The organism is Vibrio sp. MEBiC08052 (genome assembly GCF_001506075.1).
Lineage (GTDB): Bacteria > Pseudomonadota > Gammaproteobacteria > Enterobacterales > Vibrionaceae > Vibrio.
Genome location: NZ_KQ947475.1, coordinates 288,358 through 344,694 on the forward strand (window position 1 = coordinate 288,358; position 56,337 = coordinate 344,694).

Sequence of the window (56,337 nt, forward strand, 5' to 3'; positions counted from 1 at the left end):
TCACTCAATCCTTCCCATCTGGTGATTTCTCCGGGGCCATGTACGCCGAATGAAGCGGGGATCTCTCTCGATGTCGTCAAACATTTCGCCGGCCAGCTTCCTTTGCTTGGGGTTTGTCTCGGCCATCAGGCCATTGCACAGGCTTTTGGAGCAAAGGTTGTCCGCGCAAAGCAAGTGATGCATGGTAAAGTTTCGTCAATTTGTCACAGTGGTCAGGGGTTATTTCATGGTTTAAATCATCCGTTAACGGTCACTCGTTACCATTCTCTAGTTGTGGAACGACAGAGCTTGCCGGATTGTTTCGATATTACGGCCTGGACTGAAACTGTCGATGGTGATGTTGATGAGATCATGGGATATCAGCACCGAACCCTACCCATTGATGCCGTTCAGTTTCATCCGGAATCGATAAAAACCGCACAAGGCCATGCGTTGTTGGCGAATTTTTTACGTCGTTGAATTGGTATTGCAATTCATCACTACTGCGATGTGATTAAATAAAAAGTCATTTTTATTGCATAATTATACAATTGGGGTAACTTGTGACAGAATCATCTGACAAGCGTTAGTGTGGATGATATTGTCTATAGGCATTGAGTGAATTGTATCTCAACTACCGAAACACGGTCAGAATGAACAGATCATCTATACTGGTGAATATTTGGATGAGGCGGTTGTAAGCTCACGAGCGAAGAGGGAGTGTGAATGGCTACACAGAATAATGTTGATCGGGCACAGTTTGATGAAGTTATGGTGCCTTGTTACAGTCCGATGGAAGTGATTCCGGTGAAAGGAAAAGGGTCTCGGTTGTGGGATCAAGCAGAGAAAGAATACGTCGATTTTGCCGGTGGTATTGCGGTCAGCTGTCTGGGGCATTGCCACCCTGCAATGGTTGATGCATTGACTGAGCAAGCGCAGAAGCTTTGGCATCTGAGTAATGTAATGACCAACGAACCGGCATTGCGCCTGGCAAAAAAACTGACGGAACTGAGTTTTGCCGAGAAAGTTTTTTTTGCCAATTCAGGCGCTGAAGCGAATGAAGCAGCATTGAAGTTGGCTCGGCGGTGGGCTGTAGATAATTATGGTCCGGAAAAATCGGAGATTATTGCTTTTCAGCAGGGATTTCATGGCCGGACATTTTTTACGGTGACTGTTGGTGGGCAATCGACTTATTCCGATGGCTTTGGCCCGAAACCTTCGGATGTCGTTCATCTGCCTTATAATGACTTAGCCGCATTCAAAGCTCAGATTTCCGATCGGACGTGTGCAGTGATGATGGAGCCATTGCAGGGCGAAGGTGGGATTATTAGCCCGACAGCAGAATTTATTCAGGCGGTCAGAGCGCTGTGTGACGAGCACAATGCATTATTAATTTTTGATGAAGTACAGACAGGGAACGGCAGAACCGGTGATTTCTATGCGTATCAGGGAATTGGGGTCACACCGGATATTCTCAGTACAGCAAAATCGCTGGGTGGGGGATTTCCGATCGGTGCGATGTTAACGACGACAGCGATTGCATCTCACTTCAAGGTTGGTGTACATGGCTCGACGTATGGCGGCAATCCACTTGCCTGTGCGGTCGCTGAAGCGGTAGTCAATATAATCTCTCAACCTCAGGTGCTTGACGGCGTCAAAGAAAAAGAGCAGTTGTTCCGTGATGGATTAGAACGGATTAATGCCAAATACCCGATATTCAGTGAGATCCGTGGCAAAGGTTTATTGCTCGGTGCCGTGCTGACCGAAGCTTGGCAAGGCAGAGCACGTGACATACTACAGGCTGCGGGTAAAGCGGGTGTGCTTGTTTTGGTCGCCGGACCAAATGTGGTTCGCTTCACACCGTCACTGGTGATTGAGGATGCCGATATTCAGGAAGGCTTGTTACGACTGGAAAAAGCTATTGCATCATTAACTTAGTTTAAATTTTAGCTCAGGTTCGCAACGATCCTGAGCTATGCTTATAGTCAGACTGATTTCATTTCGGACTCAGGTTTTCAGGGGGAGACACCCATGCTTGTTGTTCGTCCCATTACAATGACTGACTATAATGCGCTCTATCATTGTGCGATAGAATCTGGTTATGGTTTTACATCACTGCCTGTCAATGATGCACTATTGTCTCATCGTATTGAGCATTCAGAAGCAAGTTTTGCCAAGACGGATATTCAGTCACCGACTGATGAGAGTTACCTGATGGTTGGGGTGGATAGCGAAAGTGGCCGGGTTGTCGGTACGACGGCAATTGAAGCCTACGTCGGTTGGGATACGCCGTCTTATTCTTATCATATTAGTACCATGCTTCATTCTTCCCGTCGCTTAGGCGTCAATAAAATCGTGAAATTACTGACACTTGGTAATAACTATACCGGGTGTTCTGAACTGTGCACTCTGTTTCTCTTACCCGAGTTTCGTGCTGGCCTGAATGGACGTCTGATGTCTAAATGTCGCTTTCTAATGCTGGCGGAGCACCGAGAGCGCTTTTCTCAGACCATTATTGCTGAAATGAGAGGCGTCTCTGATGAACAGGGAAACTCCCCGTTCTGGCAATGGTTGCAGGAGCATTTTTTCTCCATTGATTTTTCTCTGGCGGATTATTTGACGGGGTCGGGTCATAAAGGATTCATTGCTGAACTGATGCCAAAATTACCGATCTATATCAATCTGCTCAGCCCTGAAGCCCAAGCCGTGATCGGGAAAGTCCATGATAAGACCAGACCCGCTTTAAAATTATTGGAAGAAGAAGGTTTCGCTTGCCGTAATTATGTCGATATTTTTGATGCGGGTCCGACGGTTGAATGTGATTTACGCCATATTGAGTCGGTGAGACATTCTCTGTCTGCTACGGTTAAAGTGGCGCAACATCACAGCCAACAAAAAGTCATACTCAGTAATACTTCATTTGAATTTTTTCGGGCCACGATTGCTGAGGTCGATTTTTACCCGGAATCTGAGACTGTGATCATCACGCCTGAAGTCGCTCAGGCTTTGTTGATTCAGTCTGGTGATCGGGTTCGTTTTCTGATGATTCGTTAATTTCCTGAATCTGAAAACAGGAACGCGATGATAGTCCAAGATGATTAATAAAGAAGGAGGCGCTATGACGCCGGATTCATTATTTACCGCATTATGGCAAGATTATACAGCCAGACTTTGCCCATCAGCGCAGCGGATTCACAAACTCCTTCAGGAAGATGAACCGCTCAACAATGATCATATTGCGTTGCGGACGTTTAATTTGTCACCAGTAAACCTTGACGTGATGGCTGCACCCTTTGTTCGGTTGGGATATGTGTCGAAAGGGCACTATCAGTTTGAACAAAAAAAGTTAGCTGCGCAGCACTTTGAACACCCGAACCCCAAGTTACCTAAAGTCTTCATCAGTGAGTTGGAAGTTGAACGCTGTTCCGGATCTGTGCAAAAGATCGTGAGAAGTCTGGTCTCTCATGTCAGGTCCGACATGGTTGCTGATACTGACTTTCTTTATGGTGGGCGCTTATGGCCGGTTTCACTCGAGCAGTATTATCTGTTAGCTGAAGAAAGTGAGTATGCCGCCTGGGTCGCTGCTCATGGTTATGGCGCAAACCACTTTACAGTGAGTGTCAACCAGTTGGCCCGATTTAATCAGGTTGCGGAGATCAATGCTTATCTGGACGAGCATGGCTTTGTGATCAATTCATCTGGTGGTGAAGTGAAGGGATCACCTGAGTTATTTTTGGAGCAATCATCGACAATGGCTGATCGGGTCGTGGTTGAATTTGATGAAGCGGAGTTGTTGGTTCCCGGAGGTTTCTATGAATTTGCCAAACGTTATCCGATGGCAAATGGCATATTATATCCGGGATTTGTCGAAGCCTCGGCTGACAAAATTTTTGAAAGTACCAATGATCAGTGATGCATCATTCTCAATCGTCGTAAATAAAAGAGCCATCGAGAAGATGGCTCTTTTGTTGGTTCAAGCAGAAAAAATTATCTTGTACCGTAAACAACAATTGTTTTTCCGTGGGCTGAAATAAGGTTCTGCTCTTCGAGCATTTTCAAAATGCGGCCAACGGTTTCACGAGAACAGCCGACGATCTGGCCGATCTCCTGACGGGTAATCTTGATTTGCATTCCGTCTGGGTGCGTCATTGCATCGGGTTGTTTTGCCAGATTTAACAGCGTCTGTGCAATACGACCAGTCACATCCAGAAAAGCCAGATCACCGACTTTCTGGCTGGTAACTTGAAGGCGGCTTGCCATCTGTCCTGCCAAACGCATCAAAATATCTGGGTTGACCTGAATTAACTGACGGAATTTTTTGAAGGAAATTTCTGCAACTTCGCAGGGAGATTTCGCTCTGACCCAAGCTGTTCGTTCTTGACCTTCTTCGAATAAACCAAGTTCACCGATGAAGTCACCCTGATTGAGATAGGAAAGGATCATCTCTTTCCCTTCTTCATCCTTGATCAGAACAGCAACAGATCCCTTCACGATGTAATAAAGCGTTTCCGCTTTTTCGCCTGCATGAATCAGCGTACTCTTTGAAGGGTATTTATGTATGTGACAATGTGAAAGAAACCACTCTAATGTTGGATCGGTTTGAGGTTTACCTAGAACCATAATATCTCTCTTCCTCTGCAGGGTATGCTTGCTGCTTTCCATGTTTTCGCGAAGCTTTTGAACTGAACATGTTTAAACTGAACATATTCCTGAACTAAATACTTAGCATAAGAGCACTTGAGAAAGCCTGCAAGTTGTCTTCTGTTTCGGTATCAAATAGTATCCTTTTTCTTACACAATTTCTTGACTTTAATCGTGTCATGACCGTGATTTAGTACGCAAAAACGTGCGCCTGGTCACGGTATAGGAACTAAAAGAGCCCAATTTGTGTCAGTGAATCGTGATTAGCCAATTTTTCCGGTTTCTATCAACTGCTGAAGAATAGGACGGACAATCAACTCCATGGCAAAACTCATTTTTCCACCGGGCACGACAATGGTGTTATGACATGACATAAATGAGCCATCAATCATTGCCAACAGGTAAGGGAAATCGACTTTTTTGATGCCTAGCAAGCGGATGACCACAAAACTTTCATCCAAACTCGGAATCCCTTTTGCACTCAGTGGATTGGATGTATCCACTGTCGGAACCCGCTGAAAGTTAATATGTGTCCGAGAAAATTGGGGCGTAATGTAATTTAAGTAATCATCCATGGAGCGAACGATCGAATCCATCACGGCTTCTCGGGAATGTCCTCTGTCCCGGGTGTCCCGGACATACTTTTGAATCCACTCCAGATTGACGATCGGCACCATGCCAATGAGAAAATCAACATGTTGGGAGACATTGGTTTCGCCATCGACCACCCCCCCATGAAGCCCTTCATAAAAAAGCACATTGGTATCATTGGGGAGATCTTGCCATGGCGTAAATGTTCCCGGCATCTGGTTATAGGGAACTGCTTCATCAAATGTATGCAGATAACGGCGAATTTTCCCTGTGCCGGTACGGCCATATTCCCGGAAAAATTCTTCCAAAGCGGAAAAATCATTCGCTTGTGGGCCAAAATAACTGATATGACGGCCCTGTTCTCTGGCCTTACGGATTTCGACATCCATCTCCGGTCTGGTGAAACGGTGGAAACTGTCCCCTTCAACCCAAGCCGGCTTAATTCGCATCATATTAAACATTTTGCGAAACGCTTCGGAAGTCGTTGTTGTTCCGGCACCTGAAGAGCCGGTTACTGCGATAATCGGATGTTTTGCTGACATGACATACCTTGTCTTATCATTCCTTGTCGTGCACTCAATCAACCGATTCCCCGGAGAAAACCGAGAAATCGATTTCACTATATCATGGAAATTGGTGCTGTCATCGGACAATTCATGAATTAACGATATCTGTTTTGTTGAATATCTACAGATTCGTGAAGCTCGGAATACACGATAACTGCTTCTCCGGATTGAATCTGTTGTTTGACCTGAGCGACCTTCTCTTCAAGAGAAATTTCTTGCTCACCGTAGTCGGTTCCTTCCCGGAGGATAAATTCTCGGATCAGGTTATCGAGTGTATCCGGTTCGAGCGTTTGCCAAGGAATAATCATAATGATGACCTTCTATACGATCACTCTGGGATGAATGAATTGCGTGTATATTAGCGGATTTTGCACGATGTTGCTCAATAATCATGACTTGTCACGCAAACATAGAGCATGCTTGAGGTGTGATTATAGTGACGAGATGAACACTCATCCGCTCGATGAGTGTTCTCAATCGTTGTTGGGTCAGGTTTAATTGTTGGGTGACGAGTTGGGTGACTGTGCCCGATAATAGTGGGGTAGAGCCTCTTCTAGCCAGAAACGTGGTTTGGAGATGGTGCCACTCAAAAAGCCGACATGCCCGCCGTGTTGCAGTAATTGATAATCTATCGTTTTTGGTAATGGCTGGGTCGGAATGACAGCATCGGTCATGAATGGATCGTCTTGTGCGTGTAAAATCAGCGTTGGCAGACGGATTTGCCCGAGTTTATATATTGCTGAACAGCGTTGATAGTAGTCTTGGGCGTTGTTAAATCCGTGCAGGGGAGCCGTAATCAGATCATCGAATTGCTGCAATGTTTTCAACTGCCTGATCGAAGGTTGTGAAAGAGGAATCGCTTGTTGCAGCGTTTCGAATTTACGATAAGCATTTTGCTTGAGCGAACGGAGCAGATAAGCCTGATAGATACGTGAGAAGCCGCGATTAATTCGGCGTGAACTGTCACTCAAATCGAAGGGAGCAGAGATAATAGTGGCACTATCGATAAGTGGCTGATCTGCAAATTCTGCCAAATAGTTTGCCAACATATTGCCACCGAGTGAGATACCGGTAGCCATCTTGTAATTGGACGGGAAACGTTGCTGAATGTGCGTCAGAAAATAGCGTGGATCGCTGGTTTCTCCCGAATGGTAGGCGCGGGCTTGTCGGTTTGGCTGGCCGTTACACCCACGAAAGTGCATCATGACAGATAACCAGCCTTGTTGCGCGAAAGCGTGCATCAAACCGTTGGCATAAGGGCTATGAAAGCTTCCCTCGAGACCATGAAAGAGAATAAACAAAGGTTTTGTCTGCACATCAGGTTGATTTGGGTCTTCACTCCAAGCCAGGCTCAAAATATCATCATCCGGTGTCGTCAGCGTTTCCCAATGCGGTGAAAATAAAGGAGTGCGTCGAACCCATCTGGGCAGCAGTGTCTGAATGTGTGGCGCTGTACCACCTAAAGCCGGCTTGAATGTCAGCAACCTATTTTGGCTCACGTTTTGTATCGAACTGCTCACCGCGATTCTTTCCTCTATTTTTTGTGCTTGGCATGTGTTGATGAAAATGATGCGGGTTTTGCAAAGATCTGAGCCAGATGATCGGCTGCCAGTTCTTTGCAATAGCGTTGGGTCATCAATTGTGTGTCGCCGGGCTGCAACTTGAGCTGATTAATACCATCCACCAGATCGGATTGTTGCTGTTTTTCCAGTTGTAGCTCAAATTGAAGAGCTTCACGATAGAGCGTATCCGGCAGATGTGTTTTGAGTTTTCTGCGTAACTCTCGATAGCTATTGAGCAGTCCTTCAGTGGCACTGATACAAGTCATCACACGATGCCAGTCTTGTTGCCCGATGCTGAGCTGCTGTTCATCGAGCCATTTCAGAAGTAAGAGTAAATTGACGTTACCGTGGTAGTTGTTTTGGAGGCTGAGACAGGCTTCTTTGACTTCCCGGACACTGTAATATTGCAAACTAAATTGCCAAAGTCGCTCCAGTGTCAGGGAAATCGGTGTCTGAATCATAAAGTGTTGAACTCCTGTTCCATCTGTTCTAGGCGCTCTTGATGCTCCATCCATTGAGACTCAAGTTCCTCAAGGTCAGATTTACTTTGAGCCTGAAGCGCAAGCACCTGAGTAAGTTTAGCTTTATTCTCCGCATCATACAGGGATGAATCGCTTAATTGCTGCTCTGCATCGCTGAGCGTTGATTGTAATTTATCGATTTGCTGCTCTAATTGTGTCAGTTTCTTGCGAATTGGTGCGGTTTGCTGACGGAGTTCTGCTTCTTTACGTTTTTGTTCTTTTTTCGCCGCGGCACTGAATTGACTGTCTTTCGTTGTGGTTTGTTCTTTCTTGTCTTGCTTTTGTTGTTTTTGCTGCTCGGTGAGCCAGCGGTAATAATCATTCAGATCGCCATCGAATGCGACCACTTTGGCATCATGAACCAGATAAAAATCATCAGTGGTTGCCCGAAGCAGATAGCGATCGTGGCTGACAATGACCATTGCTCCTTCGTAAGTCTGCAAGGCGAGTGTCAGTGCCTGACGCATATCGAGATCAAGGTGGTTGGTCGGTTCGTCCAGTAACAGCAGGTTCGGTTTCTGCCAGACGATCAATGCCAATACGAGTCGCGCTTTTTCGCCACCGGAGAAAGGCGCGACTTTTTCGAGTGCTTTATCACCTTGAAAACCGAAGCTACCGAGATAATCTCTTAGTTGTTGTTCGGTATGATGCGGTGCGATTTGCATTAAATGTTGTAACGGGTTTTCTTCCGGATGAAGCGTTTCCAACTGATGCTGGGCAAAATAACCGATTTTGACGCCTTGAGAATAGGTGAGCGCACCGCTTTGAGGTTGTAACTCCCCAGAGAGTAGTTTGATGAGCGTTGATTTCCCTGCCCCATTACGACCCAGCAAACCGATCCGACTACCGGGTACCAGATTCAATTTGATCTGGTTGAGGATCGCGACGTGATCATATCCGGCAGCAACTTCATCCATCATCAGAATCGGGTTCGGCAGAGCCGCCGGCTCTCTGAATTCAAAACTAAACGGATTATCCAGTTGCGCGGGCAGCACCTTTTCCATCCGTTCCAGTGCTTTAATCCGACTCTGTGCCTGACGAGCTTTGGATGCCTTGTAACGAAAACGGTCGATATAGCTTTGCATATGAGAAATTTGCTTTTGCTGTTTCTGATACATCGCCTGCTGAAGAACCAGTTTTTCGGCTCTCTGATTTTCGAATGATGAATAATTACCGGTGTACTCGTTGAGTTGCTGATTCTCGATATGGATAATCCGGCCGACAATCGGATCAAGAAAATCCCGGTCATGTGAAATTAGGATCAGTGTGCCGGGATAATTCTGTAGCCAGCGTTCCAGCCACATAACTGCATCTAGATCCAAGTGGTTGGTTGGTTCATCGAGTAACAGGAGGTCTGAGCGACAGAGCAATGCCTGAGCCAGATTCAGGCGCATCCGCCAGCCACCGGAAAATTGTGTCAAATGCCATTGCATCTGTTCTTGACTGAACCCCAGACCGTCCAGTAATTCAGACGCACGGGCCCGGATACTGTAACCACCGATCGTCTCAATATGACCGTGCAGTTCTGCTACCCGTGTCCCTTCTTCACGTTGTTCTGCTTGCTGCAACTGTTTTTCCAGTAAGCGGTATTCCCGATCACCATCAATCACATATTCTATTGCACTACGTTCGAGTGCCGGTGTCTCTTGCGCGACCCAAGCTAACTCCCATTGGGCCGGCATATTGAATGAACCGGCATCGACACTGAGTTCATCTTTGAGTAATGCAAATAATGTTGACTTACCACAGCCGTTTTTACCGACCAGACCCACTTTATCGCCCGGATGGATCGTCGCTGAGGTTTGTTCTAAAAGCGGTTTTCCGCCACGCAATAACTGAATATCAGAAAAGGTAATCATAAAAATGTATCTGGTTGAAAACAAACTGCCCGAAATAGTAGGTGGATTGATGACAAATGTCGATGATTAGCGGAGCGCGATGGTTGGATCTTGCGGTGGTTCGGCTTCATTGATGATTCGTGTTGGTGTTAGCGACGTCTCGCTCGTCTATGATTTGAGATGATCGGTTCCGGAAGCGAAAATAATTATTACAGAAATCTCAGGGAAGATTGGTACGGACTGATTACAATACGTTATGATTCAGTTAAATAGACAGAGGAGTGAAGTTAGTCATGGCTGATACGGTTTCGTGTACCACCGAATGCCCCAAGGTGTTGGTGATCTTTGCTCATCCGGAGCCACAGAGCTCCGTTGTGAATCAGATATTAATTGAAGCGATCAAGCCGCTTGAAAATGTCACCATCCATGATCTTTATGCAACCTATCCTGACTTTTTTATTGATGTCGATGCTGAACAAAGTCTGTTGATGGCGCATGATGTGATCGTTTTTCAACATCCTCTTTATATGTATTCTTGTCCCGCATTGCTAAAAGAGTGGTTGGATCGGGTCTTATGCAAAGACTTTGCATTTGGCTCTCAATGTGCACTGGCAGGTAAAATCTGGCGCAGTGTGATTACCACCGGGGGCAAGAAAACGGCTTTTGGTCATAAGGGGTATAACAAATATCCGTTGGACGAGATTCTACAACCGTTTGAACTGGTTGCCTCTCTTTGCCGCATGGCATGGTGTGATCCATTGATCCTATACTGGTCTCGTAATGTTACTGAAACTGAAAGATATCAACATGCCGAGTCTTACCGTCAGTGGCTGAGTGCACCCGAGATGATAGATACTCACGGTTCAGAGGAGCAATAAATGGCAGCATTGACGAATGATTTCTTACAAAGTAGTGCTGTATTTCTGACAGCGGCAGCCATTGCTGTGCCTGTGGCCCAGCGTGCCGGGCTTGGTTCGGTGTTGGGATATCTGTTAGCCGGGGGAGCGATTGGTCCTTGGGGACTGGGATTAATTAGTGATGTAGACGCGATTCTGCATTTTGCAGAATTCGGTGTGGTTTTATTGCTGTTTGTGATCGGGCTTGAACTGAATCCGCGTAAGCTTTGGCAAATGAAATCACCGATTCTCGGGCTTGGCGGTGCTCAGGTTGTGGTGACCAGTGCCGTGTTAGCCAGCCTCATCCATTTTTTTGTCAACAGTTGGCAGGTTAGTTTGGTGATGGGGATGGGATTAGCGCTTTCTTCTACAGCAATTGCTTTGCGGGTGATTGAAGAGCAAGAACTGGAGCGCAGTGAAACCGGGCAGTCAGGCTTTGCGGTATTGTTATTTCAGGATATTGCCGTGATCCCCATGTTGGCGTTGTTACCTGTATTAGCCGGGAATTCTGCCGGGGATTGGATTGATGCACTGTGGATGCTCTGTGGCATTGTCGGATTGCTGGTCGGCGGTCATTTTCTATTAAGCCCGTTGTTTCGCTATATCGTGATGAGCGGTGTCCGGGAGTTGTTCACTGTTGCGGCATTATTGTTGGTCATTAGTATTGCGTTGCTGATGCAATTTTTAGGGCTGTCCATGGCGTTGGGGACGTTCCTTGCCGGTGTGTTGTTGGCAGAAAGTGAATTTCGCCATGAGCTGGAAGTGTCTATTGAGCCGTTTAAAGGGCTATTGCTCGGGCTCTTCTTTATTGCGATCGGTATGGCCGTTGATTTAGGACTATTGTTCAACAATCCATTACAGATTCTCGCGGCGGTAACTGTACTGGTGGTAATTAAAGGTGGGATTCTCTACTTACTGGCCCGATTGTTCGGAACTCGCGCGAAAGCGCGTAGCAGTATGGCCGCCATTCTGAGTCAGGGAGGCGAGTTTGCTTTTGTCATCTTTACCGCTGCGCAGTCCGAAGGTTTACTGCAAGCAGAGCAAACGTCATTTTTGCTGGTGGTCGTCAGTTTATCGATGGTCACTACACCACTGTTGCTCAGTATTCAGAAACGTTGGTTTGCCCGAGAGTTCAACTCGGCAGATGATTTAGCGGTTGATGTCGAAAATAATGACCCGAGAGTGATTATTGCCGGGTTTGGGCGGTTTGGGCAGATCGTGGGTCGTTTGATGTTTGCCAATAAAATCAAAGTGACTGTTCTTGAAAGTGATGCGAGTCAGATCAAACTACTGCGTAAGTATGGTTATCAGGTTTTTTATGGGGATGCGACCAATCTGGAGTTACTGCGCTCAGCGGGCGCAGAAGATGCGGAAGCGATTGTGGTATGTACCGATGATCCGGATGAAGTGATGGCGATTGTTGCGTTATGTCAGCATCATTTCCCGAAATTGAAAATTTTAGCGCGGGCGCGCAGTCGGGTTGAAGCTTATCAACTGCTTAATCATGGTGTACCGCACTTCTCGCGAGAAACATTCTTGGGAGCGCTGGATTTAGGGAGACAAACATTGGTTGAATTAGGGATGCATCCCTATCAGGCAAAACGAGCTGAATCACATTTTTGTCGTTTAGATAATGCGATGCTGGAAGAGCTGTTGCCGATGCATAATGAAGGCAAGCAACTCTCGTTGCGTGCCAAAGAGACTCGGCAAGAACTGGAAGAAATATTTGGGCGCGAGATGGAGAAAGACCATCAGGCTCGAGACTTTTGGGAAAGAGATCAGGATTAATTTGTGCAAATTAAGAAACGTTTTATAGCCGGAGCATGTTGTCCGCAGTGTCACACTGCCGATTCACTTTGCTGGTGGGAAGTGAATCATGTTGAGCATGTCGAATGCGTGGAATGTGATTATACCGAACAGCGAACACCACGTTCCGTTGAGCAAAGTACACATGCGGAAGAAGCGATGATTGGTATTTTTAAACCGGACTAATTGAGGTTTACGAGAGACTTCTTCATAATATCGCTCAGTTCTCCAAGGATTTCGAATCACTTGGACATGCAATACGGTCACAATCGGTGACAAAATACACTCGATGCCTTGGAGCGTTTATGAAAATTGAAAAGAATGTTGTGGTGAGTTTAGCGTACCAACTCAAACTGGAAGACGGAGTTGTCGCTGATCAGTCAACTGCTGATGCCCCGCTTGATTACCTGCATGGTCATCACAACCTGATCGTCGGCTTAGAGCGTGAACTTGAAGGTAAAGTTGCTGGCGATAAATTTACTGCAACCATTACACCTGAAGACGCATACGGTGAATACAATGATGACTTGGTTCAGCGTGTTCCGGCCGATGTTTTTCATGGTGTCGATCAACTTGAAGCGGGTATGCGTTTTCTGGCAGAAACTGATCAGGGTCAGATTCCGGTCGAAATCACAGAAGTTGACGGTGATGAAGTCGTCGTCGACGGTAACCACATGCTGGCCGGTCAGACACTGACGTTTGACGTTGAGGTTGTCGCGGTTCGTGCAGCAACAGATGAAGAGGTTGCTCATGGGCATATTCATCAAGGTGGCGGTAGCTGTGGACATGATCACGACCATGGTGAAGAAGGCTGCTGTGGTGGAAATGGCGGGTGTGGTTGCCATTAATTGTCCTGATTCGTTTCACTGAATCTACTAAATGGAAACACCTGCCGATTTGTGCAGGTGTTTTTTTATGGTCTTACGAGGATATATATGAAGAAACGTTTTGCGATTGCAATTCATGGCGGTGCCGGCACAATTCTGCGTTCTCAAATGACGGATGAAATTCAGCGGGATGTGGAACAGGTTTTGGATCTAGCTGTCTCTCAAGGCCATCAGTTACTCGCGCAAGGCGGCAGCGCTGTCGATGCGGTTGTCTGCGCTGTCAGAATTCTTGAAGACTCTCCACACTTTAATGCAGGGAAAGGCTCTGTCCTGACGGCGAAAGAGATGGTCGAAATGGATGCGGCGGTAATGTGTGGTGAACATCGCCAGGCAGGGGCGGTTGCCGGGGTTCGTCATATCAAAAACCCAGTGCAACTGGCTAAAGATGTGATGCAGCAGAGTGCTCATGTGATGCTCATTGGTGAAGGGGCGGAAGAGTTTGCAGCAAAGCTTGGTTATGACTATACCGAACAGGATTATTTTTTTACCGACAGACGTTACGAACAACTGTTAGCTATGAAAGCTGCAGGGAGCTTTGCGTTGTCTGAGTCAAGTTATCCCGATGAGCATAAATTCGGCACTGTCGGTGCCGTTGCATTGGATCAGAATGGTAACCTTGCTGCTGCAACCAGTACCGGAGGAATCACCAATAAACAGTTTGGGCGAGTCGGTGATTCTCCGATTATCGGTGCCGGAACTTATGCAGAAAATCATAATGTTGCTATATCTGCAACCGGCATGGGTGAAGTCTTTATGCGTTGTTGTGTTGCCGGTGATATTGCCGCGCGAATGCGTTACTTACGGGAAGATGTACATACAGCTTGCACCGAGGTCATTCAAGGTGAGGTGAAAGACTTGGGTGGAGAAGGCGGGGTGATTGCAATTGACCAATTCGGGGAGATTCATTTTGGTATGAACTGTACCGGTATGTATCGGAGTTGCATCGATATTCATGGCAAAAAACAGATCAAAATCTACGCAGACGAGATGTAAACCGGCATTTTACGCAAACGATTTCTTCTTGATTCTAAAATCGAACAAAAAGCGTTTTTTTATGAATTTTTTATGCTTAAAAAATGACTGCATCATCCAACATTCGGTGGTAGAATCCATTTTTAACCAGCAATCAGATTTGGAAAGATGGGAAATAACGTTGTCGTACTAGGCACCCAATGGGGTGATGAAGGTAAAGGGAAAATTGTTGATCTGCTTACTGAAGATGCAAAATATGTGGTCCGTTATCAAGGCGGTCACAATGCAGGTCATACTCTGGTCATTGACGGTGAAAAAACCGTTCTTCACTTGATTCCATCCGGTATTCTCCGCGAACACGTCAAATGCATTATCGGAAATGGTGTTGTGCTTTCACCGGATGCACTTTTAAAAGAAATGGAAGAGCTTGAAGCTCGAGGTATTCCTGTTCGCCAACGTCTTTCTATTTCTGAAGCTTGTCCGCTCATTTTACCCTATCATATTGCTCTGGATCAGGCTCGCGAAGCCGCTCGTGGTACAAAAGCTATCGGCACAACCGGGCGGGGAATCGGTCCAGCTTACGAAGACAAAGTTGCGCGTCGTGGTTTGCGTGTCGGAGACCTGTTTGATCGCACAACTTTCGCTGCCAAACTACAGGAAGTCATGGAATATCATAACTTCCAGTTGGTCAACTTCTATAAAGCTGAACCCGTGAATTACGATGAAGTTCTGGAACAAGTCATGGGCTATGCTGACGTATTAACGTCAATGGTCATTGATGTGACTGATGAACTTGATAAAGCTCGTAAGCGTGGTGACAAAATCATGTTTGAAGGTGCGCAGGGGACACTGCTGGATATCGACCACGGCACTTATCCATATGTCACTTCATCAAATACGACCGCAGGCGGTGTTGCTGCCGGTTCTGGTTTTGGTCCTCGTCATCTCGGGTATATTCTTGGTATTGCCAAAGCGTACTGTACACGCGTTGGCGCCGGTCCTTTCCCGACCGAGTTGAATGACGAAATTGGTGAGTATCTGGGAACCAAAGGTCAGGAATTTGGTGCGACAACCGGACGTAAGCGTCGTTGTGGCTGGTTTGATGCAGTTGCGATGCGTCGTGCGATTCAAATCAACTCGATTACCGGCTTCTGTATGACGAAGCTAGATGTCTTAGATGGTTTGAAAGAGATCAAAATCTGTACCGGTTACCAAATGAAGGATGGATCAATCGCGGAAGTTTCGCCAATGGCGGCTGATGCTTACGAGCATGTCACACCGATTTATGAAACGATGCCGGGGTGGTCTGAGAGCACATTCGGTGTTAAAAAGCTTGAAGATTTGCCTCAGGCTGCATTGAACTATGTCCAGCGCATTGAAGCGTTAACGGGTGTACCGGTTGATATCATTTCAACAGGCCCGGATCGGAATGAAACGATTATTAAAGTTCATCCGTTCAGTGTTGCGTAACCCCCAATACGACTTGATTGTCAGAGCCGGTCTTTAACGACCGGCTTTTTGCTTTTTTAGGGATTGTTATGTACAGTTGTGTTGTGCAAAAAATCGACAACAACTTTCTCCTAAAGTCATTTGTTCGTCTGCCGATACGGTATTTAAGCCCCGGTCAAAGTGGGTGATATTGTAAAGCGATCGTTCAAAAAAGAGTATGTATATGAGGCTACTAAGCGTAGCAGCTTCGTTGTTAATGATGACGTTGAGCGTTTCAGTCAATGCCACTGTCGCTGATGTCGGGCCGCCAGTCCAAATTTATTCCGAAGCTGAGTTAATTCAACTGATCGAACAGAATAAGCATCTGGAGCGAGTGAAAGCTGATAAATGTCAGCTGGTTGAAGATATCGTTGCCCGGGCTACGCGGATCAATTTACCATCATATGAATTCTTGTATGGCGATATGTTGGCATGGGGCGTGTGTGTCGATCAGGATGCTGAACTGGGCTTATATTATATGGAAGCCGCAGCCAGTCAGGGATTGCCGGCAGCGCTTGAGCAGCTAGGTCGCTATTACGCTGAAGGTGTGCTTGTTCAGCAAGACCGTGAACGCGCTATTGTGTATCTGAGAGAAGCCTCCGCAATGGGCAATCTGAAAGCGCGTGTGAAATTGGCTGAATTATTACTCCGAGATTATGGCAGTCCACTTGATTATGAAGACGCTTATCGATGGCTATATCATTCTGTTACGGCTGATACGCGTATGCACAAACGTATTGCGATGTTGCGTCAGGGGCTTGAACAGCGGATGCCTGAGAATATTATCGCTCGTGCGAAAATGAGAGAAACGCTTTGGTAGCACACTGTATCGTGATGCGTCCGTTTCTGTTACAATTTATTGAAAACTTCCTTAGTTTAACCACCTGATTTTTGAAGAAATCACAACTTCCCGCTAATATATCTTCAATAAGCTATATTCATGCTCTCTGGATCATTATTTAAAAATGGTTGATTCAGAAGGTATTTTAAGAGATTACCTTCTTCCTTAGGACGACTTATGTCTGACACTACTCAAAACGATCCGTTTGCTGATCGTGAAGCAAATAACTATGACAACCCGATTCCCAGCCGCGAGTTTATTTTAGAATTTCTCGCTCAGGCGAATGTTCCGATGAATCGCAATGACCTGTTCGAAGTGCTACACCTTTCAGGTGAAGAGCAATACGAAGGATTACGAAGACGTCTGAGAGCCATGGAAAGAGATGGGCAACTGGTCTTCACGCGCCGTCAATGTTATGCACTGCCGGAAAAACTGGAAATGATTAAAGGATATGTCATCGGTCATAAAGATGGATACGGTTGGGTCAGACCTGAGGGAACCCGAGGCAAAGATGATGATATCGTACTGCCACATCATCAGATGAGAACACTGATTCATGGGGATTATGTGCTGATTCAACCGAATGGCACGGATAAGAGAGGTCGGAAAGAAGGTCGTCTGGTCAGGATTTTAGAGGAAAGAAACAGCCAAATTGTGGGCCGGTTTTTCTTTGAACATGGATATTCTTACGTCGTACCTGATGACTCCCGGATTAGTCATGACATTTTGATTCCGGATGAAGCTCGTGCCGGAGCCCGCATGGGAAATGTCGTTGTCATCGAGATTACCGACCGAGGCAGCCGTTCTCGTGGGATGATGGGCAAGGTGAGTGATGTGCTTGGTGAAAATATGGCACCTGGTATGGAGACCCAAATTGCGATTCGGACCCATCAGATTCCGCATGAATGGCCGGAAGCTGTCGAACAACAAGTGAAACAGTTTAGTGAACACGTTCCGGAAGAAGCGAAACAGGGACGGGTAGATTTGAGAACTCTGCCACTGGTTACGATTGATGGTGAAGATGCCCGAGACTTTGATGATGCGGTCTATTGTGAAGCGAAAAAAGGCGGAGGCTGGCGTCTTTGGGTTGCGATTGCCGATGTAAGCTATTATGTCAGAACTGATTCTGCGCTTGATAAAGAAGCGATTAATCGAGGTAATTCTGTCTACTTCCCGTCTCAGGTTGTGCCGATGTTACCGGAGGTATTGTCAAACGGCCTCTGCTCTCTAAACCCACAAGTTGATCGACTATGTATGGTCTGTGAGATGACCATTTCAGCGACAGGGAAACTTTCAAGCTATAAACATTATGAAGCGGTTATGAATTCCCATGCGCGGCTGACCTATAACAAAGTGGCCGCGATTTTAGCGGGTGATGAGGAACTTAGTCAGCGTTATGAACCGTTAGTCCCCCATTTGGAAGAGTTACACCAGATGTATCAGGTTCTGAAAGGAGAGAGAGAAAACCGAGGTGCGATCGAATTTGAAACGGTCGAAACGAAATTTATTTTTAATGCTCAGCGGAAAATCGAGCGGATTGAGCCGTTAGTCCGTAATGATGCTCATAAAATCATCGAAGAGTGCATGATTCTGGCGAATATTGCATCGGCTTCTTTAGTTGAAAAAATGAAAGAACCCGCCTTATTCCGAATTCATGAAACACCGGGAGAAGAACGCTTAATGGGATTCCGGGATTTTCTCGGAGAATTGGGACTAAATTTGACCGGTGGATTAGAACCGACTCCGACAGATTATGCCACTCTAATGAAACAAGTGGTGAATCGTCCTGATCATGAGTTGATCCAAACGATGTTACTCCGCTCGATGAAGCAAGCGGTATACAACGCTGATAACTGCGGACACTTCGGGTTGGCTTTAAAACGATATGCACACTTTACTTCTCCGATTCGACGCTATCCGGATCTTCTGTTACACCGGGCAATCAAATATTTGATCGCCAAACAGCAAGGAACAAATCAAGATCGTTGGACACCGACAGGGGGCTATCATTACTCATTCGATGATATGAATTATTATGGTGAACAGTGTTCAATGACTGAGCGCCGTGCAGATGATGCAACACGGGAAGTATCTGACTGGCTGAAATGTGAATATATGCAGGATCATGTCGGTGAAGTGTTGGATGGTGTGATTGCCAATGTTACTGGATTTGGATTTTTTGTGCGTTTGACTGAGTTGCATATAGATGGCTTGGTGCATATTTCCAGCTTGGCCAATGATTACTATCAGTATGATCCGATCGGTCAACGTTTGATTGGTGAAAGCTTCGGACTGATTTACCGTTTAGGCGATGCGGTCAAAGTTAAAGTCCAGGCCGTGAACTTGGACGAACGTCATATTGACTTTGAATTAGTCGAGACAAGTCGTAAGCTACGCGGTGAAGGAAAAACAGCGAAGAAACGCGAAGCGGAAGCAAAACAGGGAAAAAGAGGGATGCCCCGTCGTCGAGGAAAAGCAATACCGAATATTGAACCGGCGAAAAATCCTAATGGTGGCGATGATCGGAATAATACGGTTAAAAAGAAAAGCAAGGCTGAGAAAGTCCGTAAGAAAAAATCGCGCCTTCGTAAATCAAAATCAGCCAAGACTGACAAATAATAGGTAACAAATGAGTAATGAATTTATATATGGTATTCATGCTGTGAGTGCTGTGTTGGAGAAAAACCCAGATCGATTGATCGAAGTCTTTGTTTTGAAAGAGCGGCAAGATGGTCGTCTGCTTCCTATGCTAGATGAGTTGCATCGGCTTGGTATTTCAATTCAACAGATGAGTCGCCAAGCACTAGATAAAAAATCCCAAGGGGCAAGCCACCAAGGGATGATGGCAAAAGTGAAACCGGCCAAAACCTTGAATGAACATGATCTGGATACGCTTTTAAACGCGGCTGAACAACCCCTATTACTTGTTTTGGATGGCGTAACCGATCCACATAATCTTGGGGCGTGCCTTAGAAATGCAGACGCTGCAGGTGTTACGGCTGTGATTGTTCCCAAAGATAAATCTGCGCCATTGAATGCAACTGTGAGTAAAGTTGCCTGTGGTGCTGCTGAAACGGTACCTTTAGTCCGAGTAACCAATCTGGCCAGAACGATGAAGGCCTTACAGGAGCAAGGGATCTGGTTTGTCGGGACTGCAGGAGAAGCAACGCAGGATATCTTCCAGTCTAAACTGACTGGTCCGTTGGCGATTGTCATGGGAGCGGAAGGTGATGGGATGCGTCGCCTGACCAGAGAAACCTGTGATGCACTGGTTAAAATTCCGATGTCGGGGAGCGTTTCTAGTTTGAACGTCTCAGTCGCAACTGGCATTTGCCTTTTTGAAGCAGTAAGACAACGTTTATCACGCTAAGCCTCCATCGAATGAAAACTGGCTCTGAATAAGATAACGGAGCCAGAATTTTCCTTTTGATGTTATTTCGATTATTTTTCCATCTAACCTTGCATGTGGTCATTCTATCTGTATAATACCCGTCCACTGGTTAAGCCAGTTGTGAACCAATGAGCAGCAAGGAGCTGATATATCTTTTTGATTTATCAGGTAATGTATACTTAGCTTATGTTCGCAGTTAATATAAATTAGCTTAAATAAAGTTGATCTAAATTAGCTGACAATGTTCCCAATTGCGGAACTACGGTTTCACATGAATCAATCGACATTCTCTCACAGTTTTGTGGGTATGAGTGGCGATATTGTTTATGTAATTTTTTGAATTTGGAGCTCTGTCTCATGCAGAACCAACGTATCCGAATCCGCCTAAAAGCTTTCGATTACAAATTAATCGATGCTTCTACTGCGGAAATCGTTGAAACAGCAAAGCGTACCGGCGCACAGGTTCGTGGCCCTATCCCACTGCCTACTCGTAAAGAGCGTTTCACTGTTCTTATCTCTCCACACGTCAACAAAGATGCTCGTGACCAGTACGAAATCCGTACTCACAAACGTCTAATCGACATCGTTGAGCCAACAGACAAAACTGTTGACGCTCTGATGCGTCTCGATCTAGCTGCTGGCGTTGATGTACAAATCAGCCTAGGTTAAGGGGAGATTAGAAGAATGATTGGTCTAGTCGGACGTAAAGTGGGTATGACCCGCGTGTTTACCGAAGAAGGCGTTTCGATTCCAGTGACAGTTGTTGAGGTTGAAGCGAACCGTGTTGCTCAAGTTAAAACACTTGAGACCGATGGTTACACTGCAATCCAAGTAACTTCTGGTGCGAAAAAAGCCAACCGTGTATCTAAGCCAGAAGCTGGTCACTTCGCGAAAGCGGGTGTTGACGCTGGCCGCGGTCTTTGGGAATTCCGTTTAGAAAACGGAGAAGAGTTTTCAGTCGGTTCAGAATTGACTGTTGAACTTTTCAATGAAGTAAAAAAAGTAGACGTTACTGGTACATCTAAGGGTAAAGGTTTCCAAGGTGCTGTGAAGCGCTGGAACTTCCGTACTCAAGATATGACTCACGGTAACTCATTGTCGCATCGTGCTCCTGGTTCTATCGGTCAATGTCAGACTCCAGGTCGTGTATTCAAGGGCAAGAAAATGGCAGGTCACATGGGTGCTGAGCGTGTAACGACTCAAAACCTAGAGATCGTACGTGTCGATGCTGAGCGCAACCTGCTTCTGATTAAAGGTGCAGTCCCTGGTGCTATCGGTGGTGATGTGATCGTTAAACCAGCTGTTAAAGCATAACGTCTAGGAGTAAGTAATGGAATTGATGGTTAAAGGTGCTGACGCACTAACTGTTTCCGAAACTACTTTCGGACGTGAGTTCAACGAAGCTCTTGTACATCAGGTGGTTGTTGCGTATGCAGCAGGTGCTCGTCAAGGTACTCGTGCTCAAAAAACACGTTCAGAAGTTTCTGGCGGCGGCGCTAAACCATGGCGTCAAAAAGGTACTGGCCGTGCTCGTGCTGGTACAATCCGTAGCCCAATCTGGCGTACAGGTGGTGTTACTTTTGCTGCGAAACCACAAGATCACAGCCAAAAAGTAAACAAAAAAATGTACCGTGGCGCTATGAAGAGCATTCTTTCTGAGCTGGTTCGTCAAGAGCGTCTGATCGTTGTTGATGATTTCTCAGTTGAAGCTCCAAAAACTAAAGAACTGGTAGCTAAGCTTAAAGAACTTGAGCTTAACGATGTACTTATCGTTACTGGTGAAGTAGACGAGAATCTGTTCTTAGCTGCTCGTAACCTTTATAAAGTTGACGTACGTGACGCTGCGGGAATCGATCCTGTTAGCTTGATCGCGTTTGACAAGGTTCTTATGACTGCTTCTGCAGTTAAGCAAGTTGAGGAGATGCTGGCATGATTAGCGAAGAGCGTCTACTAAAAGTTCTGCGTGCTCCGCACATCTCTGAAAAAGCAACAATGGTTGCAGAGAAAACAAACAGTGTTGTTTTCAAAGTAGCGAAAGATGCAACGAAAAAAGAGATTAAAGCAGCCGTAGAAAAGCTATTTGAAGTTGAAGTTGAATCTGTAAATACCCTGATTACTAAGGGTAAGACTAAGCGTCAAGGTATGCGCCAAGGTCGTCGTAGCGACGTGAAAAAAGCGTATGTAACTTTGAAAGAAGGTCAGGATCTTGACTTTGTTGGCGGCGCGGAATAACAGGAGTAGTTGAAAAATGGCTATTGTTAAATGTAAGCCGACTTCGGCTGGTCGCCGTCACGTCGTTAAAGTTGTGAACAATGACCTGCATAAAGGTAAACCTTATGCGCCGCTTTTAGAAAAAAATTCTAAAAACGGTGGTCGTAACAACAACGGTCGTATCACAGTACGTCATATCGGTGGTGGACATAAGCAACACTATCGTTTGATTGATTTTAAACGTACTAAAGATGGCATTCCGGCAAAAGTTGAGCGTCTGGAATATGATCCAAACCGTAGTGCAAATATCGCTTTGGTTCTTTATACAGATGGTGAACGTCGTTACATCATTGCACCGAAAGGTCTGCAAGCTGGTGATGTAATTCAGTCTGGCGTTGATGCACCGATTAAAGCAGGTAACACTCTGCCGATGCGCAACATTCCAGTAGGTTCAACAGTTCACTGTGTTGAATTGAAACCAGGCAAGGGTGCACAACTTGCACGTTCTGCTGGTGCTTATGCACAACTCGTTGCTCGTGACGGTGCATACGCAACAATTCGTCTACGTTCTGGTGAGATGCGTCGAGTTCCTTCTGAAGGTCGTGCAACGATTGGCGAAGTCGGTAACTCTGAGCACATGCTTCGTGAACTTGGTAAAGCAGGTGCTACACGCTGGCGTGGTGTTCGTCCTACCGTTCGTGGTGTTGTGATGAACCCGGTTGATCACCCACATGGTGGTGGTGAAGGTCGCACATCTGGTGGTCGTCACCCTGTATCTCCTTGGGGTATGCCTACTAAGGGCTTCAAAACCCGTAAAAATAAACGCACCGACAAGTACATTGTACGTCGTCGTAATAAGTAATCTATTAAAGAGGATAAGCCATGCCACGTTCTCTCAAGAAAGGTCCATTTATTGACCTACACTTGCTGAAGAAGGTAGAGAAAGCGGTGGAAAGCGGAGACAAAAAGCCTATCAAGACTTGGTCCCGTCGTTCAATGATCATTCCATCAATGATTGGTTTGACCATCGCTGTCCATAATGGTCGTCAGCACGTCCCGGTTTTCGTAACTGATGAAATGATCGGTCACAAATTGGGTGAATTTGCACCAACACGTACTTATCGCGGTCATGCTGCAGATAAGAAAGCGAAGAAGAAGTAAGGAGTAGATGATGGAAGCTGTTGCTAAACATAACTTTGCTCGTATTTCTCCACAGAAAGCTCGCTTAGTTGCAGATTTGATCCGTGGTAAGTCTGTCGATCAGGCTCTGGAAATTCTGACTTTCAGCAACAAAAAAGCTGCTGACTTAGTTAAGAAAGTTCTTGAGTCAGCTATCGCAAACGCGGAGCATAACGAAGGTGCAGATATCGACGATCTAAGCGTCGCAAAAATCTTCGTAGATGAGGGCCCTGTCATGAAGCGTATTATGCCTCGTGCCAAAGGCCGTGCGGACCGTATCTTGAAGCGTTCAAGCCACATTACTGTGGTTGTCGCAGATCGCTAAGAGACTAGGAGAGTAAGCAATGGGTCAGAAAGTACATCCAAATGGTATTCGTCTAGGCATCGTTAAGCCTTGGAATGCTACATGGTTTGCTAACACCAAAGAGTTCGCTGACAACCTAGACGGCGACTTCAAGGTACGTCAATTCCTGACGAAGGAATTGGCAAAAGCGTCTCTATCACGCATTGTTATCGAGCGTCCTGCGAAAAGCATCCGTGTGACTATCCACACGGCTCGCCCAGGTGTCGTTATCGGTAAGAAAGGTGAAGACGTCGAAAAACTTCGTGCTGCGGTAGCGAAAATTGCAGGTGTACCAGCGCAAATCAATATCGCTGAAGTACGTAAACCTGAGCTAGACGGCCAATTAGTGGCTGATAGCATCGCGTCTCAGCTAGAGCGCCGTGTTATGTTCCGTCGCGCGATGAAGCGTGCAGTACAAAACGCAATGCGTCTAGGTGCTAAGGGTATCAAAGTAGAAGTAAGCGGTCGTTTAGGCGGCGCTGAAATCGCACGTTCTGAATGGTATCGTGAAGGTCGTGTACCTCTACATACTCTTCGTGCAGACATTGAGTACGCAACTTCTTCGGCTCACACTCAGTATGGTGTGATTGGCGTTAAAGTATGGATCTTCAAAGGAGAAATCCTGGGTGGGATGCCAGCTGCAAATGCAAATACCGCTGAGCCTAAAGGTGATAAGCCTAAGAAACAGCGTAAAGGCCGTAAGTAAGGAGTCGACAGATGCTACAACCTAAACGTACAAAGTTCCGTAAGGTTCATACTGGTCGCAACCGTGGTCTAGCTAAAGGTACTGATGTTTCTTTCGGTACATTTGGTTTGAAAGCTGTCGGCCGTGGTCGTTTGACTGCTCGTCAGATCGAAGCGGCTCGTCGTGCGATGACACGTCACGTTAAGCGTCAAGGTAAAATCTGGATTCGTGTTTTCCCAGATAAGCCTATCACAGAAAAACCACTTGAAGTTCGTCAGGGTAAGGGTAAAGGTAACGTTGAGTACTGGGTAGCCCAAATCCAACCTGGTAAGGTTATGTACGAAATGGACGGTGTACCTGAAGAATTGGCACGTGAAGCTTTTGCGCTTGCAGCTGCAAAACTTCCGTTCAAGACTACTTTCGTAACTAAGCAGGTGATGTGATGAAAGCACAAGATCTACGCGAAAAGAGCGTTGAAGAGCTGAATGCTGAGCTATTGAATTTGCTACGTGAACAGTTCAACTTGCGTATGCAAGCAGCGACTGGTCAACTACAGCAGACTCATACTCTGAAAGCTGTACGCCGTGAAATCGCACGTGTGAAAACTGTTTTGACTGAGAAGGCAGGCGCATAATGAGCGACAAAATTCGTACTCAACTCGGTCGTGTTGTTAGCGACAAGATGGATAAGTCTATCGTTGTTGCTATCGAACGCTTCGTAAAACATCCAATTTACGGTAAGTTTGTTAAACGCACGACTAAAATTCACGCACATGACGAAAACAACGAGTGTGGCCAAGGCGATACCGTTGAAATTTGTGAGTGTCGTCCATTATCTAAGACGAAGTCTTGGACTTTGGTGAAAGTGGTAGAAAAAGCAAAAATTTAACTTTTGTTTTTCAATCAAAAAACGGCTCCAATTATTTTTGGAGCCGTTTGTTTTTTGACTACCCAATCTGAAAAAAGGGTGTTACAATTCGCCTCCCTTTTTAAAGGCAGCCCGACCCGAGAGGGTCTAGTTTTAATATTTAGCGGAGCACTAACATGATCCAAATGCAAAGTATGCTGGACGCAGCTGATAACTCAGGCGCTCGCAGCGTAATGTGTATTAAGGTTCTGGGTGGCTCTCACCGTCGTTACGCACATATCGGCGACATCATCAAAGTTACTGTCAAAGAAGCAATTCCGCGCGGTAAAGTAAAAAAAGGTGATGTCCTGAAGGCGGTGGTAGTTCGCACCCGTAAAGGCGTACGTCGTCCAGACGGTTCTGTCATTCGCTTCGACCGTAACGCTTGTGTATTGTTAAATAACAATACTGAGCAACCAGTCGGTACACGTATCTTTGGTCCAGTGACTCGTGAGCTTCGTAATGCGAAGTTTATGAAGATTGTTTCACTGGCTCCAGAAGTATTGTAAGGGAGCGCAGAGATGGCAGCTAAAATCCGTCGTAACGACGAAATCGTTGTTCTTGCCGGTAAAGATAAAGGCAAGAAAGGTAAAGTAACTAAGGTTCTTGGAACTGGTAAAGTTATTGTTGAAGGCATCAACCTTGTGAAAAAACACCAGAAGCCTGTACCGGCTATGGGTGTTCAAGGTGGAATCGTTGAGCAAGAAGCAGCAATTGATGCTTCTAACGTTGCAATCTTCAATGCAGCTACTGGTAAAGCGGACCGTGTCGGTTTCCGTTTTGAAGACGGCAAAAAAGTCCGTTTCTTCAAATCTAACGGTGAAACCATTTCTAACTAATAGACGTAATTTGGAGTTCTACTATGGCGAAACTGCATGATTACTACAAGTCGTCTGTAGTCGCTGAACTGACCAAACAGTTCGGTTACACAAGCGTCATGCAAGTCCCTAGGATTGAGAAAATCACCCTAAATATGGGCGTTGGTGAAGCTATCAACGATAAGAAACTGCTTGAGAATGCAGCAGCTGACATGGCGGCCATTTCTGGTCAAAAGCCTCTTGTCACAAAAGCTCGCAAATCTGTTGCAGGTTTCAAAATCCGTGAAGGCTACCCAATTGGTTGTAAAGTAACCTTGCGTGGCGAACGTATGTGGGATTTTTTTGAGCGTTTAATTTCTATCGCTCTACCACGTGTACGTGACTTCCGTGGTGTTAGCGCGAAATCTTTTGATGGTCGCGGTAACTACAGCATGGGCGTTCGCGAGCAAATCATCTTCCCGGAAATCGACTACGATAAAGTCGATCGTGTACGTGGTCTTGATGTAACAATCACGACTAGTGCGTCCACTGATGAGGAAGGCCGTGCTCTGCTGGCTGCCTTTAACTTCCCATTCCGCAAGTAAGGTGAAGGGTTACTGTTATGGCTAAACAATCAATGAAAGCACGTGAAGTTAAACGTGCAAAGCTTGTCGCTCAGTATGCTGAAAAGCGTGCCGCGCTAAAAGCTACAATCAGCGACGTAAACGTATCTGAAGAAGAACGTTGGGATGCTGTTCTGAAACTTCAAACACTTCCTCGTGATTCAAGTGCATCACGTCAGCGTAACCGTTGTAACCAAACTGGTCGTCCACACGGTTACCTACGTAAGTTCGGTTTAAGCCGTATCAAAGTTCGTGAAGCTTGCATGAAAGGCGAGATTCCTGGACTTCGTAAGGCTAGCTGGTAATTGCCACTTAATCATTTGGAGTAAAGTTTATGAGCATGCAAGATCCGATTTCGGATATGCTGACCCGTATTCGTAACGGTCAGGCAGCAAACAAAGTTGCTGTAAAAATGCCTTCTTCAAAGCTGAAAGTTGCAATTGCTGCACTTCTAAAAGCTGAAGGTTATATCGAAGATTTCGCTGTTGAAGGCGATGTAAAACCTGAACTGGAAGTTACGCTGAAATATTTTCAAGCGAAACCAGTTATCGAGCAAATCAAACGTGTTTCACGTCCTGGCCTGCGCGTCTATAAAAGAAAAGACGAGCTGCCATCTGTGATGGGCGGTTTGGGTGTTGCTGTTGTGTCCACTTCCAAGGGTCTGATGTCAGACCGTGCTGCCCGTAAAGCAGGTCTTGGTGGTGAAATCATTTGCTACGTAGCTTAATTATAGGAGTAGGATATGTCTCGTGTTGCTAAAGCACCTGTCGCTATTCCAGCTGGCGTAGAGGTGAAATTAAACGGCCAAGAGATCACTGTGAAAGGTGCAAAGGGTGAACTGACTAGCGTGCTGAATAACGCAGTTGTGATTGCTCAAGAAGAAAGTAACCTGACTTTCGGACCTCGTGAAGGTGTTGCGAATGCTTGGGCACAGGCAGGTACTGCTCGTGCACTAGTGAACAACATGGTTGTCGGTGTGACGGAAGGCTTTACGAAGAAGCTTGCACTAAAAGGTGTTGGTTACCGTGCCTCAATGAAAGGCAATGCTGTAGCTCTGACACTGGGCTTCTCTCACCCTGTTGAACATGAATTGCCAACAGGAATTAAAGCAGAATGTCCAAGCCAAACTGAAATTGTCATTACCGGTTGTGATAAACAACTTGTAGGTCAAGTTGCGGCTGATATTCGTGCTTATCGTGAGCCTGAACCTTACAAAGGTAAAGGTGTTCGTTACGCAGATGAAAATGTGCGTACTAAAGAAGCTAAGAAGAAGTAAGGTAACACTATGGATAAGAAAGCATCTCGCATCCGTCGTGCCACACGTGCACGTCGTAAGATTGCAGAACTGGGTGCCACTCGCCTAGTTGTACACCGTACTCCTCGTCACGTGTACGCTCAGGTTATCGCATCTAATGGCTCTGTGGTTATCGCTGCAGCTTCTACTGTAGAGAAAGCGATCCGTGAGCAATTGAAATTCACTGGAAACATCGAAGCAGCACAAGCGGTAGGTAAAGCTATTGCTGAACGCGCTCTGGAAAAAGGCGTGTCAGAAGTTGCTTTTGATCGTTCCGGTTTCCAATACCACGGTCGAGTAGCGGCGCTGGCAGAATCTGCTCGCGAAGCTGGTCTGAAATTCTAAGGTAGGGTTGGAAGATGGCTAAAGAATTACAACAAGCGAGTGATTTGCAAGAAAAATTAATCGCTGTTAACCGTGTTTCTAAAACGGTTAAAGGTGGTCGAATCATGAGCTTTACTGCACTAACAGTTGTTGGTGATGGTAACGGTCGCGTAGGTTTCGGTTACGGCAAAGCTCGTGAAGTACCTGCTGCGATTCAAAAAGCAATGGAAAAAGCGCGTCGTAACATGATTACAATCGCGCTGAACGAAGGCACACTTTTCCACCCGGTAAAAGGTCGCCACTCGGGCTCTAAAGTTTATATGCAGCAAGCTGCTGAAGGTACGGGTGTTATTGCCGGTGGTGCGATGCGTGCTGTACTTGAAGTTGCAGGTGTACATAACGTTTTGTCAAAAGCGTATGGCTCAACAAACCCGATCAACATCGTTCGTGCAACGATCGATGCTCTGGGTAGCATGAAGTCACCAGAAATGGTTGCAGCTAAACGTGGTCTAACTGTTGAATCAATTTCGGAGTAAGAACCATGGCAACTATTAAAGTAACTCAAACTAAAAGCTCAATTGGTCGCCTACCAAAGCATAAAGCTACTTTGCGTGGTCTAGGCCTTCGTCGCATCAACCACACTGTTGAACTTGAAGATACACCATGTGTACGTGGTATGATCAATAAAGTTCAATACATGGTTAAAGTTGAGGAGTAATCAGAATGCGTTTGAATACTCTATCTCCGGCTGCGGGTTCTAAGCCTTCTAAGAAGCGTTTAGGTCGTGGTATCGGTTCTGGCCTGGGTAAAACAGGTGGTCGTGGCCACAAAGGTCAAAAATCACGCTCTGGCGGTAAAGTTCGTGCAGGTTTTGAAGGCGGACAAATGCCTTTGAAACAACGCTTGCCAAAATTCGGTTTCACTTCTCGTAAGAGTTTGGTGTCTGCTGAAGTTCGTCTAAGTGAATTAGCGAAAGTAACAAGCGAAGTTGTTGACCTGAACAGCCTGAAGGCAGCGAATGTTGTGACTAAAAACATTGAGAATGTAAAGATCGTTCTTTCTGGTGAAATCAACAAAGCTGTTACAGTAAAGGGTTTACGCGTAACTAAAGGCGCTAAAGCTGCAATCGAAGCTGCAGGCGGAAAAATCGAGGAATAATCTCGAAACGAGGTACAGATGGCTAAGAAACCAGGACAAGATTTTCGTAGTGCTCAGAGCGGCTTAAGTGAATTGAAGTCGCGCTTGTTATTCGTATTAGGTGCGCTTCTCGTATTCCGAGCTGGCTCTTTTGTGCCGATTCCTGGTATTGACGCAGCTGTACTAGCCGATTTGTTCGAACAGCAAAAAGGGACCATCGTAGAAATGTTTAACATGTTCTCCGGTGGTGCTCTTTCGCGTGCATCTATACTAGCGCTGGGAATCATGCCGTATATTTCGGCATCGATTGTTGTCCAGTTGCTAACTGTAGTTCATCCCGCGTTAGCTGAACTCAAGAAAGAGGGTGAAGCAGGGCGTCGTAAGATTAGCCAATATACGCGTTACGGCACGCTTGTACTTGCAACATTCCAAGCTCTTGGGATTGCGACAGGACTACCAAACATGGTCTCTAATCTGGTTGTTATCGACCAAACCATGTTTACGTTTATCGCAACAGTGAGTCTAGTAACCGGTACCATGTTCTTAATGTGGTTAGGTGAACAGATTACTGAGCGGGGTATTGGTAATGGTATTTCATTACTAATATTTGCAGGTATTGTTGCTGGTCTGCCAAAGGCAATCGGACAAACGATTGAGCAAGCGCGTCAAGGTGAATTGCATGTGCTTCTTCTCCTTTTGATTGCGGTCATCTCTTTTGCTGTGATTTATTTTGTTGTCTTTATGGAGCGTGGTCAGCGTCGTATCGTTGTTAACTACGCAAAACGCCAACAAGGTCGCAAAGTCTTCGCAGCACAGAGCACTCATTTGCCATTGAAAATTAATATGGCAGGAGTAATACCAGCAATTTTTGCATCGAGTATTATTTTGTTCCCAGGGACATTGGCACAATGGTTTGGTAGTAGCGGCGAAGGTTCAGCGTTTAGCTGGCTGACAAAAGTGTCTTTGGCACTGAGCCCTGGTCAACCTTTGTATGTAATACTTTATGCAGTTGCAATTATCTTTTTCTGTTTCTTTTATACTGCGTTGGTATTTAATCCACGTGAAACAGCAGATAATTTGAAGAAGTCTGGTGCATTCGTACCCGGTATCCGCCCAGGTGAGCAGACTGCCAGATATATCGATAAAGTAATGACGCGTCTAACCTTAGCTGGTGCGTTATATATTACCTTTATCTGTCTGATCCCTCAGTTCATGATGGTCGCTTGGAATGTACGTTTCTATTTTGGCGGCACTTCACTACTGATTGTAGTGGTGGTTATTATGGACTTTATGGCACAGGTACAGACTCATATGATGTCAAGTCAATATGATTCTGTGTTGAAAAAAGCAAATCTGAAAGGCTACGGCCGTTAATTCAGATTTCTCTCACGGAGTTTAGCAATGAAAGTTCGTGCTTCCGTTAAAAAAATCTGCCGTAACTGCAAAATTATCAAGCGTAACGGTGTCGTTCGCGTGATTTGTAGTGAGCCAAAGCATAAGCAACGCCAAGGCTAATTAGCAGAATTTTTTACTTGAAAAAACAAGGTTGGTCGAGTATATTCCTCGGCCTACCTTTTGTGTGCAAAAGAAGTAGTATCCCGCAACGTATCCTCTACGGGCTTTGTTGCGGATAATTCTTTGATGAAAGTACTAGGAGTGAATAGTGGCCCGTATAGCAGGCATTAACATTCCTGATCAGAAACATGCTGTAATTGCGTTAACTTCAATCTACGGCATCGGTAAGACTCGTTCACAAGCTATCTTGGCTGAACTGGGTATTGCTGAAAGTGTTAAGATCAGTGAACTAACTGAAGAGCAGATCGATCAACTGCGTGATGGTGTAGCTAAGTACACTGTAGAAGGTGATCTACGTCGTGAAGTATCAATGAACATCAAGCGTCTTATGGACCTTGGTTGTTATCGTGGTCTTCGTCATCGTCGCAGTCTACCTCTACGTGGACAGCGTACTAAAACCAACGCTCGCACCCGTAAGGGTCCGCGTAAGCCGATCAAGAAATAATCGGGAAGGTAGAGTACAATGGCTAAACAACCAACTCGCGCACGTAAGCGCGTACGCAAGCAAGTCGCAGATGGCGTGGCGCATATCCATGCATCTTTTAACAACACAATCGTAACCATTACTGATCGTCAAGGTAATGCTCTAGCTTGGGCAACTGCTGGCGGTTCTGGTTTCCGTGGTTCTCGTAAGTCTACTCCGTTCGCTGCACAAGTTGCTGCTGAGCGTTGTGCTGAAATGGCTAAAGAATATGGCCTTAAGAATCTGGAAGTTATGGTGAAGGGGCCGGGTCCAGGTCGTGAATCAACAGTTCGCGCACTGAACGCTGCTGGTTTTCGTATCACAAACATTGTTGATGCGACACCAATCCCTCATAACGGTTGTCGTCCACCTAAGAAACGTCGCGTCTAACGTTTCGAGGAAGATTGGAGAAAGATCATGGCAAGATATTTGGGTCCTAAGCTGAAGCTTAGCCGCCGCGAAGGTACCGACTTATTCCTTAAGTCAGGCATTCGTGCGATAGATACCAAGTGTAAAATAGATAACGCACCAGGTGTACACGGCGCTCGTCGCGGTCGTCTATCTGATTATGGTGTTCAGCTTCGTGAGAAGCAAAAAGTTCGTCGTATGTATGGCGTTCTTGAAAAACAATTCCGTAACTACTATAAAGAAGCTGCCCGTTTAAAAGGCAACACTGGTGAAAACCTACTTCAGCTTCTTGAAGGTCGTTTGGATAATGTTGTTTACCGTATGGGCTTCGGTGCAACTCGCTCAGAAGCACGTCAGCTAGTTAGCCACAAAGCTATTTTGGTTAACGGTAAAGTAGTAAACATTCCTTCTTTCAATGTTACGGCAAACGACGTTGTTGCAGTGCGTGAGAAAGCGAAAAAGCAATCTCGTATCACGGCAGCTCTAGAAGTTGCAGAACAACGCGAAAAACCAACTTGGATTGAAGTGGATGGCAGCAAAATGGAAGGTACGTTCAAGCGTTTGCCAGAACGTTCAGATCTATCAGCTGACATCAACGAACAATTGATCGTCGAGCTTTACTCTAAGTAAGGTTTAAATTAAAGAGAGGACACAATGCAGGGTTCTGTAACAGAATTTCTTAAGCCACGTCTTGTTGATATCGAACAAATCAGCACGACACACGCAAAAGTAACTCTTGAGCCGTTAGAGCGTGGTTTCGGCCATACTCTGGGTAATGCACTTCGCCGAATTCTTCTTTCGTCTATGCCAGGTTGTGCTGTGACTGAAGTTGAAATTGAAGGCGTACTACACGAGTACAGCACCAAAGAAGGTGTTCAAGAGGATATCCTAGAGATCCTTCTGAACCTGAAGGGTTTAGCTGTTCGCGTTGCCGAAGGCAAAGATGAAGTGTTCATTACACTAAACAAATCAGGCTCGGGCCCTGTTGTTGCAGGTGACATCACTCATGATGGTGATGTTGAGATCGTAAACCCTGAGCACGTTATTTGTCATCTTAATGATGACAATGCTGAGGTCGCAATGCGCATCAAGGTTCAACGTGGTCGTGGTTATGTTCCGGCTTCTGCTCGTATCCATACAGATGAAGATGATCGTCCAATTGGTCGACTACTTGTTGATGCTACCTACAGTCCGGTGGATAAAATCGCCTATACTGTAGAAGCAGCACGTGTAGAACAACGTACTGATTTAGACAAGCTTGTCATCGATATGGAAACAAATGGCACAATCGAACCTGAGGAAGCTATCCGTCGTGCAGCAACAATTCTTGCTGAACAGTTGGATGCATTCGTAGATCTGCGTGATGTACGAGTTCCTGAGGAGAAAGAAGAGAAGCCTGAATTCGATCCGATCCTATTGCGTCCTGTAGACGATCTTGAACTAACAGTTCGCTCTGCTAATTGTTTGAAAGCAGAAGCGATTCACTACATCGGTGATCTAGTACAGCGTACTGAGGTAGAATTACTTAAAACACCTAACCTTGGTAAGAAATCTCTAACAGAGATTAAAGACGTGCTTGCATCACGTGGTCTTTCTCTGGGTATGCGCCTAGAAAACTGGCCACCAGCATCTATCGCTGAAGATTAATCGATACAAGTTAGAAGGATTTGGTCATGCGCCATCGTAAGAGTGGTCGTCAACTCAACCGCAACAGCAGTCATCGCAAAGCGATGTTTAGCAACATGGCTAGCTCTTTGGTACGTCATGAAGTTATCAAGACTACTTTGCCAAAAGCGAAAGAGCTACGTCGCGTAGTTGAGCCTTTGATTACACTAGCTAAGACTGACAGTGTTGCTAATCGTCGTCTAGCATTTGCTCGTACTCGTGATAACGAAGTCGTTGCAAAATTATTTAACGAACTAGGTCCACGTTTCGCTGCTCGTCAAGGTGGCTACACTCGTATTCTAAAGTGTGGTTTCCGTGCAGGTGACAAAGCTCCAATGGCATACATTGAGCTGGTTGATCGCCCAGAAGCTGTTGAAGCTGCTGAGTAATCAGTTCGTCATTTAGAAAAGCCGAGCATTTGCTCGGCTTTTTTATTATCGCCATTTAACGACTAACTTAGGCGGTGGTGATAGTTTTTCCCAATGTTGTATATTTGTCTCTGTATTAATTCTGCCATAAACGAGTGAGTGAGCTCATTAATCCTTCACTTGCGCCCTGAGTGTTGAGATATTTTAAGATCAGCGGGACGAATTGTGACACCATATCCGGGCTCAACCCCAACTGTTTGAAAGTGCTGATGACCGCATTCATATCATGAATATCTGATAATCCATTGCTTGTTCCAGTCTGATTCAGACTTGAGAGACTTTCCATTCCGGGAATAAGTTGATTCAGTTCGGCATTATTCTGATCGGATAATCGATTTTGAGCCAGCGACAATAATGCACCAACCCCACCTGTTGCCTGTTGACCGGAGATAGGAAGTTGTTCTGCTACCTGTGAAATTAGTGTTGAATTGCTTTCTGTGAGTCCAAGTGTTTTGCCGATTGTACTGGTAAGATTTTCCGTTTGATTGTCGAGTTTGAAAAAAGCGTAACTTGGGGATGTCAGTGTGGTACTTAACATCAGCGTCCATATCAGAGTGCGAGTTGTCGTCATGAATGGTATTTCCATCATTGTGAGCTGATGATTAAGTTTAGATAAAAAAAGCGGTGCTTGAGCACCGCTTGATGTTAATTCTTTGCTAATTTATTGATAGCTGATTCGCTTACAGAATATCGAGCAGTTCAACTTCAAAGACCAGCGCTGCGTATGGTGGAATCGCCGCACCTGCACCACGCTCACCATAAGCAAGATCTTGAGGAATATAGAGTTTCCATTTTGAACCGACAGGCATAATCTGTAGTGCTTCAACCCAACCTTTAATCACTCCCGTTACTGGGAATTCGACTGGCTGACCACGAGTTACAGAGCTATCGAATACCGTACCATCTGTCAGTTGACCATGGTAATGAACACGAACAGTCTTATCAGAAGTCGGCACTTCACCTGTACCTTCTGTCACGACTTCATACTGAAGACCTGATTCTAAAACAGTCACTTCAGGACGGAGTGCGTTATCTTTCAGGAACGCTTCACCATCAGCAGCGGCTGCTTTCGCAGTCGATTCACGTGCTTCTTGAGCTTTTGCATGAACGGCTTGCAATGCCTGATTAATCTCATCGATTTCGATTGCTGGCATGTCACCAGTTAATGCTGTCGCAATACCAGCAGCGATCGCATCAACACTGAGTCCTTCTAAACCGCTACCAGCAAGCTGTTGGCCCATTTGCAAACCAATACCGTAGCTTGCCTTCTGTTCGTTTGTTTCAAGTTGTACGTCAGACATAACTGTCACTCTTTTGCGTTAAAACGCTAGAGAATAGCAGTTATTGATAGATGATGAAATGAAGAACGGGGAGAATATTTCATTGCATAGCTTGATGTGACATGTCTCTAAACTTAAATGAAATTTTTTCAAGATTGTGTCAACATTTTAGTTATGGCTGTGATTCCCCTATACTCACTAAGCGCGAGTTTTTATACTAGCCGCAATAAGCATGGGAGATGTGAATTCGTGAATCGCCGACAGGAAAAAAAGGTGCAAGGTGGCTATCTTGCTGTTGTTCAGCGCAAATGGTCAGCTATGAATTTCCAGCAGTTATTTCAGTCCGTTGTCAGACAAGGTCGTAGTCTATGGTGTGAATTACCGAAATTGCATCAACGTTTACTGATGGTTTTGGGGCCTGTGGTCATGCTGCTCGTTTTAATTCCTTGGCCGAAAGCCGAGCAAGTTGCGTCTGAGCAGCTGGTTGGCGAGTCCTCAGTCGGAGAGCAGCGCGTTGCGCTGGCGCTTGATCCCGATAGCCTACAGGAACCCACTGAACCTGTCGCATCCCCAAAAGTGGTTAAACCGGCTTCAGAACCTCGTACAACAGCGTGGGTTAACTATACGATCCAAAATGGTGACACGCTTTCTAAGGTGTTCCGTACCAACGATTTATCATTGGCTGACCTGAATGCACTGGTTCAGGTCGAGGGATCAGATAAGCCTCTCAGTAACATCAAACCGGGGCAATTGATTCGTTATAAGCTGACGACTAAAGGTGATCTGGACATTCTGCAAGTTGAACAAAAGGATCAATCGATCATGTTCTTCCGCTTATCCAATGGCGGATTTGGCCGGAGTAAATAACGTCGCCAGAGAACGGCTCGAACGGGATTACATCGAGGAATAGCAATGAGTGCTATTCCTCAGGGTGTCAATTAAGTGAGGACCGTCCGAATGCTTCTTTGCAGGGGCATTGATCTAAATTCTCTTCATATCGATATGCGAAATGCCATCTTCAAGATAAGGCTCGGATGTCTGAACAAATCCATATTGGCGATAAAACGTCTTTAATTGTGTCTGTGCACCAATTTCAATCGGCGTATCCGGCCACAACTGACAACATTGCTCAATGGCATGAGTCAGTAACTGATGTCCAGCGCCTTCCCCTCGAATACATGTATGGGTTGCTATTCGGCCTATGCTGCTTCCCGGATAGCTAATTCCGGGTGGCATTAACCGGGCACAGGCAATAAGTTTTCCATCCTGATATCCCAGCAGGTGATGGACACCGGACATATGGTCTTTGTCGTCTAATTCAGGATAAGGGCAGGTTTGTTCAACGACAAATACGTCCACCCGTAATTTGAGCAATTGATATAGCTGTGTTGTTGTCAGCTCGGAAAAGGGAAGTAAATGCCAAGTTATCATCAGAAGTACCAACCGAGTGCATGAAAGTTATGATCGACAATCTACTTTTACATGATGTGATTATCATTAACAAATGTTAACTGCGAGTATCAAAAGCATTGCTCATTAACAATGATCAAGATTTGAGTTTTCTGACAGCGTGTCCACGCGCTTTTTAATTCGACTCAGACTGATCGGCGTGATACCCAGATAAGCGGCAACATGATAGTCAGCCAATCGCTCAAGCAGTTGCGGATAATGCTGGCGAAATAACTGATAACGCTCTTCCGGGGTATAAAGCAGCATCAATCTCTCTTTGTTTTCTTTGTGGATCAGTTTGGTTTCGAGCAATTTTATATAGGCCGGATGTTGGGATGCATGCCACTGAAACAGCACACTAATCGGCAGACACATTAATTTGACCGGCGAAAGGGTTTCCAGAAGATAAGGTAATGGCTCCCGTTTGATCAGGCTTTCAAAACCGATGATCCAGTCAGATTCCCAGTAAAACTCTTTGCTGAACGATTTCCCTTTATCGGTGAGATAGCTGGCATGACAGATTCCTTCAAGGACAAAGTAGATGTACGAGGCAACCTCACCCTGATGAGAAAGAATATGGCGAGTCGGAAGATCAAGCGGGGTGGCAATCGCGAGCAATGCCTCAATGTCTTCATCATGAAAGCTGCTATGCGCTAAATAATTCCGAAATGTGTTTTCCATGAAACCCTCAAAGTATGACAGTACAGTCGTAACTTCCGCTACGGCTGTACTGTAATCAATTCAGGCTTATTTTTGTAGCTCAATCTGATAGACCGCGAAGCCGGTTTCGTCCGTCGCGAGCTGCTTCATCGGATAGCGCCCATATTGCTGAATGAATTGTGAGGCTTTTTCTCCCGGCGCTGTCTCGAAACGGATATCAAGGGTTTTTGATGTCTTAATCGGGGCCAAACGCCAGTTATTATCCGCTTTGGGATGAATTTCTCCCTGTTTTTTACTCATCTGGGCAATGTAGTTGGCCAGAATTGTGCGGTTTTCATCTGGTGCGTCAAACGCCACATGTGAAGCCCCGGTTCCGGGAAACTTGTTGCTATAGGCGCGATAGTTATTAGTGGCAATAAGAAAGACTTGTTTATCCGGGATTGCTTTCCCTTGATAAGTCAAACCGACAATACGTCTGCTATCCGGATGAACCAACTGGCAGTCACCGTCATATCGGGCCGCTTGGGTCACATCAATCTGATACTCAACCCCATCAATCACATCAAAGTTATAGGTTCTGAATCCATCCCAGTCGATGAGAGGTTGAGGTGCAGTTTGAGTCGGGTCAATGCGATTAAATTGGCCAGCAGAGCATTCAAGCCATTCTTTCAATTCTTGTCCGGTGACTTTGAGCGCCACTAATGTATTTGGGTAAAGATATAGATCTGCGGCATTACGGAAAGTCAGTTGCCCTGATTCAACTTCGGTATAGTTTGACGGATCATTTTTCCGGCCGCCGGCTTTAAATGGCGCTGCAGCAGACAAGACAGGCAGACCATCCAGATCCGGATCGCCCTGAATCATTTTTTCAACGTAGGCTTGCTGAGCCAGATTGACGATCTGAATTGTCGGATCGTCCTGAACGAGTGCCAGATAACTGTACATTTTATCACTGGCGCGGCCGATGGGTTGATTGACGAACTGTCGCGTAGCTTGGTGATCCGATTGGACGGCTTGACGGAGCTGAGTATCAGCGGATACCAAGGCATGATGGGTAATATTGTCATAAATCGGACGCGCTTCTGATTGGCTGCCAGTGACCTGCCACTGATGGTTTTTCTTTTCTATAGTGAGGTCAATAATGCCGACATGGCTTCCCCAGCGCCCGGGCATCACCGCAGCGACACCGTGAATCGTTCCCTTGTGGTTATCGACATCCGGCAGATTATCGAAGCCTTTGCCGGGGAATACTGCATGAGCGTGACCAAAAGTGATGGCATCAATGCCGGGGACTTCTGCGAGATAGTAAACCGAGTTTTCGGCACCGACGTGATAAGGTGTGGTGGCAATTCCCGAATGGGGAATCGCAACAATGATATCCGCTCCTTCTCGCTTCATTTGAGGAATCAGAGCTTGCGCAGTAGCTTTAATATCTTTGGTATAGACGCTGCCGGTTAAATTTTTCTTATCCCAGACCATAATCTGAGGCGGCGCGAAGCCAATATAACCCACCTTCAACTGCTGCAGTTTTCCATCGGTATCGGTCAATGTATATGATTTGATGAGATAAGGACGGAAATAATGCTGATCTGTTTTTGCGTCAAATATATTGGCATTGATATAAGGAAAGTTCGCATCGTTAAGTGTTTCTTTCAGGTATCCAAGCCCGTAATTGAACTCGTGATTACCAACATTTCCGACCTCGTAGCCGAGGAGATTCATTGCTTTATAAACCGGGTGAACTTCGCCAGCCTTGATGCCTTTGGCTGCCATGTAGTCCCCCATCGGACTGCCCTGAATCAGATCACCGTTATCAATCAAAAGCGAATTCGGATTTTCTTCACGCGCCTTTTTGATCAGGCTCGCGGCTCGGAGTAAACCAATTTTGTCTGAAGATTTGTCTTTGTAATAGTCATAGTCCATGACATTGGCATGGATATCCGTCGTTTCTATGACACGAAGATGGATGGTTTCTGCATTGGCTGAGAATGAGAGTGCTGATGAAGTAAGTATCAGTAACTCACTCAGTAATGACAGGATGAGAAATTTTTGGGGTTGTTTCATACGCTGTCTGATCCATAACAAGTAATAATCCGGTTAATGTAGCAAATATGAATGAAAGCTATATTTCAATGAGTTAGAAAGTGTGATGTGTGTCATCCAATACAGTGCGGGGCTTTTTTTGTTGAAAAAAAAGTTCCCTTATCAGCTTTTCGAATAAAAAATGAAATTTTAGAATTTCATGTCATATATAGAGACCGCCATAATGCACATATTCATTTTAAGTGGAGTGTGTTATGGCAAAGGATCCGGTTGTGACTCGTTTACCCGTCAAACAAGTGCGTCCATCAGTGAAGGTCGGTGCGTCAGAACAAATCAGCTACCACTTCACGAAATCTCAGTTACAGGCCGGGGAAGTGGCATTGGTCGGTGCTGGTCCGGGCGATCCGGAATTACTGACCGTCAAAGCGGTTAGTTTTCTGCAGCAAGCCGATGTTGTTTTATATGACTATTTGGTCTCAGAGGAGATCATGTCACTGGTGCCGGACAGTACGATTCTGGTGTGTGTCGGCAAACGAGCCGGACACCATAGTGTGCCACAGGATAAAACCAACCAGCTTTTGGTCGATTTTGCCAGACAGGGACATCGGGTCGTGCGGATTAAAGGGGGTGACCCGTTTATTTTTGGCCGGGGTGGTGAAGAACTGGAAAGTTTGTTCGATGCAGGCATTCGTTTTCAAGTGGTTCCCGGTATTACCGCAGCCGCCGGGGCGACAGCTTATGCCGGGATTCCCCTGACGCACCGGGACTATGCTCAGTCCGCCATTTTTGTCACGGGTCATGTTCGTGCTGAGCAAGATGAAATGGATTGGTCAACACTGGCCCGGGGACGGCAGACGCTCGTGATTTATATGGGATTGATGAAATCCGGATATATCCGGGAGCAGCTAATTCAGCATGGTCGTGATGCGAAGACTCCCGTTGCCGTGATTGAACGGGGAACGCAAGCTGCGCAGAAACTGTTTCGTGGCACATTGGAGAATCTGCCACAGCTAGCTGCTCAGGCCGATTCACCCGCTCTAATTGTAATTGGTGAAGTGGTTGCACTGTCCGAAAAACTCAACTGGTTCGGCAGTGCTCAGGAAGACACCACCAGTTCTTTGTATGCATAAAACCGGATATCGCAATCAATATGCAAGTCATCCAGATGCTGTCGTGGCTGACTTATTCACTAAGAAATCGAATTGCATAACACACTCATCTTGTGAGTCAAAAGGAAGCAAGAGATGGATCAACAACGCTTAACTCATTTAAAACAACTAGAAGCTGAAAGTATTCACATCATTCGTGAAGTAGCAGCTGAATTCGGAAACCCGGTGATGATGTATTCCATCGGAAAAGATTCATCGGTGATGCTACATCTGGCTCGCAAAGCTTTTTATCCGGGCAAAATTCCGTTTCCGCTACTGCATGTCGATACGAACTGGAAGTTTCGGGAAATGATCGAATTCCGCGATAAAACTGCGCAAAAGTACGGCTTTGAGCTACTGGTACATAAAAACCCCGAAGGGCTCGCAATGGGCATCAACCCGTTTGTTCACGGGAGCTCGAAACATACCGATATGATGAAAACTCAAGGCCTGAAGCAGGCGTTGAATCAATATGGGTTTGATGCCGCATTCGGTGGCGCCCGTCGCGATGAAGAGAAATCCCGCGCCAAAGAGCGGGTCTATTCATTCCGGGACAAGAATCATACTTGGGATCCCAAGAACCAACGCCCGGAAATCTGGCATACCTATAACGGACAGATCAACAAAGGTGAGAGTATTCGGGTATTCCCTTTATCAAACTGGACTGAACTGGACATCTGGCAATATATCTATCTGGAAGGTATCGATATTGTGCCGCTTTATTTCGCTGAAAAGCGCCCCGTCGTCGAACGTGACGGGATGTTAATCATGGTTGACGATGACCGGATGGAAATTCTGCCGGGTGAAGTGGTTGAGCAGAAATCTGTTCGTTTCCGGACACTTGGATGTTATCCACTGACTGGAGCTATTGAATCAACGGCAAGTACATTACCTGAAATTATCGAAGAGATGCTGGTGGCAACATCCAGTGAGCGCCAAGGGCGTGCGATCGATCATGATCAGTCAGGATCCATGGAATTGAAAAAACGTCAGGGTTATTTCTAAGGGGCGAGGGAAAGTTTTATGAATAGTGCAGTTCAGGCTCAGCTAGCTGAGTTAGGTATTGAAGGTTATTTGAATCAACACCAACACAAATCGTTACTTAGATTTCTGACATGTGGTTCGGTCGATGACGGTAAGAGTACTTTGATCGGTCGTTTACTTCACGATTCAAAGCAGATCTATGAGGATCAACTGGCTGCCGTTCATTCGGATAGTCAGCGCGTCGGTACAACCGGTGAGCGTCCGGATCTGGCACTGCTGGTGGATGGATTACAGGCCGAACGCGAGCAGGGTATTACCATTGATGTTGCATATCGCTATTTTTCAACGCAAAAACGTAAATTTATTATCGCAGATACTCCGGGGCATGAGCAGTACACACGGAATATGGCAACCGGTGCTTCGACATGTGATCTGGCGATTATTCTGATTGATGCGCGTAAAGGCGTCTTGGATCAGACCCGTCGTCACTCGTTCATTTCCAATCTATTGGGTTTGAGACACTTCGTGGTGGCAATCAACAAGATGGATTTAGTCGATTATTCTCAGCAGCGTTTTGAAGAGATTCGTCAAGAATATCTTGAATTCTCTCGACATCTTCAGGGAGACACCGATATTCAGATTATCCCGATCTCTGCTCTGGAAGGGGACAATGTTGTTGATAAAAGCCAGCATATGCATTGGTACCAAGGCCCTTCTCTGCTTGAGATGTTAGAGACCGTCGATGTCGATCAGCTGAAAGGTACGGGGGAATTCCGTTTCCCTGTGCAATATGTCAATCGTCCGAATCTCGATTTCCGCGGATTTGCCGGTACAGTTGCATCGGGAGTTGTCCGGGTAGGAGATCAAGTCAAAGTGCTACCGTCAGGTAAATCTTCTACTGTTGCCCGTATTGTGACTTTTGATGGTGACTTGGAACTGGCTCATACCGGTCAGGCAGTGACGCTGACGCTGAATGATGAGATTGATATCAGTCGTGGTGACTTGATTGTGCTTGAGGATGCTCGGCTTGACACAACCAACCATCTATTGGCGGATGTGGTGTGGATGACGGAGCAACCATTGCAACCGGGTCGTGATTACGACATCAAAATTGCGGGTCATAAAACGATTGGTCAGGTGAAATCGATTCGTCACCAGTACGATATCAATAACCTCTCCACTTATCAGGCCGAATCTCTGCCTCTCAATGGGATTGGTTTATGTGAATGGACATTCAATCAGGCGATCGCACTCGATAAGTATCTCGACTGTGCGGATACCGGTGGTTTTATTGTCATTGACCGTCTGACCAATGTCACGGTTGGCGCAGGACTGGTTCGTGACAGCCTACAAACGATGGCTCAGACGCAGGGTGACATCTCTGAATTTGAGCTGGAACTGAATGCACTGATTCGTAAGCACTTCCCACACTGGGGTGCGAAAGATATCAGTCAATTACTGAAGTAGGCTGTTTGGAAAGGTGATGTCACCTTTTCTGAGGGATGAGTGATGTGGGAACAAGGGGTGATAATTGCAATTCTATGCGGTGTGGTTGTCTGTTTACTGTTCACGCGGGTGAAACCGAGTTTGATCTTTGCCGGGGCTGCATTTATCACCTTTATTGCCGGTATGATTGATGTGAGTGATTTAGCCGCAAATTTCACAAACTCATCCTTACTGACTCTGATTTTGTTGATTCTGGCTTCTGCCGCGCTGGAAAAAACGCGGCTTATCAGTTGGATCAGTAGCAATATTTCAGAGGGGCGGCTCGGTACGGTGATCGCGAAGCTGGGTTTATCGACTGCTTTTCTCTCTTCGTTCACCAATAACACTGCCGTTGTTGTTTCTCTGATTGGGGCGATTAAGCGCAATCAGCAACACGCACCGTCAAAGTTATTAATTCCGCTGTCTTACACGGCTATCTTTGGCGGTACGCTGACTTTGATTGGCACATCAACCAATCTGATCATCAATAGTTTTGTTGAAGATGCAGGCTTGCCTAGTCTCGACTTTTTCGCCCCGACCATGATTGGTCTGGCCGTCCTTCTCGGTGGGTTACTGCTGCTGATTCCATTGAGTTATCTGTTACCGAATAATGATGAATCAGGGCAGGATGAATTACCGTATTTTTTGGAAGCGACTGTCGGCGATAGCTCACCGTTAGTCGGACGCAATATTGCAGAAAATAACCTGCGAGCACTCCGTAAGCTATTCTTAGCTGAGGTTATTCGCAATGGTGAGAGTGTCCCTTCTGTCGGACCTGATTTTGTCTTACAGTCCCAGGACCGACTGCTATTTTGCGGTGATGTCGAAAGTGTCTCGACACTTCAGGAAATCAAAGGGTTAACCTTGTTTGGTCAGCATCATCTTAACGGTCAGAATTTTGTCGAAGTGGTGGTGAGTTCTTCAGCCAGTTTCTGTAATAAGACCCTCAAATCCAGTCACTTCCGCGAACGTTTTGATGCCGTCGTCGTTGCTATTCGTCGTGGACATGAGCGTCTGGAAGGTGGGCTGGGAAATATTACCTTAACGGCCGGTGATACACTGGTACTCGTTCCGGGAAAACAATTTGAAGCTCAGCGTCATGCGCTGCATCGGGAATTTTTATTCATCAATGATCTGGATTCGAGTGCCCGTTTAGACAGCCATAAGTCCAGTCTGGTATTGCTCGGTTTTATGGCGGTGATTGGTGCAGCCTTACTTCATTGGCTACCGATTATCAAAGGACTCGCGATCTATCTGATTCTATTAGTTATCTTTGGTATCGTGCAAATTGGTGAATTACGCCGTCGCTTTCCTATCGATATTGTCGTGATTGTCGGTTCAGCGTTATCGATTGCCCAGTTGATGATTTCATCGGGACTTTCGCAACGTATGGGTGAATTTTTTATTCACACGATGAACGGCTGGGGCGTGTTTGGTGGTTTGGTCGCAACCTATCTGATTACCTTGATTCTGACTGAGCTGATCACCAACAATGCTGCCGCTGCGCTGGCTTTTCCGTTGGGGTACAGTCTGGCTGTCGGCTATGGCGTGGATCCGATGCCATTTATTATGGCGGTGTTATTCGGTGCCAGTGCAAGCTTTATTTCTCCCTATGGTTATCAGACCAATCTGCTGGTCTATAGTATCGGTAACTACAAAATGAGTGATTATGTCAGAATCGGGATTCCGATTTCCTTGGTCTATTCTTCGCTTGTTCTGACCTTAATTCCGGTATTTTTTCCGTTTTAATCCGGATTGTTTTTAAACAATGTATTGATAAGTTTACGTATAAGGAAGAGTGTTATGAGTATCGCGCCAAATGAAAAAGATGAGAATATCGTCTGGCACCAGCACCCGATCGATAAAACATTTCGTGCGACGCTGAAAAAACAGAAACCGGCAGTGCTTTGGTTTACCGGATTATCAGGGGCGGGTAAATCAACGGTTGCCGGTGCACTGGAAAATCGTCTGGCGCAATTGGGTTATCACACCTATTTACTCGATGGTGATAATGTCCGGCACGGGTTATGTCGAGACCTCGGCTTTTCTGCTCAGGATCGTCGGGAAAATATCCGACGGATCGGTGAACTGGCGAAGCTGATGGCAGATGCCGGACTGATCGTGCTCACTGCATTTATCTCTCCCCATCGTGCCGAACGCCAAATGGTGCGCGAGTTACTGCCGGATGGGGAATTTCTGGAAGTGTTTGTAAATACCACACTGGAAGTTTGTGAGCTGCGCGATCCGAAAGGTCTGTACAAAAAAGCCCGCGCTGGGGAGATTAGCAACTTTACCGGTATCGATGCTGAATACGAAATGCCATTACAGCCTGAAATCGACTTGCCTGCCGGTGAAATGGGGATTGATGCACTGGTTGAACAATGTCTGACAGAACTGAATCAACGCGGCATTATTGATACGTCAGCACATTAATCAGTAGTTCCCGGCAGAAATTGAATCAGACAGTATGGTGAATACTGCCCGTTACATCGGTATGAATCATGAATTTCTGCCCTAACAGGGCAATCATTTGATCATAGTATTGTTGGTTGAGCTTATTGCCCAGTAGTTTACACAGCTCATTACCGGTGGGGCTAAAACGATAATAGAGCAAATGTATCCCCTTACTCATGGCCTGTAGAGACAGATTCTTTCCCTGATAGTGGAAGGGGAGTGGCGATTCTTGCTCGATTTCACCGGAGGCGAGCTCGGTTGCATGAAGTAAGCCGAGCTCGATCATCACCAGCAAGCTTGAATAGGGAAGCTGAAAACTACCCAGACTCAGCGTAATGGTGGTATCGCGCTTGCCAAAGGTAAAAATGCCATTGTGTGCCCGGATCCCAACGAATAGCTTACGGCTGTTATCTTGTCCGAAACTACAGGCAAGGGCCGCTGATTTTTGCAGAATCTGAGCCTCTTTTGGTGTCATATCTTTCAGCACTTGCAAGGCTTTCATGGATGTTGAGCCCGGGTTGGTCACTTCCCGTTTGAGCACTTGTGCCCACAGGCGCTGCATCGACGAGTTATGGATATCCTGAGCCATATCGAAAAAGCGGTAGAGCCAGTCTTGATCGGGATCGCCAGCTGTCTCGTTTTTACAAGATTTATGGGCAAGTTTGATAATGCTCTCGAGGTTTTTTTGCCGTTGTTCTTTCCGTTTACGTTCCCGCTTTAGGGCTCTGTCCAGTGGAGAAATGTCGGTTTTTTCTTCACTGATCAGCGCATCGAGCCCATAATCTTTGGCAATATTTTGGATCCGGTGACCACTATCTTTGATGTAGCGTCCTCTTGAATGAGATTTGGTTGTCCCATCATCCTGATGTTCAATGATCGTGGGTGTACGTTGTTCCATGAATAATTTGATACCGACTGACAATTGAGAGCAATAGTAACAATTTAACGCGGAATGCGAGAGACATCTAGCCGAATTGATCAAATTCCGCTACTCAAGATGCTAATATTTTGTTAAAATTGTTACTACTTATAATTTTAAACATTGATGATTCCAGTGAAAAAGGCTCTGTCTATCACCGTAATATTTATTCTTTATTTTGCTTTACTCGGCTATCTCTCAAGTTATCTTGTCGTATAAATATTGTTCTTACTGATCATCGTAAGGTTCAATACGACTTCCTTCGATCTTATACCCGGCATCTGCAACGTCACTGCTGACAGGCTCTGCTTTTAGTTTGCCCACGACATAAATCACATCCCACAGCTCCTGAACGGGGGCGCCCTGAGGAAATTTCACATAGATAATCTGATTGGGTGGTGGTGGTGGCACATGGATGCAGGCCCCGAAATAAGGGACGAGCAGAAACTCAGTAATGGTCTGATCGTCACCTTCAAGCGGGATGACAAATCCGGGAATTTTGACAAACTTCCCATCGAGTTCTGGCCTGACAGCACCGATATGGCTCTGTTGGGCTGGCGTATTACCGTTATGATTCACTGTCGGCATTCCTTGCTGATCGAACTGATGACGTTCTTTCTTCGGAATGAGATCCATCCAATCAAGCGTCTGAGGTTTTTGCGCCCCCCAGACTGAAACAGAGCATAGGGTCATGAACAGAAGCATGACCGATGAAAACGCATTTTTCATTAAATTTCCTATATTCTTATGGTCATACCATCACTGAGTGACTGTCTGTAGGCTCGTAATGCGGGTACGACCCCAATCAGGATCCCTGCGAGTTGTACATAACCCAATAATTGCCACTCATGATAGCTCAAACGATCGACTGTTATCATGATCCCGTATTGCGAGTGAATCAGCGGTGCGACAATTGACATTAAACCATATAAACCCGCCACGCCAACAAGAATGCCGGCAAAGGTTAAGGTACTGGCTTCACTGATCAATAAAGCAAAGACATGCTTGGGCTGTGCTCCCATAGCGCGAAGAATCGCCATCTCGCGTCGCCTTTCTTGCAAACTGGTTAACAGGCTGCTGAGCATCCCCATCAGGCCGGCAATGACCACAAAAACCGAAACGGCCATTAACGCTTGCTCTGCCACCGACATCATGCCCCATAATTCTTGTAATGCAACACCCGGGAGAATTGCACTTAAGGGTTCTTTACGATATTCGTTGATCTCTCGTTGCAATGCGAATGTCTGAATACGAGATTTTAAGCCCAGATACATCGCTGTAATTTGAGTGGGTTGAAAATGTCGTTTTTCCAGAATGGCTGCATCCGGTGTTTCACCAATATGAGCCCCAGACTCCCAACCGACATGAATCGCTTCTATTGCTGCCAGAGACACATGAACCGTTCGATCCACCGGTGTTCCTGTCGGGGCAAGAATTCCTGTGACGGTAAAGGGAAGGTGATCGTGGCGGCTGAATCCGACGTCGCTAATCCCATGTGCAATAATAATTTTGCTGCCGATATGATAGTTGAGTTTTTTGGCGACATCGGCACCGATGACTGTATCGAATAGCCCGTGGAACGGTTGACCGGCCTGAAAACTCAGGTGTTGCTTATGTCCGTATTGATAGAATTTAAAGTAATCAAGGTTGGTTCCCATGACCCGAAAGCCTTTATGAGAATCACCCAGTGAAATCGGGATCGCCCATTTCACCGCCCGATGATGGCTGAATTCCTGAAAACTTTTCCAGTCAATATTGTTGGTTGCATTGCCGATCCGAAAGACGGAATAAAGGAGCAGATTGACTTGGCCCGACCGTCCGCCGACGATCAGATCGGTGCCGGAAATCGTATTGGCAAAACTACTTTTTGCCTGCGTTCGGATCCGTTCTACCCCCATGAGCAGAATGACCGAAATAGCAACTGTTAAAATCGTTAACAGTGCCGTTGTTTTACGGTTGAGAACACTCTTCCAAGCCAGATTCATAATGATTTTCATGTTTAGTTTCCTACCCGGTTCAGTTGCGGCAGACTGATACTGCGGTTAAACATGGACTCCAGAGTTGGATCGTGGCTGACAAAGACCAGTGTTGCATTGACTTGATCGGCCTCTTCCATCAGGAGCTGAATAAAGGCGCTGCGGTTATCGTAATCCAGCGCTGAAGTCGGTTCGTCAGCAATGATCAGTTTCGGTGAACCAATCAACGCTCGTGCGGCAGCAACACGTTGTTGTTGCCCGATACTGAGTTCCACCACCGGCTGGTTGAGCAAATGTTCCGGAAGTTTTAATCCGGTCAGCAATTGGTGGGCTTTGTCTCGCAAGGTACCGGTAATATTTTCACGACGCCGTGCTGAAAAGTGGCAGGGAAGCACAACATTATCGATAACCGATAGATACGGCAACAGATTAAATTGTTGAAATATATAACCAATATGATCCGCGCGGAAGCGATCGCGCTGTCTGGATGGCAAATCAGATAATTCATGGCCTAAGACGGAGAGTGAACCAGACTGACAAGTATTGATCCCTGTCAGGAGGGCAAGCAGGGTTGATTTCCCACAGCCACTTGGTCCTTTGATGAATAGATGCTCACCGGCACTGACGGTCAGATGCTCAATATCAATCATCGGGGGTGCATCGGCAGCCCACCGAAATTGCACATCACGGAGCTCGATGACGTATTCTGATCCAGATGGTTGTGAATCCTTCATTACTCGAAATCCTCTGAGAAGGCAGGACATTTGAATGCCCTGCCGCTACGTGAAGTTTGATGTTATAAAGATACCTTGGTCTGGTCCGGGTTCAGCTTAATGGCGGTCTGCTGACGATCCGTAAAGACATTGGTATGAATTTCATGTGAGCGTGGGAAATGGCTAAACCACTGGGTAGAGAGATGATCTAACTTTCCGCTGTCCCGACAGGTATATGTATATTGAATTGAGAAGGCTGTATGTGTGCCATGTTCGTGTTCATCGCCATCATGATGATGTTCTTCATCGTGGTCTGCATCTTCATCGTGGTCATGATGGTGTCCACTTTCATGGGTTGCCTCATCATGGTCGTGATGCTCGTGTTCATCGTCATGGTGGTGGGCGGTCTGACGAACATGACTATGTTCAAGTGTGCAGCCAGCCTCTGTATTGATGGTAATGAGGTCATCGGCTTGTTCCAGAAGTGCCATTGCTTGATTGAGCGCTTGATGCTCCTGATCAGTTTGTGGCGGATGCTCAAAACCGACGACATCCATCCCCGGAGCTGTGATTTCAACCAACAATGCATCAGCATCCTGAGCAATATTCATTTCGACAACACCGTGAACATGCGCTTCGTGCTGACGAAAACCCTCTTCGGCTTGTGCGGATACCGCTGCCATGAGCCCTGCAATAAGTGCAAGGTTATGTATTTTTAACATGAAAAAAACTCCGTCGTTAAGATGATTTAAATCGAACTCATAATGAACCTCAGTCTGGTATGGGTGCTGATTGATTGTGGGCATGAATTGATTTTTAATCGCAACGGATTGAACAGCCACAGCGGTCTGTCGTGAAAGTGTTGCGGATCTAAAAATCATCATTGCTCGACAAACAATGACCCCAAGAAACCGACCTGACTGATTATCAGATAAACAGCTCCTGAGCTGAGGCTTACTGAACGACTAGCGGAGGTGAGCGCGCAAAATAAGCTAAAAACGGCAGGCTTATTCTGATGATTTCAGACGTCGGCTCGTTATATCCGTGAGACGCGATGACCGGCAGAATCGGCGCAGAAGATTGAATGGCATGATGAATTCCGGCAAATAACTGACAATCATGGTGTTGATGATGCACCGCCAATGTGTCAGCTTGATGAATAATGTAAGCCGCGCTGAGCCAGAGCATCAAAAAGATGGCAGCAAGAGCAACCATCTTTTCGGGGAGACGAGTCATTGGTGGACGAATCGTTTTACTGGCAGCCAACATGGGACATCCGCAGTGAATGGAAAAATGTTATAATATAACAATCAACCGCGGGTGCAAGTGTTATTCGTATAACAGTCAGCAATCGCTCAGAGTGATGTGAAGCAAACGCCTGTTCCCGCGAGTCCGCAATAACCATTCGGATTTTTTGCCAGATATTGCTGGTGGTAACTTTCCGCAAAGTAATAAGGCCCGGCGGAGAGGATCTCCGTGGTGATTTGCCCCTTGCCTTCACTATTCAATGACTTTTGGTAGGTTTGTCGTGAATGTTCTGCGATTAAGCGCTGTTTATCATGATAAACATAGATGACTGAACGGTACTGTGTGCCGAGATCATTGCCCTGACGCATGCCTTGGGTTGGATCGTGATTTTCCCAGAAATAACCCAGCAGCGTTTCCAGCGAAATTTGTTGTGGCTGATAAATTATCCGCACGACTTCGGCATGGCCGGTTTGACCGGTACATACTTCTTCATAGGTCGGATTCGGTGTATAGCCGCCTGAGTAACCGACCGATGTAGAAATGACACCGGGAAGTTGCCAGAACAGTCTTTCCGCACCCCAGAAGCAGCCCATCCCAATCAATATTTTCTGTTGGCCTTTTTCTGGCTCAGCCGTGAGACGGGAGTGATTGACAAAATGACTGTCTTCTATTTCAAGGGGGGTGAAACGACCTTTCAGAGCGGTTTCTTCTGTAACCATCTGTTGTTTGTCTGACATGAGTTTACCTTTCTCTTCTTCAGGTGAATATGAATGCTGAACGGTGAGGCCACCGAGTGTATAAATGTAGTGCATTTTTGATAAGGCGCGAACCCGGTTGTTGTTTTCCTGCGGTTAAAACGAGCAGAACATGATGATGTTGTACTCAGTTGAGTGAAAACTGTTAACTGGCTTCCAAATGACAGGAGATGAGGCCCTATTTCAGCGAGGGAATTTTATCGGATGTATGTGTGTTTTAGGGTGATAGATTCCGCATATCTACCGGATAACGGTGAATGATCAGCATGGTCGGAGCTTTAAATTGAAACAAACGATATCAGAAATGATAAGTAGATGAGACGATAAGTGGATGAAACGACAAAATTTACGCTGAGCATACAGACGAATGACTTCTCTACGGTTAAGATATTGTTTTGACGCTTTATCCTGTGACATTATACAACGGTTGTATGAAACAATATTTTACGCTTTTTGGTTTACTGTTTGGACTGTGTTTCTCTGCGATGTCTGCAGAGCGTCAGATCTCCCTGTCCATTGATGGGCTGGACGGTGATTTGTATGACAATGTCGAAGCGTATCTGTCGTCCGTTTCTCCCAATGACTACGCCCCGAGTTTACGTTTTCAGGCCCGTCTCGAAGATCATATATCACAGGCCTTACAGGCGCTTGGCTACTACCATCCAGCCATTCGTTTTACATTCAGTCAAGCTGACGCTGAAATCACTGTCCATGTGGATCCCGGCCCGCCGACACGGATCGATTCTGTCGATATTCAGCTCTTGGGGGAAGCCCGTCAAGATGAGTATTTTCAGCGCGTCGTGCAATCAAGTCGGCTGAAGCAAGGTGAAATTCTCAATCATGCTGATTATGAACAACTGAAATCCAGGCTACAAAGTCTGGCGTTGGAGCGCGGCTATTTTAACGCGAAGTTTGCCAAGAATCGTCTGGAAATCCTGGAAGATGACAATCTGGCCCGGGTGGTATTGCATTTTGATAGTGGGCTTCGCTATCGTTTCGGCAGGACCATTATGGTGGGGAGCCAGATTGAATCGGAGCGGGTCGCTTCGTTACAGCCTTATCGGCCCGGTGATCCATATCTGGTGTCTAAAGTCGGTGAGTTTAATCAGCGTCTCGCGAGTACCGATTGGTTTTCTTCGGTTTTGGTCGAACCGGATTTGAGTCAGCTGGATACACAGCAATATTTACCGATGCATGTGACCTTGACGCCTGCCAGTCAAAATCAGATTGAAACGGGTGTCGGTTATTCGACGGACGTCGGACCGACAGTGTTACTGAAGTGGAATAAGCCTTGGATCAACAATGAGGGGCATAGTTTCAGCAGTAGTTTCTCACTGTCAAATCCGGAACAACTTGTGACTGCGAGTTATAAAATTCCGTTGGAAGATGTGTTGAATCAGTATTACGAACTGCAATACGGCCTGAAACGGGTCGATAAGCTGGATACGAAAAGTATTGAATCTAACCTCTCGGTTGAACGGCATTGGCGGTTGTCGAATGGTTGGCACCGGACGTTATTTACACGTTATCTTGTTGAGAACTATCAGTTGGGGACGCTGGATGACGTTGGGCAATTTGTTCTACCGGGGATTACATTCTCTCGGACCCGGATTCGAGGTAAGCGCTTGCTCACTTGGGGGGATAAAGAAACACTGACATTAGAATACGGCAATCAGAATTTGCACTCAGAAACCGATATTTTGAGAATTCAAGCGGGGACGTCGTGGATTCGGACCTATGAAGAACACCACCGCGGATTATTCCGTTTGGGAGGCGGGGCCAATTTGGTGGATGATTTCAGTCAGGTTTCTCCATCGCTGAGATTTTTTGCCGGGGGTGATAACAGCATTCGCGGTTATTCGTATGAGTCGATCTCGCCGCGAGATGCCAAAGGTGCGCTGAGCGGGGCCAAATATCTTGCGACGGCATCACTGGAGTATCAATACAATCTCTACGGTAACTGGTGGGCTGCACTGTTTTACGATTATGGTGATGCGTTCAATTCGACTCCAAACTGGAAAAGAGGAACCGGCGTCGGCGTGCGGTGGGTTTCTCCGATAGGTCCGGTTCGTCTGGACTTCGCCTGGGGACTGGATGCAACCCCGGGAGATGAATTTCATATTCACTTCACATTGGGGCCGGACTTATGATTCGGTTTGCGTTGCGTACCAGTCAATGGGTGATTATTGCTATCACGTTGCTGCTTGCGGTCCTGATTACGTTGACGGGGTTCCTACTTTACACCCCGGCAGGGTTACATCTGGCAGTCATGGGGGCTGAGCGGTTTGTTCCCGGTTTGCAGATTCACCGGGCGGAAGGGATTTTAGCCGGGAAACTGGATTTGTATGATGTGGCATACCAAGATTCACAGACGCAATTGAAGCTGCAACTGGAACATGTCGGATTGTCGGTACGCAGCCGCTGCCTGTTTCAGCCTGCATTGTGTCTTGATTCCTTGACGTTGCGCCATGTGCAGATTTCCGGACCGGAAACAGACCCGTCTTCTGAGCCGGATAAAAATGCTTCGTTACCCAAGCAATTGATCAGTCTGCCGATTCCACTTTCTGTCACGCATTTTTCTCTTGAAGATGTTACGTTGGCCTTACCGCAAGTACGGCTTCAGTGGCAGACGTTAAGCGGTGGATTATCGTGGTATCGAAGTCGTCTGAAGCTGGATAAAGTGGCATTACAACAGACGAAGATCGATATTGAATCGTCACCGGAAACACAACAACAGACGACAACTGCGTCGCCGGATAGTTTTTCATATCCGGCGATAACCCTGCCGGAAATATGGATTCCTATCGATATCCGTCTGAATCAGTTCCGGCTGACGGACATGCATATTCACAGTGAAAGCGACCGTCAGATCCAAACGCTCCGGTTATCCGCACAGGCATACCGACACCGGATTCGCATCGAACATTTAGAGGTGACAACGCCAGAAGTTAAAGCCGATGGTCACGGGAATATCACGTTATCCGGAGGTTATCCACTGGATATCCACCTGAATTCAGTACTGCATTTGCCGGAAATCATGGGACAGCGTGTGACTGCCGAAGTACATGGCAGTGTGGCAAAAATGCAGCTCTCTGCTACGTTGGGAGAACGGGTCCGAGGAAGTCTTTCGGCACAACTTGAACCGCTGACAGCCGGTTTTCCTTTCGATATCACTGTGGATAATCTTGCCGGACAGTGGCCTCTTTCCGGTGATGCGCAGTATCAGCTGGATCTTGGACCTGTCAGTCTTGAAGGTCAACTCAATCAATATCAGCTTGCCTTAAAGGGGGCGGTTCACGGGAAAGCGCTCCCCGCGACTCAGGTTGATATTTCCGGTCAGGGGACTCTCACTCAGCTCGAGCTTTCAGCATTACAAATTCATACACTCAATGGGGTGATTACGGGGCAAAGTCAGTTTGAGTGGCAAAAAGCGTTCACGGTCAGTTCGCAGTTATCATTCCGGCAGATAGAACCCCAGGCTCAGTGGCCCGAGGTGTCGGGAAAATTGGATGGGCAGCTTGATCTTAAGGCTTCTGTGTCCAGTCAGAAATGGCAACTCGATGTGACCCGACTTGAACTGAACGGGCAGTTGCAACAATACCCACTGCATGTGTCAGGGCCATTGACCGTCTCCGGTGAGACAGAGGGGAATCAGATCCAAGCCATGACCCCGGCACTGGTCCTCTCTCATGGTAAAAATCAGCTTCGGGTCGAGGGGACTTTAGACCAAAACTGGGATATGAACGTCCATATCTCTGTCCCTGATTTAGCGAAAAGTCTCTCGGACGGAAAAGGCAGTATTCAAGGCGATATCCGTTTACGGGGAAATTTCCGTCATCCTGAAGCGGAGGTCGCTCTGACCGGAACACAGCTTCAGTGGCAAGATCAAATCCAAGCCAATCAGATTTCTCTGCATGGCAAGATCAGTGATTTGATGCAGGGACGGGGTGATGTTGTGTTGAACCTAAAGCAGGGACGTTATCAGCAATATATTCTGAAAACCGTCATGTTAAGCGGGCGCGGGGATTTATCACAACATGTGTTCGGTCTGGATGCCGACACCTCGGAAGGTCGGGTGCAGCTTGAAGTTTCCGGATCGACTGATCGTGAGTTTCATCGCTGGCAAGGAATACTGGCACGTGCCACGCTATCGCGGGAAGAACACCAACTGACGCTACAGTCACCGGTCCGAATCGATTTACTTCCCCCGACGCAACAATTGAGTATTCAGGCGCATTGTTGGCAGGAGCAATCTTCCTCATTGTGTCTCGACCACGATATCACGATCAGCCCGTCATCCGGACAACTGGATTTATCTCTGCATCAACTTGATCTGGCGCGTCTGGTCTCTCTGTTACCGGAAAAAACAACACTGAAAGGACGCGTCGATGCCAAGGCATTTCTGATGTGGCAACAAGAGAAAGATCAACAACTGCCCCCGAAAGCACAATTAACGGTGCTCGTTGAACAAGGCCAGTTACAGCAGCAAATCACGATGAAATCATTGGTCGTCGCGTGGCAGAAGATGAAATTTCAAATGGATCTCAAAGACAATCATCTTGCGGCCAGCGGTCAGATCGATCTTGCAGAACATGGTGCGCTTGACTTGGCGGTGAAGATTCCAGATATCAGGCAGCAACACAGAGAGGTGATGGCAAACATTGATATTCATCGATTGGATCTGAGTCTGATGCAATCTCTTCTGGGCGATTACAGTGAGTTTCATTCTATCGCTGACGGCCATCTGAAAGTTCATGGTGATTTATTACATCCGCAGGTCACAGGAACACTGGCTGTCAGCCAAATCCAATTGCAGGGGCAAGTCACACCGGTCGATATTCGTCAGGGGAATATTGATATTCAGTTTAAGGGGTATCAGGCACAGCTTGCCGCATTGGTGCAGACACCTGAAGGGGATTTACATCTTCAGGGCGATGCCGACTGGACGAGACTGGATGACTGGGCGGTTCATTCCCGATTATATGCTGACGGAGTCGATATTGATTTCCCCCCTTATGTGAAGCTCAAGGCTATCCCGGATATGACGCTGACACTGACCCCGAAAGTCGCGAGAGTTGAAGGATCGGTTGAGTTACCCGAAGGGAAGATTACCGTGGATAAACTGCCCGATAGTGCGGTTCGGGTATCTCCCGATCAGGTGATTATTCAAGACGCTCAACCGATCAAACAGGCACAATCGCTACCG

Annotated in this window: 67 protein-coding genes (2 of these 67 cut by a window edge); 49 read left to right on the plus strand and 18 right to left on the minus strand. The window is 46.3% G+C overall.

Annotated elements, in window-relative coordinates:
• The 4 genes from VRK_RS01295 to VRK_RS01310 form a co-directional block, all read left to right on the plus strand.
• On the plus strand, positions 1-459 hold the 3' portion of the coding sequence (locus tag VRK_RS01295) for an aminodeoxychorismate/anthranilate synthase component II (RefSeq protein WP_059119746.1). The gene continues 120 nt to the left of window position 1, outside the view; only the last 459 of its 579 coding nucleotides appear in the window; its start codon lies off the left edge, out of view; its stop codon occupies positions 457-459.
• Positions 460-705: 246 nt separating this feature from the next.
• Positions 706-1,917 carry an aspartate aminotransferase family protein gene (locus tag VRK_RS01300; protein ID WP_059119747.1) on the plus strand — a complete coding sequence of 404 codons (1,212 nt, stop codon included), beginning with the start codon at positions 706-708 and terminating at the stop codon, positions 1,915-1,917.
• A gap of 93 nt (positions 1,918-2,010) precedes the next feature.
• Positions 2,011-3,033, plus strand: a complete 1,023-nt coding sequence (astA, locus tag VRK_RS01305) for an arginine N-succinyltransferase (protein WP_059119748.1) — start codon at positions 2,011-2,013, stop codon at positions 3,031-3,033.
• A gap of 64 nt (positions 3,034-3,097) precedes the next feature.
• Positions 3,098-3,892: a DUF1338 domain-containing protein gene (locus VRK_RS01310; protein ID WP_059119749.1), complete on the plus strand. Its 795-nt coding sequence runs from the start codon at positions 3,098-3,100 to the stop codon at positions 3,890-3,892.
• Positions 3,893-3,966: 74 nt separating this feature from the next.
• Here VRK_RS01310 and crp read toward each other — a convergent pair whose 3' ends face one another.
• The 6 genes from crp to VRK_RS01340 form a co-directional block, all read right to left on the minus strand.
• Positions 3,967-4,599, minus strand: a complete 633-nt coding sequence (crp, locus tag VRK_RS01315) for a cAMP-activated global transcriptional regulator CRP (protein WP_038179153.1) — start codon at positions 4,597-4,599, stop codon at positions 3,967-3,969.
• Positions 4,600-4,883: 284 nt separating this feature from the next.
• On the minus strand, positions 4,884-5,753 hold the full coding sequence (locus VRK_RS01320) for a phosphoribulokinase (RefSeq protein WP_059119750.1): 870 nt from the start codon (positions 5,751-5,753) through the stop codon (positions 4,884-4,886).
• A 119-nt stretch (positions 5,754-5,872) separates the two neighbouring features.
• Positions 5,873-6,085: a YheU family protein gene (locus tag VRK_RS01325; RefSeq protein WP_059119751.1), complete on the minus strand. Its 213-nt coding sequence runs from the start codon at positions 6,083-6,085 to the stop codon at positions 5,873-5,875.
• Positions 6,086-6,271: 186 nt separating this feature from the next.
• Positions 6,272-7,261, minus strand: a complete 990-nt coding sequence (locus tag VRK_RS01330; RefSeq protein WP_059119752.1) for a hydrolase — start codon at positions 7,259-7,261, stop codon at positions 6,272-6,274.
• Positions 7,262-7,311: 50 nt separating this feature from the next.
• Entirely contained in the window at positions 7,312-7,800 is a 489-nt protein-coding gene (locus VRK_RS01335) for a TIGR02444 family protein (protein ID WP_059119753.1), read from the minus strand.
• On the minus strand, positions 7,797-9,719 hold the full coding sequence (locus VRK_RS01340; protein WP_059119754.1) for an ABC transporter ATP-binding protein: 1,923 nt from the start codon (positions 9,717-9,719) through the stop codon (positions 7,797-7,799). The genes VRK_RS01335 and VRK_RS01340 overlap by 4 nt, the downstream gene beginning before the upstream one ends.
• Before the next feature lie 272 nt (positions 9,720-9,991).
• On the opposite strand from VRK_RS01340, the gene kefG reads away from it, so the two are divergent.
• The 37 genes from kefG to rplQ all read left to right on the plus strand — a co-directional run bounded on the left by kefG (position 9,992) and on the right by rplQ (position 33,978).
• Positions 9,992-10,576 carry a glutathione-regulated potassium-efflux system ancillary protein KefG gene (kefG, locus tag VRK_RS01345; protein WP_059119755.1) on the plus strand — a complete coding sequence of 195 codons (585 nt, stop codon included), beginning with the start codon at positions 9,992-9,994 and terminating at the stop codon, positions 10,574-10,576.
• Complete coding sequence (kefB, locus tag VRK_RS01350; protein WP_059119756.1) at positions 10,577-12,382, plus strand: glutathione-regulated potassium-efflux system protein KefB; 1,806 nt, start codon at positions 10,577-10,579, stop codon at positions 12,380-12,382. It begins immediately after the preceding gene.
• Between the two features lie 3 nt (positions 12,383-12,385).
• Positions 12,386-12,586 carry a YheV family putative zinc ribbon protein gene (locus tag VRK_RS01355; protein WP_059119757.1) on the plus strand — a complete coding sequence of 67 codons (201 nt, stop codon included), beginning with the start codon at positions 12,386-12,388 and terminating at the stop codon, positions 12,584-12,586.
• A 119-nt stretch (positions 12,587-12,705) separates the two neighbouring features.
• Positions 12,706-13,248 (plus strand): peptidylprolyl isomerase, encoded by a 543-nt coding sequence (gene slyD, locus VRK_RS01360; RefSeq protein ID WP_059119758.1) that lies wholly within the window; start codon positions 12,706-12,708, stop codon positions 13,246-13,248.
• A gap of 87 nt (positions 13,249-13,335) precedes the next feature.
• A complete protein-coding gene (locus VRK_RS01365) occupies positions 13,336-14,280 on the plus strand; it encodes an isoaspartyl peptidase/L-asparaginase family protein (RefSeq protein ID WP_059119759.1) in 945 nt (314 codons plus the stop codon).
• A gap of 147 nt (positions 14,281-14,427) precedes the next feature.
• Positions 14,428-15,729, plus strand: coding sequence for an adenylosuccinate synthase (locus VRK_RS01370; RefSeq protein ID WP_059119760.1), 1,302 nt, complete (start codon positions 14,428-14,430; stop codon positions 15,727-15,729).
• A gap of 202 nt (positions 15,730-15,931) precedes the next feature.
• Positions 15,932-16,567, plus strand: a complete 636-nt coding sequence (motX, locus tag VRK_RS01375; RefSeq protein ID WP_059119761.1) for a flagellar protein MotX — start codon at positions 15,932-15,934, stop codon at positions 16,565-16,567.
• A 198-nt stretch (positions 16,568-16,765) separates the two neighbouring features.
• Entirely contained in the window at positions 16,766-19,207 is a 2,442-nt protein-coding gene (rnr, locus tag VRK_RS01380; RefSeq protein ID WP_059119762.1) for a ribonuclease R, read from the plus strand.
• A gap of 10 nt (positions 19,208-19,217) precedes the next feature.
• The gene (gene rlmB, locus VRK_RS01385; RefSeq protein WP_059119763.1) at positions 19,218-19,958 is read left to right on the plus strand and encodes a 23S rRNA (guanosine(2251)-2'-O)-methyltransferase RlmB; all 741 of its coding nucleotides are present in this window, start codon (positions 19,218-19,220) and stop codon (positions 19,956-19,958) included.
• 378 nt (positions 19,959-20,336) lie between these two features.
• Positions 20,337-20,648: a 30S ribosomal protein S10 gene (gene rpsJ / locus VRK_RS01390; protein WP_001181007.1), complete on the plus strand. Its 312-nt coding sequence runs from the start codon at positions 20,337-20,339 to the stop codon at positions 20,646-20,648.
• A 15-nt stretch (positions 20,649-20,663) separates the two neighbouring features.
• Positions 20,664-21,293, plus strand: a complete 630-nt coding sequence (gene rplC, locus VRK_RS01395; RefSeq protein ID WP_059119764.1) for a 50S ribosomal protein L3 — start codon at positions 20,664-20,666, stop codon at positions 21,291-21,293.
• A 16-nt stretch (positions 21,294-21,309) separates the two neighbouring features.
• Complete coding sequence (rplD, locus tag VRK_RS01400) at positions 21,310-21,912, plus strand: 50S ribosomal protein L4 (RefSeq protein ID WP_038179121.1); 603 nt, start codon at positions 21,310-21,312, stop codon at positions 21,910-21,912.
• Positions 21,909-22,211 (plus strand): 50S ribosomal protein L23, encoded by a 303-nt coding sequence (gene rplW, locus VRK_RS01405; RefSeq protein WP_059119765.1) that lies wholly within the window; start codon positions 21,909-21,911, stop codon positions 22,209-22,211. Before rplD ends, rplW begins: the two co-directional genes overlap by 4 nt.
• A 16-nt stretch (positions 22,212-22,227) precedes the next feature.
• A complete protein-coding gene (gene rplB, locus VRK_RS01410) occupies positions 22,228-23,052 on the plus strand; it encodes a 50S ribosomal protein L2 (protein ID WP_059119766.1) in 825 nt (274 codons plus the stop codon).
• A 20-nt stretch (positions 23,053-23,072) separates the two neighbouring features.
• Positions 23,073-23,351: a 30S ribosomal protein S19 gene (rpsS, locus tag VRK_RS01415; RefSeq protein WP_004398469.1), complete on the plus strand. Its 279-nt coding sequence runs from the start codon at positions 23,073-23,075 to the stop codon at positions 23,349-23,351.
• 10 nt (positions 23,352-23,361) lie between these two features.
• Positions 23,362-23,694, plus strand: a complete 333-nt coding sequence (rplV, locus tag VRK_RS01420) for a 50S ribosomal protein L22 (RefSeq protein WP_038179118.1) — start codon at positions 23,362-23,364, stop codon at positions 23,692-23,694.
• A 19-nt stretch (positions 23,695-23,713) separates the two neighbouring features.
• Positions 23,714-24,418 carry a 30S ribosomal protein S3 gene (gene rpsC / locus VRK_RS01425; RefSeq protein WP_059119767.1) on the plus strand — a complete coding sequence of 235 codons (705 nt, stop codon included), beginning with the start codon at positions 23,714-23,716 and terminating at the stop codon, positions 24,416-24,418.
• 11 nt (positions 24,419-24,429) lie between these two features.
• Positions 24,430-24,840, plus strand: a complete 411-nt coding sequence (rplP, locus tag VRK_RS01430; protein ID WP_021019649.1) for a 50S ribosomal protein L16 — start codon at positions 24,430-24,432, stop codon at positions 24,838-24,840.
• Entirely contained in the window at positions 24,840-25,031 is a 192-nt protein-coding gene (gene rpmC, locus VRK_RS01435; protein WP_059119768.1) for a 50S ribosomal protein L29, read from the plus strand. Before rplP ends, rpmC begins: the two co-directional genes overlap by 1 nt.
• Positions 25,031-25,285, plus strand: coding sequence for a 30S ribosomal protein S17 (rpsQ, locus tag VRK_RS01440; RefSeq protein ID WP_059119769.1), 255 nt, complete (start codon positions 25,031-25,033; stop codon positions 25,283-25,285). The genes rpmC and rpsQ overlap by 1 nt, the downstream gene beginning before the upstream one ends.
• 155 nt (positions 25,286-25,440) lie before the next feature.
• Positions 25,441-25,812, plus strand: coding sequence for a 50S ribosomal protein L14 (gene rplN, locus VRK_RS01445; protein ID WP_021019652.1), 372 nt, complete (start codon positions 25,441-25,443; stop codon positions 25,810-25,812).
• Between the two features lie 12 nt (positions 25,813-25,824).
• The gene (gene rplX, locus VRK_RS01450) at positions 25,825-26,142 is read left to right on the plus strand and encodes a 50S ribosomal protein L24 (protein WP_038179115.1); all 318 of its coding nucleotides are present in this window, start codon (positions 25,825-25,827) and stop codon (positions 26,140-26,142) included.
• A gap of 23 nt (positions 26,143-26,165) precedes the next feature.
• Positions 26,166-26,705 (plus strand): 50S ribosomal protein L5, encoded by a 540-nt coding sequence (gene rplE / locus VRK_RS01455; RefSeq protein ID WP_059119770.1) that lies wholly within the window; start codon positions 26,166-26,168, stop codon positions 26,703-26,705.
• A 17-nt stretch (positions 26,706-26,722) separates the two neighbouring features.
• Positions 26,723-27,028 (plus strand): 30S ribosomal protein S14, encoded by a 306-nt coding sequence (gene rpsN / locus VRK_RS01460; protein WP_038179113.1) that lies wholly within the window; start codon positions 26,723-26,725, stop codon positions 27,026-27,028.
• A gap of 29 nt (positions 27,029-27,057) precedes the next feature.
• Positions 27,058-27,450: a 30S ribosomal protein S8 gene (gene rpsH, locus VRK_RS01465; RefSeq protein WP_021019656.1), complete on the plus strand. Its 393-nt coding sequence runs from the start codon at positions 27,058-27,060 to the stop codon at positions 27,448-27,450.
• Between the two features lie 15 nt (positions 27,451-27,465).
• Positions 27,466-27,999, plus strand: coding sequence for a 50S ribosomal protein L6 (rplF, locus tag VRK_RS01470; protein WP_059119771.1), 534 nt, complete (start codon positions 27,466-27,468; stop codon positions 27,997-27,999).
• A 9-nt stretch (positions 28,000-28,008) separates the two neighbouring features.
• Complete coding sequence (rplR, locus tag VRK_RS01475; RefSeq protein ID WP_059119772.1) at positions 28,009-28,362, plus strand: 50S ribosomal protein L18; 354 nt, start codon at positions 28,009-28,011, stop codon at positions 28,360-28,362.
• A 14-nt stretch (positions 28,363-28,376) separates the two neighbouring features.
• The gene (gene rpsE / locus VRK_RS01480) at positions 28,377-28,877 is read left to right on the plus strand and encodes a 30S ribosomal protein S5 (RefSeq protein WP_021019659.1); all 501 of its coding nucleotides are present in this window, start codon (positions 28,377-28,379) and stop codon (positions 28,875-28,877) included.
• Between the two features lie 5 nt (positions 28,878-28,882).
• Positions 28,883-29,059, plus strand: coding sequence for a 50S ribosomal protein L30 (gene rpmD, locus VRK_RS01485; RefSeq protein ID WP_021019660.1), 177 nt, complete (start codon positions 28,883-28,885; stop codon positions 29,057-29,059).
• A 5-nt stretch (positions 29,060-29,064) separates the two neighbouring features.
• Positions 29,065-29,499, plus strand: coding sequence for a 50S ribosomal protein L15 (gene rplO / locus VRK_RS01490; RefSeq protein WP_021019661.1), 435 nt, complete (start codon positions 29,065-29,067; stop codon positions 29,497-29,499).
• An 18-nt stretch (positions 29,500-29,517) separates the two neighbouring features.
• Complete coding sequence (gene secY / locus VRK_RS01495) at positions 29,518-30,852, plus strand: preprotein translocase subunit SecY (RefSeq protein ID WP_059119773.1); 1,335 nt, start codon at positions 29,518-29,520, stop codon at positions 30,850-30,852.
• 27 nt (positions 30,853-30,879) lie between these two features.
• Complete coding sequence (gene rpmJ, locus VRK_RS20550; RefSeq protein ID WP_039969906.1) at positions 30,880-30,993, plus strand: 50S ribosomal protein L36; 114 nt, start codon at positions 30,880-30,882, stop codon at positions 30,991-30,993.
• 148 nt (positions 30,994-31,141) lie between these two features.
• Positions 31,142-31,498, plus strand: coding sequence for a 30S ribosomal protein S13 (gene rpsM / locus VRK_RS01500; protein ID WP_059119774.1), 357 nt, complete (start codon positions 31,142-31,144; stop codon positions 31,496-31,498).
• A gap of 18 nt (positions 31,499-31,516) precedes the next feature.
• Positions 31,517-31,906: a 30S ribosomal protein S11 gene (gene rpsK / locus VRK_RS01505; protein ID WP_001118870.1), complete on the plus strand. Its 390-nt coding sequence runs from the start codon at positions 31,517-31,519 to the stop codon at positions 31,904-31,906.
• A gap of 27 nt (positions 31,907-31,933) precedes the next feature.
• Complete coding sequence (gene rpsD, locus VRK_RS01510; protein WP_021019664.1) at positions 31,934-32,554, plus strand: 30S ribosomal protein S4; 621 nt, start codon at positions 31,934-31,936, stop codon at positions 32,552-32,554.
• A 24-nt stretch (positions 32,555-32,578) separates the two neighbouring features.
• On the plus strand, positions 32,579-33,571 hold the full coding sequence (locus VRK_RS01515) for a DNA-directed RNA polymerase subunit alpha (RefSeq protein ID WP_038179109.1): 993 nt from the start codon (positions 32,579-32,581) through the stop codon (positions 33,569-33,571).
• Positions 33,572-33,597: 26 nt separating this feature from the next.
• The gene (gene rplQ, locus VRK_RS01520; protein WP_059119775.1) at positions 33,598-33,978 is read left to right on the plus strand and encodes a 50S ribosomal protein L17; all 381 of its coding nucleotides are present in this window, start codon (positions 33,598-33,600) and stop codon (positions 33,976-33,978) included.
• Positions 33,979-34,093: 115 nt separating this feature from the next.
• On the opposite strand, the gene VRK_RS01525 is transcribed toward rplQ, so the two are convergent.
• A complete protein-coding gene (locus tag VRK_RS01525; RefSeq protein ID WP_059119776.1) occupies positions 34,094-34,588 on the minus strand; it encodes a DUF2780 domain-containing protein in 495 nt (164 codons plus the stop codon).
• Between the two features lie 109 nt (positions 34,589-34,697).
• Positions 34,698-35,318 (minus strand): FKBP-type peptidyl-prolyl cis-trans isomerase, encoded by a 621-nt coding sequence (locus tag VRK_RS01530; RefSeq protein WP_059119777.1) that lies wholly within the window; start codon positions 35,316-35,318, stop codon positions 34,698-34,700.
• 228 nt (positions 35,319-35,546) lie between these two features.
• Between VRK_RS01530 and VRK_RS01535 the strand changes: the two genes are divergently transcribed.
• Entirely contained in the window at positions 35,547-36,164 is a 618-nt protein-coding gene (locus tag VRK_RS01535; RefSeq protein WP_082671282.1) for a LysM-like peptidoglycan-binding domain-containing protein, read from the plus strand.
• 114 nt (positions 36,165-36,278) lie between these two features.
• Here VRK_RS01535 and VRK_RS01540 read toward each other — a convergent pair whose 3' ends face one another.
• The 3 genes from VRK_RS01540 to VRK_RS01550 form a co-directional block, all read right to left on the minus strand.
• Positions 36,279-36,728, minus strand: a complete 450-nt coding sequence (locus tag VRK_RS01540) for a GNAT family N-acetyltransferase (protein WP_059119779.1) — start codon at positions 36,726-36,728, stop codon at positions 36,279-36,281.
• Positions 36,729-36,833: 105 nt separating this feature from the next.
• Entirely contained in the window at positions 36,834-37,427 is a 594-nt protein-coding gene (locus VRK_RS01545) for a Crp/Fnr family transcriptional regulator (RefSeq protein ID WP_059119780.1), read from the minus strand.
• 66 nt (positions 37,428-37,493) lie between these two features.
• Positions 37,494-39,470: a bifunctional 2',3'-cyclic-nucleotide 2'-phosphodiesterase/3'-nucleotidase gene (locus tag VRK_RS01550; RefSeq protein ID WP_059119781.1), complete on the minus strand. Its 1,977-nt coding sequence runs from the start codon at positions 39,468-39,470 to the stop codon at positions 37,494-37,496.
• A 233-nt stretch (positions 39,471-39,703) separates the two neighbouring features.
• Between VRK_RS01550 and cobA the strand changes: the two genes are divergently transcribed.
• From cobA to cysC, 5 genes are all read left to right on the plus strand, one after another.
• Entirely contained in the window at positions 39,704-40,579 is an 876-nt protein-coding gene (gene cobA / locus VRK_RS01555; RefSeq protein WP_059119782.1) for a uroporphyrinogen-III C-methyltransferase, read from the plus strand.
• Between the two features lie 114 nt (positions 40,580-40,693).
• A complete protein-coding gene (cysD, locus tag VRK_RS01560) occupies positions 40,694-41,602 on the plus strand; it encodes a sulfate adenylyltransferase subunit CysD (RefSeq protein ID WP_059119783.1) in 909 nt (302 codons plus the stop codon).
• Positions 41,603-41,620: 18 nt separating this feature from the next.
• Positions 41,621-43,048 carry a sulfate adenylyltransferase subunit CysN gene (cysN, locus tag VRK_RS01565; protein ID WP_059119784.1) on the plus strand — a complete coding sequence of 476 codons (1,428 nt, stop codon included), beginning with the start codon at positions 41,621-41,623 and terminating at the stop codon, positions 43,046-43,048.
• Between the two features lie 42 nt (positions 43,049-43,090).
• Positions 43,091-44,815: an SLC13 family permease gene (locus VRK_RS01570; RefSeq protein WP_059119785.1), complete on the plus strand. Its 1,725-nt coding sequence runs from the start codon at positions 43,091-43,093 to the stop codon at positions 44,813-44,815.
• A 54-nt stretch (positions 44,816-44,869) separates the two neighbouring features.
• Positions 44,870-45,499, plus strand: coding sequence for an adenylyl-sulfate kinase (gene cysC, locus VRK_RS01575; protein WP_059119786.1), 630 nt, complete (start codon positions 44,870-44,872; stop codon positions 45,497-45,499).
• Positions 45,500-45,524: 25 nt separating this feature from the next.
• Here cysC and VRK_RS01580 read toward each other — a convergent pair whose 3' ends face one another.
• From VRK_RS01580 to msrA, 7 genes are all read right to left on the minus strand, one after another.
• A complete protein-coding gene (locus VRK_RS01580) occupies positions 45,525-46,418 on the minus strand; it encodes a TIGR03899 family protein (protein WP_059119787.1) in 894 nt (297 codons plus the stop codon).
• A gap of 249 nt (positions 46,419-46,667) precedes the next feature.
• Positions 46,668-47,144, minus strand: coding sequence for a DUF3299 domain-containing protein (locus tag VRK_RS01585; RefSeq protein WP_059122593.1), 477 nt, complete (start codon positions 47,142-47,144; stop codon positions 46,668-46,670).
• 32 nt (positions 47,145-47,176) lie between these two features.
• Positions 47,177-48,436: an ABC transporter permease gene (locus VRK_RS01590; protein ID WP_059119788.1), complete on the minus strand. Its 1,260-nt coding sequence runs from the start codon at positions 48,434-48,436 to the stop codon at positions 47,177-47,179.
• A 2-nt stretch (positions 48,437-48,438) separates the two neighbouring features.
• On the minus strand, positions 48,439-49,149 hold the full coding sequence (locus tag VRK_RS01595) for an ABC transporter ATP-binding protein (protein ID WP_059119789.1): 711 nt from the start codon (positions 49,147-49,149) through the stop codon (positions 48,439-48,441).
• Between the two features lie 62 nt (positions 49,150-49,211).
• Positions 49,212-49,850, minus strand: a complete 639-nt coding sequence (gene zrgA / locus VRK_RS01600; RefSeq protein ID WP_082671433.1) for a zinc uptake protein ZrgA — start codon at positions 49,848-49,850, stop codon at positions 49,212-49,214.
• A gap of 232 nt (positions 49,851-50,082) precedes the next feature.
• Positions 50,083-50,397: a DUF2607 family protein gene (locus VRK_RS01605; protein WP_059119791.1), complete on the minus strand. Its 315-nt coding sequence runs from the start codon at positions 50,395-50,397 to the stop codon at positions 50,083-50,085.
• 86 nt (positions 50,398-50,483) lie between these two features.
• The gene (gene msrA / locus VRK_RS01610) at positions 50,484-51,113 is read right to left on the minus strand and encodes a peptide-methionine (S)-S-oxide reductase MsrA (RefSeq protein WP_059122594.1); all 630 of its coding nucleotides are present in this window, start codon (positions 51,111-51,113) and stop codon (positions 50,484-50,486) included.
• A gap of 449 nt (positions 51,114-51,562) precedes the next feature.
• Here msrA and tamA point away from each other — a divergent pair, with 449 nt between their 5' ends.
• Entirely contained in the window at positions 51,563-53,281 is a 1,719-nt protein-coding gene (gene tamA / locus VRK_RS01615; protein ID WP_059119792.1) for an autotransporter assembly complex protein TamA, read from the plus strand.
• Positions 53,278-56,337: the 5' portion of an autotransporter assembly complex protein TamB gene (gene tamB / locus VRK_RS01620; RefSeq protein WP_059119793.1), read on the plus strand. Its footprint extends 711 nt past the window's final position; only the first 3,060 of its 3,771 coding nucleotides appear in the window; it begins with the start codon at positions 53,278-53,280; its stop codon lies off the right edge, out of view. The genes tamA and tamB overlap by 4 nt, the downstream gene beginning before the upstream one ends.

Coding starts and splice junctions, on each gene's coding strand:
- VRK_RS01300 (WP_059119747.1), top strand. CDS start 706: ATGGCTACACAGAATAATGTTGATCGGGCACAGTTTGATGAAGTTATG.
- astA (WP_059119748.1), top strand. CDS start 2,011: ATGCTTGTTGTTCGTCCCATTACAATGACTGACTATAATGCGCTCTAT.
- VRK_RS01310 (WP_059119749.1), top strand. CDS start 3,098: ATGACGCCGGATTCATTATTTACCGCATTATGGCAAGATTATACAGCC.
- crp (WP_038179153.1), bottom strand. CDS start 4,599: ATGGTTCTAGGTAAACCTCAAACCGATCCAACATTAGAGTGGTTTCTT.
- VRK_RS01320 (WP_059119750.1), bottom strand. CDS start 5,753: ATGTCAGCAAAACATCCGATTATCGCAGTAACCGGCTCTTCAGGTGCC.
- VRK_RS01325 (WP_059119751.1), bottom strand. CDS start 6,085: ATGATTATTCCTTGGCAAACGCTCGAACCGGATACACTCGATAACCTG.
- VRK_RS01335 (WP_059119753.1), bottom strand. CDS start 7,800: ATGATTCAGACACCGATTTCCCTGACACTGGAGCGACTTTGGCAATTT.
- VRK_RS01340 (WP_059119754.1), bottom strand. CDS start 9,719: ATGATTACCTTTTCTGATATTCAGTTATTGCGTGGCGGAAAACCGCTT.
- kefG (WP_059119755.1), top strand. CDS start 9,992: ATGGCTGATACGGTTTCGTGTACCACCGAATGCCCCAAGGTGTTGGTG.
- kefB (WP_059119756.1), top strand. CDS start 10,577: ATGGCAGCATTGACGAATGATTTCTTACAAAGTAGTGCTGTATTTCTG.
- slyD (WP_059119758.1), top strand. CDS start 12,706: ATGAAAATTGAAAAGAATGTTGTGGTGAGTTTAGCGTACCAACTCAAA.
- VRK_RS01365 (WP_059119759.1), top strand. CDS start 13,336: ATGAAGAAACGTTTTGCGATTGCAATTCATGGCGGTGCCGGCACAATT.
- VRK_RS01370 (WP_059119760.1), top strand. CDS start 14,428: ATGGGAAATAACGTTGTCGTACTAGGCACCCAATGGGGTGATGAAGGT.
- motX (WP_059119761.1), top strand. CDS start 15,932: ATGAGGCTACTAAGCGTAGCAGCTTCGTTGTTAATGATGACGTTGAGC.
- rnr (WP_059119762.1), top strand. CDS start 16,766: ATGTCTGACACTACTCAAAACGATCCGTTTGCTGATCGTGAAGCAAAT.
- rlmB (WP_059119763.1), top strand. CDS start 19,218: ATGAGTAATGAATTTATATATGGTATTCATGCTGTGAGTGCTGTGTTG.
- rpsJ (WP_001181007.1), top strand. CDS start 20,337: ATGCAGAACCAACGTATCCGAATCCGCCTAAAAGCTTTCGATTACAAA.
- rplC (WP_059119764.1), top strand. CDS start 20,664: ATGATTGGTCTAGTCGGACGTAAAGTGGGTATGACCCGCGTGTTTACC.
- rplD (WP_038179121.1), top strand. CDS start 21,310: ATGGAATTGATGGTTAAAGGTGCTGACGCACTAACTGTTTCCGAAACT.
- rplW (WP_059119765.1), top strand. CDS start 21,909: ATGATTAGCGAAGAGCGTCTACTAAAAGTTCTGCGTGCTCCGCACATC.
- rplB (WP_059119766.1), top strand. CDS start 22,228: ATGGCTATTGTTAAATGTAAGCCGACTTCGGCTGGTCGCCGTCACGTC.
- rpsS (WP_004398469.1), top strand. CDS start 23,073: ATGCCACGTTCTCTCAAGAAAGGTCCATTTATTGACCTACACTTGCTG.
- rplV (WP_038179118.1), top strand. CDS start 23,362: ATGGAAGCTGTTGCTAAACATAACTTTGCTCGTATTTCTCCACAGAAA.
- rpsC (WP_059119767.1), top strand. CDS start 23,714: ATGGGTCAGAAAGTACATCCAAATGGTATTCGTCTAGGCATCGTTAAG.
- rplP (WP_021019649.1), top strand. CDS start 24,430: ATGCTACAACCTAAACGTACAAAGTTCCGTAAGGTTCATACTGGTCGC.
- rpmC (WP_059119768.1), top strand. CDS start 24,840: ATGAAAGCACAAGATCTACGCGAAAAGAGCGTTGAAGAGCTGAATGCT.
- rpsQ (WP_059119769.1), top strand. CDS start 25,031: ATGAGCGACAAAATTCGTACTCAACTCGGTCGTGTTGTTAGCGACAAG.
- rplN (WP_021019652.1), top strand. CDS start 25,441: ATGATCCAAATGCAAAGTATGCTGGACGCAGCTGATAACTCAGGCGCT.
- rplX (WP_038179115.1), top strand. CDS start 25,825: ATGGCAGCTAAAATCCGTCGTAACGACGAAATCGTTGTTCTTGCCGGT.
- rplE (WP_059119770.1), top strand. CDS start 26,166: ATGGCGAAACTGCATGATTACTACAAGTCGTCTGTAGTCGCTGAACTG.
- rpsN (WP_038179113.1), top strand. CDS start 26,723: ATGGCTAAACAATCAATGAAAGCACGTGAAGTTAAACGTGCAAAGCTT.
- rpsH (WP_021019656.1), top strand. CDS start 27,058: ATGAGCATGCAAGATCCGATTTCGGATATGCTGACCCGTATTCGTAAC.
- rplF (WP_059119771.1), top strand. CDS start 27,466: ATGTCTCGTGTTGCTAAAGCACCTGTCGCTATTCCAGCTGGCGTAGAG.
- rplR (WP_059119772.1), top strand. CDS start 28,009: ATGGATAAGAAAGCATCTCGCATCCGTCGTGCCACACGTGCACGTCGT.
- rpsE (WP_021019659.1), top strand. CDS start 28,377: ATGGCTAAAGAATTACAACAAGCGAGTGATTTGCAAGAAAAATTAATC.
- rpmD (WP_021019660.1), top strand. CDS start 28,883: ATGGCAACTATTAAAGTAACTCAAACTAAAAGCTCAATTGGTCGCCTA.
- rplO (WP_021019661.1), top strand. CDS start 29,065: ATGCGTTTGAATACTCTATCTCCGGCTGCGGGTTCTAAGCCTTCTAAG.
- secY (WP_059119773.1), top strand. CDS start 29,518: ATGGCTAAGAAACCAGGACAAGATTTTCGTAGTGCTCAGAGCGGCTTA.
- rpmJ (WP_039969906.1), top strand. CDS start 30,880: ATGAAAGTTCGTGCTTCCGTTAAAAAAATCTGCCGTAACTGCAAAATT.
- rpsK (WP_001118870.1), top strand. CDS start 31,517: ATGGCTAAACAACCAACTCGCGCACGTAAGCGCGTACGCAAGCAAGTC.
- rpsD (WP_021019664.1), top strand. CDS start 31,934: ATGGCAAGATATTTGGGTCCTAAGCTGAAGCTTAGCCGCCGCGAAGGT.
- VRK_RS01515 (WP_038179109.1), top strand. CDS start 32,579: ATGCAGGGTTCTGTAACAGAATTTCTTAAGCCACGTCTTGTTGATATC.
- rplQ (WP_059119775.1), top strand. CDS start 33,598: ATGCGCCATCGTAAGAGTGGTCGTCAACTCAACCGCAACAGCAGTCAT.
- VRK_RS01525 (WP_059119776.1), bottom strand. CDS start 34,588: ATGACGACAACTCGCACTCTGATATGGACGCTGATGTTAAGTACCACA.
- VRK_RS01530 (WP_059119777.1), bottom strand. CDS start 35,318: ATGTCTGACGTACAACTTGAAACAAACGAACAGAAGGCAAGCTACGGT.
- VRK_RS01540 (WP_059119779.1), bottom strand. CDS start 36,728: ATGATAACTTGGCATTTACTTCCCTTTTCCGAGCTGACAACAACACAG.
- VRK_RS01545 (WP_059119780.1), bottom strand. CDS start 37,427: ATGGAAAACACATTTCGGAATTATTTAGCGCATAGCAGCTTTCATGAT.
- VRK_RS01550 (WP_059119781.1), bottom strand. CDS start 39,470: ATGAAACAACCCCAAAAATTTCTCATCCTGTCATTACTGAGTGAGTTA.
- cobA (WP_059119782.1), top strand. CDS start 39,704: ATGGCAAAGGATCCGGTTGTGACTCGTTTACCCGTCAAACAAGTGCGT.
- cysD (WP_059119783.1), top strand. CDS start 40,694: ATGGATCAACAACGCTTAACTCATTTAAAACAACTAGAAGCTGAAAGT.
- cysN (WP_059119784.1), top strand. CDS start 41,621: ATGAATAGTGCAGTTCAGGCTCAGCTAGCTGAGTTAGGTATTGAAGGT.
- VRK_RS01570 (WP_059119785.1), top strand. CDS start 43,091: ATGTGGGAACAAGGGGTGATAATTGCAATTCTATGCGGTGTGGTTGTC.
- cysC (WP_059119786.1), top strand. CDS start 44,870: ATGAGTATCGCGCCAAATGAAAAAGATGAGAATATCGTCTGGCACCAG.
- VRK_RS01580 (WP_059119787.1), bottom strand. CDS start 46,418: ATGGAACAACGTACACCCACGATCATTGAACATCAGGATGATGGGACA.
- VRK_RS01585 (WP_059122593.1), bottom strand. CDS start 47,144: ATGCTTCTGTTCATGACCCTATGCTCTGTTTCAGTCTGGGGGGCGCAA.
- VRK_RS01590 (WP_059119788.1), bottom strand. CDS start 48,436: ATGAAAATCATTATGAATCTGGCTTGGAAGAGTGTTCTCAACCGTAAA.
- VRK_RS01595 (WP_059119789.1), bottom strand. CDS start 49,149: ATGAAGGATTCACAACCATCTGGATCAGAATACGTCATCGAGCTCCGT.
- zrgA (WP_082671433.1), bottom strand. CDS start 49,850: ATGTTAAAAATACATAACCTTGCACTTATTGCAGGGCTCATGGCAGCG.
- VRK_RS01605 (WP_059119791.1), bottom strand. CDS start 50,397: ATGTTGGCTGCCAGTAAAACGATTCGTCCACCAATGACTCGTCTCCCC.
- msrA (WP_059122594.1), bottom strand. CDS start 51,113: ATGTCAGACAAACAACAGATGGTTACAGAAGAAACCGCTCTGAAAGGT.
- tamA (WP_059119792.1), top strand. CDS start 51,563: ATGAAACAATATTTTACGCTTTTTGGTTTACTGTTTGGACTGTGTTTC.